This window comes from Bradyrhizobium iriomotense (assembly GCF_018130765.1).
Classification (GTDB): Bacteria; Pseudomonadota; Alphaproteobacteria; order Rhizobiales; family Xanthobacteraceae; genus Bradyrhizobium; species Bradyrhizobium iriomotense_A.
This window is the reverse complement of the sequence record NZ_JAFCJZ010000008.1, coordinates 230687-287817: the sequence shown is the minus strand read 5'-3', so window position 1 is coordinate 287817 and position 57131 is coordinate 230687. Positions and strand designations below refer to the sequence as shown.

52 protein-coding genes and 2 pseudogenes (2 of these 54 running past the window's edge) are annotated in these 57131 nt (G+C 64.9%); 39 read left to right on the top strand and 15 right to left on the bottom strand.

Annotated features, from left to right (window positions below; genetic code table 11):
• From JQ635_RS16885 to JQ635_RS16870, 4 genes are all read right to left on the bottom strand, one after another.
• Window positions 1-2192, bottom strand: the 5' portion of a protein-coding gene (locus JQ635_RS16885; RefSeq protein WP_211410961.1) for a branched-chain amino acid ABC transporter ATP-binding protein/permease. The gene continues 349 nt to the left of window position 1, outside the view; the window shows 2192 of its 2541 coding nt (coding positions 1-2192); its start codon is at window positions 2190-2192; the stop codon falls past the left edge of the window.
• Window positions 2189-3064: a branched-chain amino acid ABC transporter permease gene (locus JQ635_RS16880; protein WP_211410960.1), complete on the bottom strand. Its 876-nt coding sequence runs from the start codon at window positions 3062-3064 to the stop codon at window positions 2189-2191. Before JQ635_RS16880 ends, JQ635_RS16885 begins: the two co-directional genes overlap by 4 nt.
• A 77-nt stretch (window positions 3065-3141) precedes the next feature.
• Window positions 3142-4386 (bottom strand): ABC transporter substrate-binding protein, encoded by a 1245-nt coding sequence (locus tag JQ635_RS16875; protein WP_211410959.1) that lies wholly within the window; start codon window positions 4384-4386, stop codon window positions 3142-3144.
• Between the two features lie 141 nt (window positions 4387-4527).
• The gene (locus JQ635_RS16870; RefSeq protein WP_211410958.1) at window positions 4528-5442 is read right to left on the bottom strand and encodes an IclR family transcriptional regulator; all 915 of its coding nucleotides are present in this window, start codon (window positions 5440-5442) and stop codon (window positions 4528-4530) included.
• A 223-nt stretch (window positions 5443-5665) separates the two neighbouring features.
• On the opposite strand from JQ635_RS16870, the gene JQ635_RS16865 reads away from it, so the two are divergent.
• The 3 genes from JQ635_RS16865 to JQ635_RS16855 are packed head-to-tail and all read left to right on the top strand — an operon-like array spanning window position 5666 to window position 8611.
• Complete coding sequence (locus JQ635_RS16865) at window positions 5666-7465, top strand: thiamine pyrophosphate-binding protein (protein ID WP_211410957.1); 1800 nt, start codon at window positions 5666-5668, stop codon at window positions 7463-7465.
• Between the two features lie 46 nt (window positions 7466-7511).
• Entirely contained in the window at window positions 7512-8216 is a 705-nt protein-coding gene (locus JQ635_RS16860; protein WP_211410956.1) for an SDR family oxidoreductase, read from the top strand.
• Between the two features lie 11 nt (window positions 8217-8227).
• A complete protein-coding gene (locus tag JQ635_RS16855; protein ID WP_211410955.1) occupies window positions 8228-8611 on the top strand; it encodes a cupin domain-containing protein in 384 nt (127 codons plus the stop codon).
• Between the two features lies 1 nt (window position 8612).
• On the opposite strand, the pseudogene JQ635_RS39335 reads toward JQ635_RS16855, so the two are convergent.
• From JQ635_RS39335 to JQ635_RS16835, 4 genes and pseudogenes are all read right to left on the bottom strand, one after another.
• Window positions 8613-9576, bottom strand: a pseudogene (locus JQ635_RS39335) (lytic transglycosylase domain-containing protein).
• 204 nt (window positions 9577-9780) lie between these two features.
• A complete protein-coding gene (locus tag JQ635_RS16845; protein WP_211410954.1) occupies window positions 9781-10056 on the bottom strand; it encodes a hypothetical protein in 276 nt (91 codons plus the stop codon).
• Between the two features lie 77 nt (window positions 10057-10133).
• A complete protein-coding gene (locus tag JQ635_RS16840) occupies window positions 10134-10991 on the bottom strand; it encodes a VOC family protein (RefSeq protein ID WP_211410953.1) in 858 nt (285 codons plus the stop codon).
• A gap of 147 nt (window positions 10992-11138) precedes the next feature.
• Window positions 11139-12329: a urate hydroxylase PuuD gene (locus JQ635_RS16835; protein ID WP_211410952.1), complete on the bottom strand. Its 1191-nt coding sequence runs from the start codon at window positions 12327-12329 to the stop codon at window positions 11139-11141.
• Between the two features lie 236 nt (window positions 12330-12565).
• Here JQ635_RS16835 and JQ635_RS16830 point away from each other — a divergent pair, with 236 nt between their 5' ends.
• The gene (locus tag JQ635_RS16830) at window positions 12566-13906 is read left to right on the top strand and encodes a PQQ-dependent sugar dehydrogenase (RefSeq protein ID WP_211410951.1); all 1341 of its coding nucleotides are present in this window, start codon (window positions 12566-12568) and stop codon (window positions 13904-13906) included.
• Between the two features lie 70 nt (window positions 13907-13976).
• Here the strand turns inward: JQ635_RS16830 and JQ635_RS16825 are convergent.
• The 4 genes and pseudogenes from JQ635_RS16825 to JQ635_RS16810 all read right to left on the bottom strand — a co-directional run bounded on the left by JQ635_RS16825 (window position 13977) and on the right by JQ635_RS16810 (window position 19337).
• A pseudogene (locus JQ635_RS16825) lies at window positions 13977-15193 on the bottom strand (helix-turn-helix domain-containing protein).
• Window positions 15194-15295: 102 nt separating this feature from the next.
• A complete protein-coding gene (locus JQ635_RS16820) occupies window positions 15296-17209 on the bottom strand; it encodes a flavin-containing monooxygenase (RefSeq protein ID WP_211410950.1) in 1914 nt (637 codons plus the stop codon).
• Window positions 17206-17847, bottom strand: coding sequence for a TetR/AcrR family transcriptional regulator (locus JQ635_RS16815; RefSeq protein ID WP_211410949.1), 642 nt, complete (start codon window positions 17845-17847; stop codon window positions 17206-17208). Before JQ635_RS16815 ends, JQ635_RS16820 begins: the two co-directional genes overlap by 4 nt.
• Window positions 17844-19337, bottom strand: a complete 1494-nt coding sequence (locus tag JQ635_RS16810; RefSeq protein WP_211410948.1) for an AMP-binding protein — start codon at window positions 19335-19337, stop codon at window positions 17844-17846. The genes JQ635_RS16815 and JQ635_RS16810 overlap by 4 nt, the downstream gene beginning before the upstream one ends.
• A 173-nt stretch (window positions 19338-19510) precedes the next feature.
• Between JQ635_RS16810 and JQ635_RS16805 the strand changes: the two genes are divergently transcribed.
• From JQ635_RS16805 to mmsB, 19 genes are all read left to right on the top strand, one after another.
• Entirely contained in the window at window positions 19511-20770 is a 1260-nt protein-coding gene (locus JQ635_RS16805) for an ABC transporter substrate-binding protein (RefSeq protein ID WP_211410947.1), read from the top strand.
• 90 nt (window positions 20771-20860) lie between these two features.
• Complete coding sequence (locus JQ635_RS16800; protein WP_211410946.1) at window positions 20861-21763, top strand: branched-chain amino acid ABC transporter permease; 903 nt, start codon at window positions 20861-20863, stop codon at window positions 21761-21763.
• Window positions 21760-22779 carry a branched-chain amino acid ABC transporter permease gene (locus JQ635_RS16795; protein WP_211410945.1) on the top strand — a complete coding sequence of 340 codons (1020 nt, stop codon included), beginning with the start codon at window positions 21760-21762 and terminating at the stop codon, window positions 22777-22779. The genes JQ635_RS16800 and JQ635_RS16795 overlap by 4 nt, the downstream gene beginning before the upstream one ends.
• Window positions 22780-22781: 2 nt before the next feature.
• On the top strand, window positions 22782-23537 hold the full coding sequence (locus tag JQ635_RS16790; RefSeq protein WP_211410944.1) for an ABC transporter ATP-binding protein: 756 nt from the start codon (window positions 22782-22784) through the stop codon (window positions 23535-23537).
• Window positions 23534-24247: an ABC transporter ATP-binding protein gene (locus tag JQ635_RS16785; protein WP_211410943.1), complete on the top strand. Its 714-nt coding sequence runs from the start codon at window positions 23534-23536 to the stop codon at window positions 24245-24247. The genes JQ635_RS16790 and JQ635_RS16785 overlap by 4 nt, the downstream gene beginning before the upstream one ends.
• A 165-nt stretch (window positions 24248-24412) precedes the next feature.
• Window positions 24413-24631, top strand: coding sequence for a hypothetical protein (locus JQ635_RS16780; RefSeq protein ID WP_018647704.1), 219 nt, complete (start codon window positions 24413-24415; stop codon window positions 24629-24631).
• A gap of 123 nt (window positions 24632-24754) precedes the next feature.
• Complete coding sequence (locus tag JQ635_RS16775; RefSeq protein ID WP_211410942.1) at window positions 24755-25813, top strand: YeiH family protein; 1059 nt, start codon at window positions 24755-24757, stop codon at window positions 25811-25813.
• A 299-nt stretch (window positions 25814-26112) separates the two neighbouring features.
• On the top strand, window positions 26113-27285 hold the full coding sequence (locus JQ635_RS16770; protein ID WP_211410941.1) for a fumarylacetoacetate hydrolase family protein: 1173 nt from the start codon (window positions 26113-26115) through the stop codon (window positions 27283-27285).
• Between the two features lie 409 nt (window positions 27286-27694).
• Window positions 27695-28660: a galactofuranose ABC transporter, galactofuranose-binding protein YtfQ gene (ytfQ, locus tag JQ635_RS16765; protein WP_211410940.1), complete on the top strand. Its 966-nt coding sequence runs from the start codon at window positions 27695-27697 to the stop codon at window positions 28658-28660.
• 116 nt (window positions 28661-28776) lie between these two features.
• A complete protein-coding gene (locus JQ635_RS16760; RefSeq protein WP_211410939.1) occupies window positions 28777-30321 on the top strand; it encodes a sugar ABC transporter ATP-binding protein in 1545 nt (514 codons plus the stop codon).
• Entirely contained in the window at window positions 30318-31310 is a 993-nt protein-coding gene (locus JQ635_RS16755) for an ABC transporter permease (RefSeq protein WP_211410938.1), read from the top strand. Before JQ635_RS16760 ends, JQ635_RS16755 begins: the two co-directional genes overlap by 4 nt.
• On the top strand, window positions 31307-32287 hold the full coding sequence (yjfF, locus tag JQ635_RS16750) for a galactofuranose ABC transporter, permease protein YjfF (protein WP_211410937.1): 981 nt from the start codon (window positions 31307-31309) through the stop codon (window positions 32285-32287). The genes JQ635_RS16755 and yjfF overlap by 4 nt, the downstream gene beginning before the upstream one ends.
• Complete coding sequence (locus tag JQ635_RS16745; protein ID WP_211410936.1) at window positions 32284-33060, top strand: FadR/GntR family transcriptional regulator; 777 nt, start codon at window positions 32284-32286, stop codon at window positions 33058-33060. The genes yjfF and JQ635_RS16745 overlap by 4 nt, the downstream gene beginning before the upstream one ends.
• Entirely contained in the window at window positions 33057-33983 is a 927-nt protein-coding gene (locus tag JQ635_RS16740) for a Gfo/Idh/MocA family protein (protein ID WP_211410935.1), read from the top strand. Before JQ635_RS16745 ends, JQ635_RS16740 begins: the two co-directional genes overlap by 4 nt.
• A 2-nt stretch (window positions 33984-33985) precedes the next feature.
• Window positions 33986-35065, top strand: a complete 1080-nt coding sequence (locus tag JQ635_RS16735; RefSeq protein ID WP_211410934.1) for an aldose epimerase family protein — start codon at window positions 33986-33988, stop codon at window positions 35063-35065.
• Window positions 35065-35943 (top strand): SMP-30/gluconolactonase/LRE family protein, encoded by an 879-nt coding sequence (locus JQ635_RS16730; protein WP_211410978.1) that lies wholly within the window; start codon window positions 35065-35067, stop codon window positions 35941-35943. Before JQ635_RS16735 ends, JQ635_RS16730 begins: the two co-directional genes overlap by 1 nt.
• Before the next feature lie 73 nt (window positions 35944-36016).
• A complete protein-coding gene (gene chvE / locus JQ635_RS16725; protein ID WP_246583579.1) occupies window positions 36017-37090 on the top strand; it encodes a multiple monosaccharide ABC transporter substrate-binding protein in 1074 nt (357 codons plus the stop codon).
• A gap of 131 nt (window positions 37091-37221) precedes the next feature.
• The gene (gene mmsA, locus JQ635_RS16720) at window positions 37222-38793 is read left to right on the top strand and encodes a multiple monosaccharide ABC transporter ATP-binding protein (protein WP_211410933.1); all 1572 of its coding nucleotides are present in this window, start codon (window positions 37222-37224) and stop codon (window positions 38791-38793) included.
• Entirely contained in the window at window positions 38790-39980 is a 1191-nt protein-coding gene (gene mmsB, locus JQ635_RS16715; RefSeq protein WP_211410932.1) for a multiple monosaccharide ABC transporter permease, read from the top strand. The genes mmsA and mmsB overlap by 4 nt, the downstream gene beginning before the upstream one ends.
• Before the next feature lie 162 nt (window positions 39981-40142).
• On the opposite strand, the gene JQ635_RS16710 is transcribed toward mmsB, so the two are convergent.
• Window positions 40143-40568, bottom strand: a complete 426-nt coding sequence (locus tag JQ635_RS16710; RefSeq protein WP_211410931.1) for a cupin domain-containing protein — start codon at window positions 40566-40568, stop codon at window positions 40143-40145.
• Here JQ635_RS16710 and JQ635_RS16705 point away from each other — a divergent pair.
• The gene (locus JQ635_RS16705; protein ID WP_211410930.1) at window positions 40567-40713 is read left to right on the top strand and encodes a hypothetical protein; all 147 of its coding nucleotides are present in this window, start codon (window positions 40567-40569) and stop codon (window positions 40711-40713) included. The genes JQ635_RS16710 and JQ635_RS16705 overlap by 2 nt on opposite strands.
• A gap of 13 nt (window positions 40714-40726) precedes the next feature.
• On the opposite strand, the gene JQ635_RS16700 is transcribed toward JQ635_RS16705, so the two are convergent.
• A complete protein-coding gene (locus JQ635_RS16700; RefSeq protein WP_085965373.1) occupies window positions 40727-40882 on the bottom strand; it encodes a hypothetical protein in 156 nt (51 codons plus the stop codon).
• Between the two features lie 171 nt (window positions 40883-41053).
• Here JQ635_RS16700 and JQ635_RS16695 point away from each other — a divergent pair, with 171 nt between their 5' ends.
• The 6 genes from JQ635_RS16695 to JQ635_RS16670 all read left to right on the top strand — a co-directional run bounded on the left by JQ635_RS16695 (window position 41054) and on the right by JQ635_RS16670 (window position 46641).
• Complete coding sequence (locus JQ635_RS16695) at window positions 41054-41629, top strand: cytochrome c oxidase subunit 3 family protein (RefSeq protein WP_211410929.1); 576 nt, start codon at window positions 41054-41056, stop codon at window positions 41627-41629.
• A gap of 2 nt (window positions 41630-41631) precedes the next feature.
• Window positions 41632-41892 (top strand): cytochrome C oxidase subunit IV family protein, encoded by a 261-nt coding sequence (locus JQ635_RS16690; protein WP_211410928.1) that lies wholly within the window; start codon window positions 41632-41634, stop codon window positions 41890-41892.
• Between the two features lie 95 nt (window positions 41893-41987).
• The gene (locus JQ635_RS16685; protein ID WP_211410927.1) at window positions 41988-42440 is read left to right on the top strand and encodes a c-type cytochrome; all 453 of its coding nucleotides are present in this window, start codon (window positions 41988-41990) and stop codon (window positions 42438-42440) included.
• Window positions 42441-42489: 49 nt separating this feature from the next.
• Window positions 42490-43836 (top strand): cbb3-type cytochrome c oxidase subunit I, encoded by a 1347-nt coding sequence (locus JQ635_RS16680; protein WP_211410926.1) that lies wholly within the window; start codon window positions 42490-42492, stop codon window positions 43834-43836.
• 62 nt (window positions 43837-43898) lie between these two features.
• A complete protein-coding gene (locus tag JQ635_RS16675) occupies window positions 43899-44711 on the top strand; it encodes a CbbQ/NirQ/NorQ/GpvN family protein (RefSeq protein ID WP_211410925.1) in 813 nt (270 codons plus the stop codon).
• Between the two features lie 10 nt (window positions 44712-44721).
• On the top strand, window positions 44722-46641 hold the full coding sequence (locus tag JQ635_RS16670) for a nitric oxide reductase activation protein NorD (protein ID WP_211410924.1): 1920 nt from the start codon (window positions 44722-44724) through the stop codon (window positions 46639-46641).
• A 32-nt stretch (window positions 46642-46673) separates the two neighbouring features.
• On the opposite strand, the gene JQ635_RS16665 is transcribed toward JQ635_RS16670, so the two are convergent.
• Window positions 46674-47654, bottom strand: coding sequence for a helix-turn-helix transcriptional regulator (locus tag JQ635_RS16665; protein WP_211410923.1), 981 nt, complete (start codon window positions 47652-47654; stop codon window positions 46674-46676).
• A gap of 223 nt (window positions 47655-47877) precedes the next feature.
• On the opposite strand from JQ635_RS16665, the gene JQ635_RS16660 reads away from it, so the two are divergent.
• The 9 genes from JQ635_RS16660 to JQ635_RS16620 form a co-directional block, all read left to right on the top strand.
• Window positions 47878-49305, top strand: coding sequence for an outer membrane beta-barrel protein (locus JQ635_RS16660; protein WP_211410922.1), 1428 nt, complete (start codon window positions 47878-47880; stop codon window positions 49303-49305).
• Window positions 49306-49494: 189 nt separating this feature from the next.
• Window positions 49495-50157, top strand: a complete 663-nt coding sequence (locus tag JQ635_RS16655) for an HAD family hydrolase (RefSeq protein WP_211410921.1) — start codon at window positions 49495-49497, stop codon at window positions 50155-50157.
• 6 nt (window positions 50158-50163) lie between these two features.
• On the top strand, window positions 50164-51114 hold the full coding sequence (locus tag JQ635_RS16650; RefSeq protein ID WP_211410920.1) for a sugar-binding transcriptional regulator: 951 nt from the start codon (window positions 50164-50166) through the stop codon (window positions 51112-51114).
• 340 nt (window positions 51115-51454) lie between these two features.
• Window positions 51455-52768 carry an ABC transporter substrate-binding protein gene (locus tag JQ635_RS16645; RefSeq protein WP_211410919.1) on the top strand — a complete coding sequence of 438 codons (1314 nt, stop codon included), beginning with the start codon at window positions 51455-51457 and terminating at the stop codon, window positions 52766-52768.
• Between the two features lie 99 nt (window positions 52769-52867).
• Window positions 52868-53740 carry a carbohydrate ABC transporter permease gene (locus JQ635_RS16640; RefSeq protein ID WP_211410918.1) on the top strand — a complete coding sequence of 291 codons (873 nt, stop codon included), beginning with the start codon at window positions 52868-52870 and terminating at the stop codon, window positions 53738-53740.
• 3 nt (window positions 53741-53743) lie between these two features.
• Window positions 53744-54574: a carbohydrate ABC transporter permease gene (locus tag JQ635_RS16635; protein WP_211410917.1), complete on the top strand. Its 831-nt coding sequence runs from the start codon at window positions 53744-53746 to the stop codon at window positions 54572-54574.
• A gap of 10 nt (window positions 54575-54584) precedes the next feature.
• Window positions 54585-55592: an ABC transporter ATP-binding protein gene (locus tag JQ635_RS16630; protein ID WP_211410916.1), complete on the top strand. Its 1008-nt coding sequence runs from the start codon at window positions 54585-54587 to the stop codon at window positions 55590-55592.
• Between the two features lie 30 nt (window positions 55593-55622).
• On the top strand, window positions 55623-56396 hold the full coding sequence (locus JQ635_RS16625; RefSeq protein ID WP_211410915.1) for an SDR family NAD(P)-dependent oxidoreductase: 774 nt from the start codon (window positions 55623-55625) through the stop codon (window positions 56394-56396).
• A gap of 40 nt (window positions 56397-56436) precedes the next feature.
• Window positions 56437-57131: the beginning of an FGGY-family carbohydrate kinase gene (locus tag JQ635_RS16620; protein ID WP_211410914.1), read on the top strand. 952 nt of this gene lie beyond the right edge of the window; the window shows 695 of its 1647 coding nt (coding positions 1-695); the start codon lies at window positions 56437-56439; its stop codon lies beyond the right edge, outside the window.

Genomic DNA, 57131 nt, shown 5'->3' with positions numbered 1-57131 from the left:
AGGATCTGCTCTTCGTTCCAGACCACGCCGTCGCTGCCGTCGGTCTTGCGGGCGAGGCGTCCGAGCGCGAGGTTTTCGCGCACGGTCATGCCGGCGAACAGCCCGCGGCCCTGCGGCACATAACCGACGCCGCGGCGGGCGATGTCGGGTGCGGGAAGGCTCGCGATGTCGCTGCCGCGATAGTCGATGGTACCTGATGCGGCCGGCACCAGGCCGGCGACGGTTTTCAGCAGCGTCGACTTGCCGGCGCCGTTACGGCCGAGCAGCGCAACGATCTCGCCCTCGCGCACGTCGAGCGCGGCGTCGCTCAGGATATGGCTCTTGCCGTAGAAGGTGTTGACGCGATCGAGGCGGAGCACGGTGTCGCGCGCATCGGCCGCCTCCAGGCTGCGCCGATGCTCGACTGGCGGAATTCCCTTGCCGGTGTAGATCTCCTGCACCCGCAGGTCGGCCCGCACCGCTTTGGGGCAGTCGGACATCAGCACCTCGCCCTGGTTCATCACGGTGACCACAGCTGAGAAGCCGAGCACGCGGTCGATGTCGTGCTCGACGATCAGCACGGGAATGTTGGCCGCGATGTTCTTGACGAGGTTGGAGACGCGTTCGCGCTCGGCGGCGGCGAGCCCTGCGAGCGGCTCGTCCAGCAGCAGCACCTGTGGCTTACTGCCAAGCGCGATGCCGAGATCGACCAGCCGCTGCCCGCCATAGGAGAGCTCGCCGCCTTCGATCTCCTCGATGCCCTCGAGCCCGAGGAATTTGACCAGCGCCGCGGTCTCGGCATGGATGCCTTCGTAGGCGTCGATGTCGTTCCAGATGTTGAAGCGCATCGGCCGCCGCGCCTGCAGCGACAGGCGCAAATTCTCATAGATGGTCAGTCCGCGAAACAGGTTTGTGATCTGGAACGAGCGCGCCAGTCCCTGGTGGCAGATCGCATTCGCCGGCACGCCGGCGATGTCGCGGCCCTGCAGGCGGATCGTGCCTTGATCCGGTGCATAGAGGCCGGAGACCAGATTGAACAGCGTGGTCTTGCCGGCGCCGTTCGGCCCGATCAGCGCATGGATCTCGCCGGCGGCAACGGAGATGCTGGCATTCTCGACGGCGCGGATGCCGCCGAATTTTCGCGAGACGCCGCTGACCTCGAGCACGGTGCCCTTGAGTGCTTCCGGCCGCAGGAAGTCGGGCAGCGGCAGGCCGTCATAGATCTTGCGCCGGCTCATCGCGGCTGACTCTTCCGCGGGCGGACGCAGGCGCCGCATGATCAGCGCACCGATGCCGACGAGGCCGCCGGGCGAATACATCACGAAGGCCACGAAGGTGAGGCCGAACCAGAACAGCCAGTCCGACGTCCAGATCGAGAACAGCTCTCTGAACAGGATGAAGAACAGTGCGCCGAGCGCGGGCCCTAGCAGGCTGCGCATGCCGCCGATGACGACCATGGCGAGCAGCTCGCCGGCGAACGGCACCGAGACCGCTTCGGCCGAAACCAGATAGTTCAGGAAGCCGATCAGCGCGCCGGCAAGCCCGGTGACGACGGCCGAGATCACGAACACCGCGAGCTTGTAGCGCTCGACCGGGTAGCCCTGAAAGCTCGCGCGCAGCTGGTTCTCGCGGATCGCGACCAGCACATGCCCAAACGGCGAGCGCACCAGGCGCATCAGCATGTACAGCACGGCGAGCCCGATCACGGCGACGACGATGTAGTAGTTGAGCGCACTGTCGAAGCTGACGGTGCCGATGCCGCCGCGCTTCAATCCGCCGAGGCCATCTTCACCGCCGGTGAGGCTCGTCCAGCGGAATGCGGTGGTGTAGACGAGGGCCGCCAGCGCCAGCGTCAGCAGCGAGAAATAGACGCCGCGCCGGCGCAGGATCAGCATGCCGATCGCGGTGGATGCAATCGCGACCACGACCATCGATCCCAGCAGGGGCAGCCAGATCTCGCCGGGGAAGAAACGCAGCTGGATCAGGCCGGCGGCATAGGCGCCGATGCCGAACCAGGCGCTGTGACCGAACGAGACGAGGCCGGTATAGCCGATGCAGAGGTTCAGCCCCATGGTCGCGATCGCAAGGCCGACGATCCAGGTGCCGGTGTTCAGCGACAGGCCGAACGCCTTCAGCAGGAACGGCAGCGCGACGATCGCGACCGTCGCGATCAGCAGCGGCTGCAGCTTCGCGGTTGCGGAGGCGACCCTCATTCGAATTTCTCGATGCGCTCGCCGAGCAGGCCGCGCGGACGCACCAGCAGCACCAGGAACATCAGGATGTAGACCGAGGCTTCACCGGCCGCAGGCTCGAAGTGAATGGCGATGCCGCGCACCACGCCGACGAGCAGCGCCGAGATGACGACGCCCCAGAAGCTGCCGAGCCCTCCGATCACGACGACGACGAAGGCGATGGTCATGATGTCGGCACCCATCGCCGGGTGCACCGTGGTGATCGGCGCGAAGAAGGCGCCGCCGAGCGCGGCCATGCCGACGCCGAGCATCACGATCGCGGTCATGTAGGGCTGGAGCCGGATGCCGAGTGCCGCGACCATGTCCGGCCGCTGGATGCCGGCGCGGACCACGCGCCCGAACGAGGTCTTCTGCAGCAGCAGCCAGACGCCGAGCAGGATCGCCGCGACCACGGCGAGGATCAAGAGGCGATAGCGCGAGAACAGGAAGTCGCCGACGATCACCGAGCCGCGAAAGCTCTGCGGGATCTCGGTCGAGACGGGCGCAGCGCCCCAGATCATGCGGATCGCCTGCTCTGCGACCATTGCGAGGCCGAAGGTCACGAGCAGGCTTAGAATCGGATCGGCTGTGTAGAAGCGGCGCAGGATGAAGCGCTCGAACAAAATGCCGAGCAGGGCGACCGCGAATGGCGAGATCACCACGGAGGCGCCGAAGCCGAGGCGCTTCGTCAGCTCGACGCAGACATAGGCACCGAGCGCATAGAAGGCACCATGGGCGAGGTTGACGATGCCGCCGACCGAGAAGATCAGCGACAGCCCGAGCGCGATGAGGAGGTAATAGCCGCCGAGCACGAGGCCATTCACCACCTGTTCCAGCAAGAACTCGAACTGCATGTTGCGTCCATCGCTTTGATGAAGAACGGCGCCGGCAGGGCCGGCGCCGTGGACGTCTATCGGCCGGGCCCGTTGCGTCAGGCCTTCATCTCGCAGGGATTCTGCTCCCTGGTCGGATAGATCGTCTCGAGCGGATCGTTTGCCGCCGGCACCGCATCACCCAGCACCAGCATGTCCCACTGGTCCTTCATCTGGTCCTTCGGCTTGACGGTGAACGGATAGGCCTCCTGCACCAGCTGGTGATCCCAGCCGCGGAAATAGGCTTTGCGCGCCTTGCCGATGTCGAACTGCGACTGCTTCTCGAAATAGGCGATCAGCTCGCTGCTGTCGGTCGACTTCGTGGTGTTGATCGCCTCCGCCAGGAGCTTCAGCGTGACGTAGTCGATCCAGGCATGGTTCTCCGGCGGCTTGCCGTATTTCTTGCTGAACGCGGCGACGAAGGCCTTCGAGGCGGGATTGTCCAGCGTGTGATACCAGACCGTCGGCCAGGTGCCGCTGAGATTGCCCGCACCCGCAGCCCAGGCATCCCCGGTGTTGAGATTGAAGCCGACCAGAGGATAGGGCAGGCCGAACTCGGCATATTGCTTGACGAGATTGGTCACCTGGTTGCCGGCGAGGTTGCAGCAGACCACGTCGGGTTTCGCTTGTCGCACCTTCAGCAGATACGGGCTGAAATCAGTGGCGTCGGTCGCGATCAGTTCGTCGCCGATCAGGTTGGCATCGTGCGTGCCGAAGAAGGCTTTCGCGGCCTTCAAGAGGTCATGGCCAAAAATGTAGTCGGCGGTCAGCGTGAAGAACTTCTTGCCCTTCACCATGCCCTTTTGCGACAGCGCGGTGCCGACCGCGTTGACCATCACCGTGTTCGGGATGTCGCAGTGGAACGAGTACTTGTTGCAGTTCTTGCCGCGCAGCGCGTCCGAGCGCGCGCCGGTCGAGAAGAACACTTTCTTGTTGCGCTCGGCGACCTGCATGATGGTGAGCGAGGACGCGGATGAAATTTCGCCGAGCAGCACCACCGCGCCGTCCTGCTCCAGCATGCGCTGCGCCTTGGTCGCGGCGGTCGCCGGGTTGATCGAGTCCTCCGAGAGCAGATCGATTGGCTTGCCCAGGATGCCGCCAGAGGCGTTGATCTCTTCCGCCGCGAGCTTCACCCCGAGCTGTGCGTAGCTGCCGATCACGCCGAGGAAGCCGGTGAGCGGCGTCAGATGGCCGATCCGGATCTTCTCGGCCTGCGCCCTCACGATTGCTGGAAATCCCAGTGCCGACGCGCCAACGAAGGCGGCGCCCGCACGTAACAACGTCCGTCGCGGGTAGCGGATCATGTCTGTCTCCTCCCGGGTGCATCGTGCCTCTCTTCAAAACCGGGCATCCGATAATGTGAGAGATATTCTTTTAATGCTGGAGGATAATCCCGAACGCCATTGCCGGTGTCAACCGGCAAAATCGCCGCTTGCGCGCGGGTATCAGACTTTTTGAGCGAACGCCTTGTGCGCCCGATCCTTGGCGCCGAACTCGACCGACAGTCGGTCGGCGGCGGCCTGCACGACCTGCGCGCCGGCGTGCAGCGCCTGGTTGGAGAGGCGCCAGATCGGGCCGGAAATGCCGAGCGCGCCGATCACCTGTCCGGTGAAGTCGGTGACCGGAACGGCGACGCAGCGCACCTCCGGATTGAACTCGCCGTCGTCGAAGGCGACGCCGGTGCGCTGCACTTCCGCGATCTCGCGCATGAGGACGCCGGCATCGGTGATGGATTTTGGCGTCGACGGCTTCAGCTCCGCATGATCGAGGAATCGCTTCAGCTGTTCGGGGCGAAGCGAGGCCAGGATGATCTTGCCGAGCGCGGTACAGTGCGCGGGGCGCACCACGCCGACGCGGTCGGTCAGCTGGAACGCGCCGGGGCCGCTGGTGCGGGCGATGACGACGACGGCATCTCCCATCCGCACGGCAAAATGGCTGCTTTCACCGGTCTGGCGCGACAGCTCCTCCAGCACAGGTGTCGCGACATTGACCATCTCGATCTCGTCGAGCGCGGACGCCGCGAGCGCAAACAGCGGGCGGCCGATACGGTAGCGCTTGTTGTCCTTTTCCTGGCGCAGATAACCGAGCGAGACCAGCGTCTTTGCCAGATGAAAGGTCGTGGAGTTGTGCAAGGCCACCAGCTTGCTGAGTTCTGCTAGGCCAATGCCCTCGCGATGCCGCGCGACCTCTTCGAGGATCGAGAAGGCGCGGCCGAGCGATTGCACGCCGCCGCCGCGCTGCTTGTCGTCAGCCTCGACGTCGCCATCGGCGCTGGCAGCGGGGACCAGCTTGGCAATCGCAGCCTTGCGCGGGCTTGCAGGCTTCTCGGTCGTGGGCTTGGTGCGCGATTTCAAGGACAAGGCCCCCTTCTCGTGAATCGTCGTGACTCCGTTGTTGCGACACTAGCACGCAACCGGCGCGACCGTCGGTGCGGAGCTCGGCGTTTCCTCCGGGGTGTAGACTATCACAATATAAATTGACGTATAGCATTATGAGAAATAGGCTCCCGCGGCCCTGTGATGACCGGCCGCGTTCCCCGCATCGGTGCAGAAGACGTCGTCGGGCCGAGAGGGAGACGGGTTGATGTCGAAAAACATGCTCAACGGCGCCCAGGTCATTGTCGATTACTTGATCCAGGAGAAGGTGCCGCAGGTGTTCGGGCTGTGCGGCCACGGCAACATCCAGTTCATCGACGCACTGTACGAGCGCTCGTCCGAGATCAAGACCATCTCCGTGCACCACGAGAGCGTCGCCGGCTTCATGGCCGACGTCTATTACCGCGTCTCCGGCAGGCCGACGGCGACCTTCACCTCGTGCGGGCCGGGCTCCGCCAACCTGCCGATCTCGCTCGCCAACGCCTTCCTCGATTCCGTGCCGTTCATGGCGATCACCGGCAACGTGCCGACCAGCCAGTTCAACCGTGGCGCCTTCCAGGAGATGTACCGGCACCACCAGGCCGACTTTCCTTCCACCGTGAAGACGATCTGCAAGAAGGTGTTTCAGCCGACGCGCGGCGAGATGGTGCCGCTTGCCGTGCGGCAGGCCTGGAAGACGATGGTTACGGGACGGCCCGGGCCTGTCGTGGTCGACGTGCCCTTCGACGTGTTCATGGAGTCAGCGGCCGAGGAAGCACCGAAGGCGGTCGAGTGGAACGCCAACATCTCCAGCCGCTGCGGCGCCGATCCGGAAGGAGTCGAGAAGGCGGTCGACATGCTGCTCGCGGCCGAGCGGCCGGTGATGCTGGTCGGACAGGGCGTGCGCTATGGTGGCGCGGCGGACGAGCTGCGCAAGCTCGCCGAACGGCTTCAGATCCCGGTGGCGGCGTCCGCGAGCGGTCTCGGCGCGCTCGACGTCAATCATCCGCTCGCGCTCGGTCTCGTTGCGCGCGCCGGGCACTATCAGGCCAATCACGCGACCCGTCAGGCCGATGTGCTGCTGGCGCTGGGGGTTCGCTTCGACGACCGCACCTCGAGCTCGTGGATCCCGGGCTATTCCTTCACGATCCCGCCGACCAGGCTGATCCATGTCGACATCGACCCCGAAGAGATCGGGCGTAACTATCCCGTCGCGCTTGGTTTGATGGCCGACGTCCGGACCTTCCTGCGCCAGGTGCATGCCGAGCTTGATCGCCGCGACAACCTCTTCAAGAAAGCCGACGCGCGCAAGAAATGGCTGGCGCAGATCGACGGCTATCGCAAGGAGTGGGACAAGTTCGTCGCGCCCGGCTTCTCCGACGACACCACGCCGGTCAATCCGCAGCGTGCCGCCGCCGAGATCGACAAGGCGCTGCCGGAGGATGCGATCCTCGTCTCCGACATCGGCGTGCACCACAATTGGCTGCTCGGCTTCTGCAAGCCGAAGCGGCCGGATTCGCTGATCGGCTCGATGGGCTTCGGCCCGATGGGCTTTGGCGTCGCCGGCGTGATGGGCGCGAAGTTCGCGGCGCCCGATCGGCCGTGCGTCTCGGTGTGCGGAGACGGCGCCTTCTTCATGCACGCGAACGTGCTGGGCACGGCAGTCGAATACAATCTGCCCGTGGTCTGGGTGGTCTGGAACAATTACGCCTACGCTTCGATCCGCGGGCTTCAGCGCGGCTATCTCGGCGGCCGCGAGCTTGCGACCGACTTCAAGCATCCGGAGACCGGCGAGCGCTACAATCCGGATTTCGCGGCGATGGCGCGCTCCTGCGGCGTCGAGGGCGTGCGGGTCGACCGAGCCGGCGACATCGGCGAAGCCATTCGCAAAGGCATCGCCGCGAACAAGCCTTATCTGATCGACGTCGACATCGCCGCCGACGTCAATCCGGCCGGTGCCGGCGTCTGGGAATTGCCGGGCCTCGGCCAGAGCAAGGCCGGCATCGGCACGCGCTTCCAGCCGGGCTGATCGGACGCCTTTAGATCATCAATCAAGAAAATGACGGGAGATGGGAATGACGCTCGCAGGCAAGAAGGTCGTCGTGATCGGCGGCTCCTCAGGCATCGGCCTTGCCACGGCGGAGCTGGCGAAGGGAGAGGGCGCGGATGTCGTCATCGCCTCGCGCAGTGCCGCCAAGCTCGATCCCGTCGCTGAGCGGTTGAAGGTGACGGCCATTCCCGCTGACGTCACCAGCGACCAGAGCGTAACTGACCTGTTCCGCCGCACCGGTCCCGTCGATCACGTCGTGCTGACGGCCGCGCAGCTTCGCACCGGACCGTTCAAGACCGTTGCGATGGAGGATGTGCGCGCGACGATGGAAGGAAAATTCTGGGGTGCCTGGCGGGTGGCGCGCGAGGCCGAGATCCGTCCGGGCGGCTCGCTGACGCTCGTCACCGGTTTCCTCAGCGTCCGGCCGCGGCCGAACTCGGCGATCATCAGTGCGGCCAATGGCGCGCTGGAATCGCTGGCGCGCGCGCTTGCACTCGAGCTTGCGCCGGTGCGCGTGAATGCGGTGTCGCCCGGCGTGATCGATACGCCGATCCGGGCGGCGATGCCGGAGGCGGCGCGCAAGGAGATGCTGGCGAAGACGGCGGCAGCCTTGCCGGTCGGCCGCGTCGGCGTCGCCGAAGATATCGCGCGCCAGATCGGAAGTTTCATGACCAACGGTTTCGCCACGGGATCGATCGTCTATATCGACGGCGGCGCGCTAGTGAACTAGGGAGCAGGATGATGATCGAGGACAGCAACGGCGCCTTCATCCGCAACATCGCAGAGGTACCCTGGCGCGAATTCCCCAACCATTTTGGCGGCGCGCTGTCAAAACCGCTGGTGATGCCGGAGACTGCAGGCTCGCGCCGCATCGACTACCGCATCTCGATGTACCAGCCGATGGCCTATGTCGCGCGGCATCATCACAAGGTGCAGGAGCAGGTCTATCACGTGCTCGACGGCGAGGGGCTGATGGAGATATCAGGCAAGAACCATGTCGTGCGCAAGCACGACGTGATCTTCCTGCCGCCGGGCGTCGAGCACGCGATCTCGAATTCGGGCCTGACCGATCTGGTGTTCCTGGTGGTGACATCGCCGGTGACCGACGACGAGAAGCCGGTGTGAGCTAGCCGGAAGAGCGCTCGCGCGCTGCGATGCGGATGGCGTGAGCCTTCGTGCCCTTCGCAGCGCGGGCTGCGATCATGCCGCGCCCCTTGCCATGGGCCGAGCCGTTCTTGCGGAGCAGGGACGCGAACCGCTTGCGGGCGCGGTTTGCCGAGATCCGCGCCGCCAGCTGCTCGGCCTTGCGCATCATGGTGATGACCGACGGCGTCAGGTTCACCGGAAACCCAGGCGACGTCCTTGGTCTTGGACAGGCTGCCGATGCCTTCGCATGGCGCCTCGCGCGGCAGGTCGATCCTGATCGCGAGGGCCTCCGAGCGCTCGGTCCAGTCCTCGGCCCTGGTGCCGGTGATGATGCGGACATAGTCGCGTGTCTCGCGCGGCAGCTCGCTTTCCCTGGCGAGCCATTTCTGGATGCGGCCGGGCCCTGCGTTGTAGGCGGCTGCGGCGAGACCGAGATTGCCGAAATCGTCGCGCAACTTGCGCAAAAGCCTTGCCGACGCGGGCAAGGCCTTCATGGTGTCGAAGGGATCGTCGAGTCCAACTTCGGCGGCCGTCTCCGGCATGAATTGCGCGACGCCCTGCGCGCCGGCCGCGCTGACCTCGTTGGAACGAAAGCGGCTCTCCTGCCAGAGCAGGCGCGCGAAGAACGGCACGGGAATGCCGCTGGCCTCGGCCGCCTCCCTCAACGCGTGGCAGAATTGGTCGGTTGGCGAAACCGGGATTGGTGCGGCTGCCTCGACCGCGCGCATCGGTTCGATGGTCTCCTCATATGATGCACGCGCATTGGCGAGCTCAATGGCCTGCACACTTGCGAGGAAGAGTTCGACGAGGGGAACCAGCGATGGCGCGCGATCCGCCTTGCGAGCAGCGTGGTCGAAGCTTGACGTCTGCCAGGACGGCGACGACGAGCCGATGTCGCACATCAGAATCAGGAACGCAGCGCAAGCCGCGACGAGAAATCGCATCTCGGTAAGAGTCCTCGAACTGTGGGGGAACGACCAGCGCGGTGTGCCGGTGACGAGGACTTCATTAACCGTAATTGCGGCGAAGCTGCGATTCCGCAGGACGGCAGGTGTTAGTACGGGAGTCCAATAGGGGAACATGCGCCGTCGGCCCCGCGGATCTACGGGCGCGCGGGCTGGCGTGACGCGCGAACGGTCGCGCGGCGGTTACGCCTTGGGGAAATCCTTGCGCATCGCGATCTCGGCGGCATCGCCGGGCGACAGCACGGTCTGATCGAACGCCGGCTGCGGCTTCGTCATGATGTCATAGAGCGAGATGCCCTTGATCGGCTTATCCATCAGCTCGCGGACGCAGTCGGCGAGCGTGCCGTTGTAGACGAGATAGGGCGGACCTCTGTCCTTCTGTCTCTCGCCCTTTAGCGACGGCCACTTCTTCAGTTCGGCCGGCGCATCATAGGCGATCGGCGATCCCTCTTTGAACATGCATCTGGTCCCGACGGCTTGGATTGCCGGGAATCCTAGAGCCGCCGGGTAAACGCACGTTAAAGAATTAGTTAAAATCAGCCGGCAACGAATGCGAGCAGGGTGCCGTTGGCCTTGGCCGGCGGCACGCAGATCGCCGCCCCGCTTCGTACCGCGGCCGAACCAAGCGCCTTCTCGGTCGCCGCGAGATCGCCGCTGATGAGCACCAGTGCCGCACCGCCGCGCTCGGAGAGACCTGCGAGCGGCACGCCGGGATAGCGCTTGGCCAACTGGTCCAGCGTCAGATAGACGAAGTCGGCGCGATCGCCGCCGGAGGGCACCGTCACCGCGCCGTCGGCCTCGGCCTTCGGCTCGCGGTCGATCAGCCGGCCGAGATGTGCGGCCTCTTTCGCGGGCTCGGGTGTTGCGATCAGCGTCTGCCTGATCCGCTTGGCCGCATTGGCGTGCTTCATCAATTCAGGGATCCACACGGTCTCGCGGGTCTTGTGCTGGCAGGCAAAGATGCGCACGCCGCCCGGTCCCTCGGCCGTCGGCCACATGAAGGTGCGGAATTTCGCGGCGGAGATCGTGCCATTCGGCAGGGTCACCGGCCGCTCGAAATCCGTGGGGCCGATCGGCGTCAGGCCGCGCGCACGGATCTCCTCCGCGCCGGCGGCGCTGTCGACCGCGGTGAAGGCGATGCGCTCGATGCCCTCGCCATGCCGTTCGACGAAGGCGCGGGCCGGCGCGTTCTGCTCGGTCGCCACGAGCACGCCGAGCAGCTCCATATAATCCGGGTCGAACATGATGGTGTAGTTGCCGGTGCCCATATGTGCGCTGTGCGTGCCGCGCGGGGAGATGGTGAAGCCGAGCTGGCGATAGGTCTCGGCGGCCTTGTCGAGGTCCTTCACCATGACCACGGCGTGGTCGATACCGATGACGTTTTTGAGGGCCACTGTTCTTATCCCCGGATGCAAACTGAATTGGACAGCGACCTAGGGCCGCCGCCCCTCTCTACGCCGGATAGGCGGTCAAGTCATTTTCAATTCGGTGGGAGATGCGGAATTTCATTCCGCGAAATGCGCGATCGGCGCGTGCCGGCCTCAGCGGGACTGCTCGATATAGGCTGCGAGGATGGCGCGCTCCTCGTTGGTCATCTCGGTGATGTTGCCCGGCGGCATCGCATTGGACCAGGCGGCGACACGGCCGATCAGGCGAATGTTGCGCTGGATGTGCTCGGGGGCGTCGAGCAGGATGCCCTTCGGCGCGGTGACGATGCCGGCCCAGACCGGCTCGGCCGCGTGGCACATGCTGCAGCGGGACATCACGATCTCCTCGACATTGGCGACCGTGACCGGCGTCGACAATGCGCCCGTCTTCACCTCGCGCGGGCCGGCGGCGGACAGGAAAAGGATCGCGATCACGCCGATCGCGGCCACACCCCACACCCACCACGGCGATTTGCGCCCGGCATGACCCTCGTTGAAGAAATGACGGATCACCGGCCCCAGCGCCAGGATGATCGCGACGATGATCCAGTTGAAGCGCGTGGCGTAGAGCAGGGGATAATGGTTGCTGATCATCAGCACGACCACCGGCAGGGTCAGATAGTTGTTGTGGACCGAGCGCTCCTTGCTGGTCTTGCCGAGTTTTGGATCAGGCGCCTGTCCCGCGATCAGCGCCGCCACGATCTTCTTCTGGTTCGGGATGATCAGCGTGAAGACATTGGCGACCATGATGGTGCCGATGATCGCCCCGATCTGGTTGAAGGCGCCGCGGCCGCTCAGCACATGGGTGAAGGCATAAGTGAGCGCGACCAGGAACAGGTAGCCGCCGATGGCGAAGGGCAGCTCGCGCTGGGCGAGCCCGGTGCGGCACGCGGCCTCATAGAGCAGCCACGCCAGAGCCAGGCTGAAGAAGCTGAACAGGCCGGCCTGAAATGGCGTGAGATCGAGGATCGACTTGTCGACCAGGAACAGGTCGGCCTCGAGATAATAGACGACGACCATCAGCGCGAAGCCGGACAGCCAGGTGGTGTAGGCCTCCCATTTGAACCAGGTCAGCTCGTTCGGCATCTGGCTGGGGGCGACCAGATATTTCATGATCCGGTAGAAGCCGCCGCCATGGACCTGCCAGGCCTCGCCCTGCACGCCGTCAGGCAGGTCACCTCTGGGCTTGAGACTGAGGTCGAGAGCGATGAAATAGAAGGAACTGCCGATCCAGGCGATCGCCGCCACCACATGCAGCCAGCGGAGCAGCAGGCTCGCCCATTCCGATATGATGGATCCCCACATGATCACCCCATCAGGTGCGGCATGGATGCCGCAGCTTTGATGACCGCAACCGGCGGCCGCTCCCTTGCAATGTGTTGCACCTATCCGCGGTGTTTTCCAGTACGATGGATCGTGGCTGATGCACATCGTGCGGGCATGAGCTGATGTGGGATGCGGCAGGCGATTTGCCTGTCGCGGACCATTTGCAGGTCGATCGACGTTGACGTGCGAGACATGCAGGCCGGGAGGAAGGCGAGATGAAAAGCAGGACATGGACCGCAGCACTGGCGGCGGGATTGCTGGCTGCGGCCACAAACGGCGCGCAAGCCGAGCCGGTGCTGCAGGGCAAGGACGCCTATGGCGATTGGCGGGCCGACAAGCCCGGCGCGGTCAGGGTGATCCGGCCGCAGGACCTCGCCAGGCCCAATGCGACGCCATCGGTTGCCAGCTTCTCGCGCGTGGTGCCGCGGCCGTCGCAGGCATCGCTCCAGGTGCCGGCCGGCTTCAAGATCGAGCTGTTCGCCGAAGGCTTGCGCGCGCCGCGCATCATCAGGGTCGCGCCGAACGGCGATGTCTTCGTCGCGGAAACGCGGGCCGGCACCATTCGCGTGCTGCGCACTGGGGAGGGCGGCAAGGTCGCGACCAACGAGGTGTTTGCCAGCGGCTTGAAGCAGCCATTCGGCATCGCCTTCTTTCCAAATGGCGACAATCCGCAATGGGTTTACATCGCCAACACCGACAGCGTCGTCCGTTTTCCCTATCAGGCCGGCGATCTCAAGGCGCGCGGCAAGGCGCAGACGATCGTGGCAAGCCTGCCGCATGACGGCGGCCATTCCACCCGCGACATCGTCTTCACCCCGGATGGCAAGCGCATGCTGGTCTCGGTGGGTTCGCTCAGCAATGTCGCCGAAGGCATGGGCACGCCGCCGGGCGGGATGGACGTGTGGTCGAAGACGCAGCCGCTTGGCGCAACGTGGGCGAGCGAGCTCGAGCGCGCCACGGTGCTGGCCTTCAATCCCGATGGCAAGGAGCGGAAGGTCTACGCCACCGGCATCCGCAACTGCGTCGGCCTTGCAATGCAGCCGCAGACAGGCTTGCCCTGGTGCTCGACCAACGAACGCGACGGCCTCGGCGACGACCTCGTGCCGGATTACGTGACCAGCGTGAAGGAGGGCGCGTTCTACGGCTGGCCTTGGTTCTATATCGGCAACAATGAAGACCCGCGCCATGCCGGCGCGCGGCCCGACCTCAAGGACAAGGTGACGGTGCCCGACGTGCTGATCCAGCCGCACTCGGCCTCGCTCGGCATGACGTTCTATGAGGGCACACAGTTTCCATCGGAGTACCAGGGCGACGCCTTCGCCGCCGAGCACGGCTCCTGGAACCGCTCCAAGCGCACCGGTTACAAGGTGATCCGCATCCGCATGAAGGACGGCAAGCCGACGGGCGAGTACGAGGATTTCGTCACGGGGTTTGTCGTGAGCGACACGGAGGTGTGGGGAAGGCCTGTGGGCGTGGCGGTGGCGAAGGATGGCTCGCTACTGGTGTCGGAGGATGGCAATGGCACGATCTGGCGGGTGAGCCGGCAGCCGCAGTGACGGTGTGAGCAACCGGCAACATAGGTAACAGTTCAGACCGACGACATGGGTAACACAATTCTCGTTTCGTTCAGGTCTGTTGTTGTTGTTGGGGCTGTGGACCCTGGGGGCAACGCGCAGCGTTGTCCCCAAGTCCACAGCCCTTCCGTTTTGGCTTGCGCAGTTGGTCGCTGCGATAGGCGATGGAGCCGAGCAGGACAGGACCGTAGCTGACGCTCCAGCAGCCTTCGGCCTCGGTCAGCCCAATCGGCTCGCCCGCCAAGGCAGCGTTGATGTAGACGAGCCGGCCGTTGAGCTTGATCTCTCCATTGTGACGAACCCAGCGGACCTCCTGGTCGCCGTATTCCGGGGAGCGCAGGATTCCGTCGTAGCGGCGCGGTGAAGCCTGGTAGCGATCGGCAGGCGTGGCGTTGTCCAGCGAGGACGTTCGTGATTGTAGAGCTGCTGGAACTCGCGAAGCCGCTTTAGCTGCTCGCGCATGCTGCGTGCCGGCGGGCTGGCTACATCCTGCAACAGGGTGAGATGCATGCGCTCATGGCGGCCGTTCTGCTGCGGCTTGCCCGGAGCAATGCGCTCCGGCGTCACTCCGGCTTTGATCAGGTTCACCGACAAGCTCGACAGGCCGCCCGCACCTCGCGAAGCAAAGGGAGAGCCATTGTCCGACCGCAGGAAGTTAGGCAATCCGAACTCGCGGAAGGCGGCATCGAGCACCGGCCAGACATGGTCAGTGTCGGTGCGGGGCAATGCCTGACAGCGCAGAAGATAGCGGCTGTGGGCATCGGTGATCGTCAGGGGCTCACATCGATTGCCGTCACCCGTCAGGAACCAGCCTTTGAAGTCGATGCACCAGACGTCGTTGGCGGCTTCACATGCGGCAAAGGGCGCGCTCGAAGGCGGGCTGCGCCGACGCAGCTTGCGCCTTACCGTCAGCCCTTCGCGATCAAACAGCTCTCCGATCGTGCTCGCCACTGGCCACTCGGTTTTAGGCGCAACCCGCTCCAGATAAGCTCTCACCTTCACTGGCCCCCAGGTCGGATGCGCCCGCCGGACTTCAAGACAGCGCTCCGCAATCTCCGGCGCAATCGCCTGCGGATGATGCCGTGGAGCCCGCGAGCGATCGAGCAGACCGGCCAACCCTTCTTCCTCATACCGCCCCAGCCATTTGTACCCGACCCGGCGGCTCACATTGAACCGCCGGCAGAGGGCCGCAAATGACTCCTCGCCCTTCTCAGCCGCCAACACAAAGCGCATCCGCTCGTCCATGGCACAGGTCTCCTTCCAACCCATCGGCAAGGCCCTCCTTGCCGACCAATTGACCTGTTACCCATGTCGTCGGTCTGAACTGTTACCTATGTTGCCGGTTGCTCACACCAGCGATGCCGCTCCGATTCAATCGGCCTTCGTCAGCCTGTACTGCCGCAGATCCGGGTCGCGCGTCATGCGCCAGTAGTCCACGAACCGCCACGGCATCGCCGAAAACACGCGGCCGCTGGAATTGCGGTAGTAGGTCGTCATGCCCGGATGGGTCCAGATCATCGCCTCGTGCTCGGCATCGACCCTCTGGACATAATCGTCGAGCACCTCCGGGCGGACATCGATGGCGGCAACGTCGTTCTCGATCATGCCGGCGAGACACGCCGAGATGTAGCGGCTCTGGCATTCCGACTGGAAAATGACGCTGCCGCCATGCGCGGGCCCTGAGTTCGGCCCGAGCATGCAGAAGAAGTTGGGGAAATCAGGCACGGTGAGGCCGAGGAACGCGGTCGGATTGTCGTTGCCCCAGGTCTCGCGCAAATCCTTGCCGCCGCGGCCGCTGATGTTGAGGCGTGCGGCCATCTCCGTCACCTTGAAGCCGGTGGCGACGACAATGATGTCGGCTGGGCGTTGCTTGCCATCGGCTGTGACGATGCCGCTCTCGTCGAAACGGTCGATCGCGTCGGTGACGAGTTCGACGTTCGGTCGCGTCAATGTCTTGAACCAGTTGTTGTCGAGCAGGATGCGCTTGCCGTAGGGCGGGTAGGTCGGCACGCATTTTTCGATCAGGTCGGGCCGCCCCTGCAATTCGGACAGGATGAAGTCGGTCAGCTCCTGCCGATGCCGGTCGTTGCCCTTGTTGACGGCGCGCTCGGGGTGCGGCCAGGCTGGGTCCTTGCGCAGGAACGGCAGCAGGCCGTCGCCGTAGCGCCAGAACATGTTGAAGCGGTACCATTGCACATAGAACGGCAGATGCGCGAGCAGCCAGCGCGCGCCCTCGCTGATCGGATCGGAATAGCCTTTCACCGGCCGCGCCCATTGCGCGCTGCGCTGATAGACCGTGACCGAGGCGACGCGGCCGGCGATCGACGGCACCAGCTGCATCGAGGTCGCGCCGGTGCCGATCACGGCGACATGCTTGCCGTCGAGGTCGATATTGCCGGACCACAGCGCCGAATGCAGGATCGTTCCCTTGAACTTGTCCTCTCCCTTGAAACGGGCGCGGGAGGGATCGTTGAGCTGGCCGATGGCGCTGACCAGCGCGGTGGATTCAAAGGTCTCTTCGCCGTCCCTGGTCTTCAGCGTCGAGATCCAGCGCCGCTTAGCCTCATCCCAGCGCGATGAGGTCAGCTCGGTGTTGACGCGCAGATGCTTGCGGATACCGTATTCCTCGGCGACCTTCAGCAGATAACCGAGCAGCTCCTCGCGCTGGCAGAAATAGCGGGTCCATGCGTTGCGCGAGCCGAACGAATACGAGTAGGAGTGGTTCGGCGTATCGACGCCACAGCCGGGATAGCGGTTGATCCACCAGGTGCCGCCGAGCTCGTCGTTCTTCTCGACGATGGTATAGGGGATGCCGAGATGCCCGAGCGCCACGCCGAGCGCAATGGCGCAGACGCCGGCGCCGACGATGAGGACATGCTGGTCGGCGAGCTTGTCGTCGGAAGGACGCCTCGTCCAGCGCGCCTCGCGCGGCACAAAACCCATCTCCTCGCGCATCAGGGGCGCGTATTCCGGCGCGACGTTCTCACCGAGGCAGGCACGCATCATCCTCAGCAGCAGGCCGTCGCCGGGATCGGTGATGACAGGCTTTGGCGTGCCGTCGGCAAACAGCCTGACCACGGCGGCGCGGATCTCGTCCTGTATCTCCCGGGGCACGCCGGCATCGGGATCGGGAATGAGGCGGATGTCGCGCTTGGGCAGGTACGGAGGTTCGAGCCATTTCTCGTCGCCGGTCATGTGAACCAGCACCATCAGCAGGCAGCGGATGTCGCCTTCGGCGATAGCAGAGGCGAGGTCGAGCGGCTTGTGCGGAGATTCGATGTTCATGGCGTGTCCAGATCTCCGGAGGCAGTGAAGAGGCCGCGCGTCATCAGCTTGCGATAGGCGGAGATGACGTGGTCGGGCACGGCGGTGACGCCACTTTCCGAATAGGAATAGCGGCGGCTGAGATAGCCGCGTGCGCCCATCAGCATGTGAACGATCGCCTCGAACTCCTCGTCGCTGTAATCCTCGATCGCGCCGGCAAGGCGGGCCCGGCGCAGGATGCGGACATAGGCGACCGAGATGTTGTCGAGATGTTTTTGGTAGCCGATCGGGGCAAAAAATTCGGCCTCGTTGAGGATGCGCAGGAATTCCGGGACTTCGCGGATGAAGTCGAAGAAGGCAGAGAAGCGCTCGATCTCCTGCCGCGCTGCGTGCGCGTTGCCGGTGCGAGCGCGGATGAACTCGACCATGTCGAGGCCGATCTTGGGCAGCAGCTGGTCGAGCAGCTCCTGGCGGTTCTCGAAATGATTGTAGAAGGTGCCTTGCGCGACGCCGGCTTGTTCGGTGATGCGGGCGACGGAGGCTTCGGCATAGCCGTGCTTGCCGACGACCTTCGTGGCGGCCTCGAAGATCTTCTGCTTGGTCCAGGCGTTGCGCTCGACGCGGTTGAGCTTTGTCACCTTGGCGTTCACTTGCGTCATTCAGACGTCTCCAGCTCGGCGCGCAGTACGCGCTTGAGGATCTTTCCGCTTGGGTTGCGCGGCAGGCTGTCACGGATGATCAGCTGTTTCGGTACCTTGAAGCTCGCCAGCCGCGCGCGGCAGTGCTCGGTGAGGGCAGGGAGCTCTAGGCGCGCGCCTTCAGCGAGCACGACGATCGCGACGGGACGCTCGCCCCAGCGCGCATCGCGGAGGCCAATCACCGCGACCTCGCGCACCTCGGGCAAATCGTAGATGACGCGCTCGACCTCTGAGGAAGCGATGTTCTCGCCGCCGGAGATGATCATGTCCTTCTTGCGGTCGGTCAGGTACAGAAAGCCCTCGTCGTCGAGATAGCCGACGTCGCCGCTGCGGAACCAGTCGCCGAAGAAGGCGGAGGCCGTCTTCTCCGGATCCTTCCAATAGCCGCGCGTGATCTTGGGACCGCGCAGGCAGATCTCGCCGTTGACGTTCGGCGGCAGCGTCTTGCCGTCCTCGTCGCGGATCTCGATCTCGACATGGGCGATGGCGCGGCCCGTGGAGCCGATCTTCTCGATCTCGCGGCCGGCCTCCATGAAGGTGTCGCCGCCGACAGTCTCGGTGAGGCCATAGGCATCGATGTAGCGCGCGTTGCGAAAAAGCTCCGAGAAAGCACGGATGCGCAGCTCCGGCGTCTTCTCGCCGCCGCCGATCGCCCATTTCAGGCTGGAGACGTCGTAGCGATCGCGGGTAGGGCAGGTGAGCATCGCCGTGGTCATCACGGGCGCGAACCAGGCGGCGTTGAGCTTGTCCTCCGCGATCGCCTCGAGCGCGGTCTCAGGCTCGAAATTGCGTTCGATGCGGATGAAGCCGCCATGCCAGAGCACGGCGATGCCGGGCAGGTCGAGCGCGCCGACGTGATAGAGCGGGCCGACGACGAGAAGCCGCGTCTCGGCACTGAGGCCGAGCGCGATGGTCTGGTCGGCCGACTTCCAGTAGAAATTATCGTAAGTGAGCATCACGCCCTTGGGGCGGTCGGTCGTGCCCGATGTGTACATCAGCCGCATCAGGTCGGATGGCTGACGGACATGCATGGAGGCGGGCGGCGCGTCGCCTGCCAGATGCTTGACGCTCTGCTGCGCGGCCTCGTCGAGCACGACAACCCTCGCGCCCGCTGCGTTTGCCGCCAGCTCTTCATCGACGATCAGCAGGCGCGCGCCGGCATTGCCGGCGATGTAACCGACCTCGTCGCGCGAAAGACGAAAATTGATCGGCAGAAACACCGCGCCGAGATGGCTGGTAGCGAAAACGAGCTCAAGAAAGGCCGCGCTGTTCTTCATCAGCACGGCCACGACATCGCCGGCGCCGATGCCTTCCGCGGCAAGCCAGCCGGCCGCTTTCCGGATGCGCGCGTCGAAAGCCGCGTAGGAAATCTCCTCGCCGCGATATTTCAGCGCGGGCCGCTCCGGCGTGCGCCGGGCATGAAAGCCGATGAAGCTCGACAGATTGATCATTTTCGTTGGTTTCGGGCCAATTGCCGGCCTCGTTTCCTCTCCTATGAATTCTGACTCATAATTCATCTTTGGCTTGACGTCACCCCCTACCTCTGAAATCCTTGGGAACACGGAGACGAGACGATCTCCGGTAAGGGACCAGGAAAACGCCGACCCGAAAGAGGGAGGGGAAAATGACGAGAACCCGCACGCCGGGCATCAGCCGCCGTTCAACTCTGGCGCTGATGGGCGCCGGTGCGATGACATTTGCCGCGCCATGGGTAGCGCGCGCCCAGGCCAAGACCGTCAAGATCGGCATGCCGACAATTCTGTCGGGGCGCGTCGCGCAGCTCGGCACGTCCTCGCGCAATGCCGTGATGCTCGAGGTCGAGAAGGTCAACGCCGCCGGCGGTCTTGCCGGCCGGCAGATCGAGATGGTGATCCGCGACTCCAAGGGCCAGCCGCAGGAAGCCGCCCGCGTCGCGCGCGAGCTCGTCAACACCGACGGCTGCGAGCTGATGATCGACGCCGAAGCCTCCTCCGGCGCCTTCGCAGTGCACGAAGTCGCGCGCGATCTCGGCGTGTTCTGCATCCACACCAATTCGGAGACCTCGGCGCTCACCGCGGACCCCAAGCAGCACATTCCCAATGCCTTCCGCACCGCGCGGCAGGGCGTGCACGATTCCATCGTCGGCGGCAGCTATGCCGCGGCGATCGCCAAGGCGAAGGGCTTGAAGAAATGGGCGACCTGTTCGCCCGACTATGCCTATGGCCGCGACACCACGGCGGAGTTCACGCTGTACCTGAAGCGCTTTGCGCCTGAGGTCGAGATCATCAGCGAGTCCTGGCCGAAGCTGTTTCAGCCTGACTATACCGAGGTGGTCACCAAGATCCTGCAGGCCAAACCGCAGGCGCTGTATTCCTGCCTGTGGGGCGGCGATCTCACCTCCTACATCGACCAGGCCAACATCTACGCGATGTTCGGCCAGATGGAGGTGTTCGCGGTCAACATGGCCGACTACACCGCGCTCACCGTGGTGAAGAACCTGCCCAAGGGCATCCACTCCGGCAACCGCTACATCAAGACCTTCCCGACCACGCCGGAAAACGCCGCCTGGGGCGATGCCTACAAGGCGAAGTACAACGAATATCCGACCAACTGGTCGTGGGAGAACGCCACCGCCATCATGCTGATGGCGGAAGCTGCGAAGAAGGCGAACTCCGCCGACGGCAAGAAGATCGCGGAGGCGCTGAAGGGCCTCACCATCAAATGTCCGTTCGGCGCCGACGGCACCGTGACGATGCGCGGCGACGACCACACGCTGGTCGGCTACGCCATCGGCTGGGGCACCACGATCCCGCAGGAGCCCTATGTGCCCGAGGTCAAGGCCGGCGACTGGAAGACCATCTTCGAGCTCGAAGCCGAGTGGAAGAAGAGCAAGGGCTACGCCTGATCTGATGCGCGGCGGAGGCGGGCGACCGTCTCCGCCGTTTTCGTTTCGTCTTCCGCGCCACACCTCGTGCGCTGCAATGAAAGTGCTCCCGTGGATCTCGATGCGCTTGCCGGCTGCCTCTCCAGCTCCGCCTGCCTGGTGACGCAAACCACCAGCGGCCTCATCATCGGCATGCTGCTGTTCCTGGTCGCAGTCGGGCTGACGCTGATCTTCGGCGTGCTGAAGGTCGTCAATTTCAGCCACGGCGCCTTCTATATGTTCGGCGCCTATTTTGCGATGAGCGCCTATCAGCTCACGGGCAGCTTCGCGCTGGCGATGCTGGCGGGTGCGGCGGGCACCGCGATCCTCGGCCTGATCTTCGAGCGCGTCTTCATGAGCCGCGTCTACGGCGCGGACGTGCTGATGCAGCTCCTCGTCTGCTACGCCTTCGTGCTGATCTTCGACGATGTCGTGCGCATCATCTGGGGGCCGGAGTTCAAGGCGATGGGCATGCCGTCCGCATTCCAGGTGATGCCGCTGTTCATCGCCGGCGGCGTGGTGCCGCCTTATTACCTGCTGCTGATCAGTGTCGCGCTCGTCGCGGCCATCGTGCTCGGCATCGGCCTGTCGCGCAGCCGCATCGGCAAGGTGATCCGCGCGGCCGCGCATAATCCCGGCATGGTGTCTGCACTCGGCATCAACACCGGCCTGATCTTTGGCGGCGTGTTCGCGCTCGGCGGCATGCTGGCGGGGCTTGCCGGTGCGCTCGCTGCGCCCGTGCGCTCGCTGACTCCCGGCATGGGATTCTCGGTGCTGATCGAATCCTTCATCGTCACCGTGATCGGCGGCATGGGCTCGATCCTGGGCGCGCTGATCGGCGCGCTGCTGCTCGGCCTCATCCGCTCGTTCGGCTCGCTCGGCTTTCCGCTCTTCACCGAAGGCCTGATGTACCTGTTCATGGTGATCGTGCTGGTCTCGAAACCCACCGGCCTGTTCGGCAAGGAGGCGGCATGACCGAGCTCGAGGCCGGACGCGCGCAAACGCTGGCGCCGGCGCGCAGCGGCGCCGCGCTGAGGCGCTATCGCGACGTGCTGATCGCGCTGATCGCCTTCGCCGTGCTGGCGAGCCTGCCGCTGTTGTCAGGCAGCAAGGCGCTGCTCGATTTCGTCATCCGCTGCTCGGCCTATGGCCTGTTCGCGACCTCGCTCAATCTCTTGGTCGGCTATACCGGCCTGACCTCGTTCGGGCACGGCATGTTCTTTGGCCTTGGGGCCTACAGCTTCGGCCTGATCATGCAGAAGCTCGGCGTGCCCATTCCGGTTGCCTTCGTCGCGACGCTGGCGATCACCGCCGTGGTCGCGGCGATCATCGGCGCGATCTGCGTGCGGCTGAAGGAGATCTATTTCGCCTTCGTTACGCTCGCCTTCCAGATGCTGATCCACTCGACCATTTTGTCCTGGGCCTCCTTCACCGGCGGCGATCAGGGCCTGCGCGGCGGCATTCCGCGGCCCGCCTTCCTCGGCATCAACCTGGCCAACCACATCCATCTCTATATCGCCAGTTGTGCGCTTTTGATTCTCGGCCTGCTGGCGATGCGCCAGATCGCGCAATCGCCGTTCGGCTATACCTTGCGCATGATCCGCGACAATGCCGCGCGCGCGAGCTTTCTCGGCATCGACGTCTGGCGCGCCAAGCTCACCGTGTTCGTGCTGGCGGCGCTGTTCGCCTCCATGGGCGGCATGGTGATGGCGCTGTTCGTCTCCGGCGCCTATCCGGAGTTCGCTTATTGGACCATCTCGGGCGAAGCCATCTTCATCAACATGCTCGGCGGCGTCTCGACCTTCCTCGGCCCGATGGTCGGCACCGTGCTCTTGCTGCTGCTCAACGACACCGTCACGCGCTTCACCGAGTACCATGGCATCGTGCTCGGAATCGTCATCCTGTTCTTCGCGCTGGGCTTGCGCAAGGGCCTCTTGGATTTCGTCGCCGAATGGTACGCGCACCGGCGCGAGACAGGCGAAGGGCGCTAGCGATGCTTGAGATCCGCAACCTCGCAAAATCCTTTGGCGGCGTGAAGGCGACCAATGATGTCTCGCTGGATTTCCCCGACGGCTCGCTCACCGCGGTGATCGGTCCGAACGGCGCAGGCAAGAGCACCTTCTTCAATCTCATCACTGGCGCCTTGAAGCCGGACTCTGGTCAGGTGCTGCTGGATGGCGTCGATCTTGCCGGCCGCTCGCCGCCGGAGATCGTGCGCCACGGCATCGGCCGGGCCTTCCAGGTCGCCAGCATCTTCAAGTCGCTGACGGTGCAGGAGACCATGCTCGCCGCGGTGAGCGCCGACCAGCGCACCTCCGCGGTGCTGCACAAGCGCTTTCCATTGCCCGAGACGCGCGACCGCGCCGAGCATGTGATGGAGCTGCTAGGCCTCGCCGGCAAACGCCATCGCACGGCGGCCACGCTCTCGCACGGCGACCAGAAGCTCCTCGACATTGCGCTAGCACTGGTGCTCGAACCAAAAGTGCTGCTGCTGGACGAGCCGACCGCTGGCATGGGCCCGGAGGAGCGCTGGCGCATGATCGACAAGGTGCGTGAGCTCTGGGAGAGCCAGAAGATCACCGTCGTCTTCATCGAGCACGACATGGATATCGTGTTCAAGATCGCCCCGAAGATCGTCGTGCTCTGCTACGGCCGTATCCTCGCCACCGGCACGCCGGACGAGATCCGCAACAACAGCGCGGTGATCGACGCTTATCTTGGCACCGAGCATGCGGGAGCCGCCGCATGAGCGCCGCCGTCATCGAAGTCGCCGATCTCGACGTCTACTACGGCACCAGCCAGATCCTGTTCGGCGTCGGCCTCTCGGTGCGGCAGGGCGAGACCATGGCGCTGCTCGGCCGCAACGGCGCCGGCAAGTCCACGACCATGAAGGCGATCATGGGCCTCGCGCCGCCGCGACGCGGCAAGGTGAGCCTGCGCGGCGCGGTGATCTCCGGCCAGAAGCCGCATACGATAGCGCGCGCCGGCCTCGGCTTCGTGCCGGAGGATCGCCAGATCTTTCCGGAGCACACGGTCGAGGACAATCTCGTCATCGGACGCAAGAAGGGGCCGGAAGGCCAGGACGAGTGGCCGATCAAGCGCATCTACGAGGTCTTCCCGCTCTTGGAGCCGCTGCGCCATCGCATCGCGGGGCGCCTGTCCGGCGGCGAGCAGCAGATGCTGGCGATCGCGCGCACGCTGATGGGTAATCCGGCGCTGCTGCTGCTGGATGAGCCGAGCGAAGGCCTCGCGCCGATCATCGTGCAGCGGATCGGCGAGCTCTTGCGGCAGCTCCGCCAGCTCGGGTCGACCGTGCTGATCGCCGAGCAGAACATGCATTTCTGCCTGGGGCTGGCGAGCCACGCCACGGTGATCGACAAGGGCCAGATCGTCTATGCGGCCGGAATCGACGAGCTGAAAGCCAATGACGCGATCCGGCGGCGTTATCTGGCCCTGTAGCCCCGGGCGCCGGTGTCCAAATAGGCCGGAAGAACAAAACTATTGCCGTGGCTCTTTCGAAGGGAAGGAGTTTCCCCTCCGGAGGGCAAAAACGCCAATCGCTTCCATTGCCGTTTGGGCCCGAAACGACGACATTCCCATCAGATTTGATGGATTGGCGTAGCCATGGAACGCACCGCATTTGAGCCCTTCGGCGAGCAGCTGGTGTCCGCAACGGACGCCCAGCCGAAATCGCGCGCCTCAAAGCTCCTGCTGCGGGCCGGCACCACGCTGTTCTGGTCGCTGGTCGCCGGCATCGTGCTGGCGCGTGCGGCCTTCTTCGAGCCCGGCATCTATGACGGCTTCAGCCGCGTCGCCTCGCTGGCCAAGAGCCTGATCTTCTAAGGCTGTCGTCTGAGCCGTTTATTCCGGGCTGAGGATAGAACTTCCCTCGGCCCTGATATGCCGAAAACTTATTCCCCAATTGAAGTGCGCTGCGTATAAATCTTTCTCCTCTGGGAGAGATTTGTGTCGCAGAATCAAGCATCCAGCCCGGCCGATTCCAAGCCGGCCACCGCCGCGAGCCGTATCGCGGCCCTGATTCCGGGCATCCTCCTCTGCATTCTCGTTGCCGGTGTGTCGGCCCTGCTGGAGCGGGCGGAACTGGGCGTGTTCGAGCATCCCTATGTCGAGGCGCTCGTGATGGCGATCCTGCTCGGCATGGCCGTGCGCAGCTTCTGGAAGCCAGCCCCGCGCTGGCAGGCCGGCATCGCGTTCAGCGCCAAGCAGCTGCTCGAAGTCGCGGTCATGCTGCTGGGCGCCTCGATCAGCTTCGCGGCGATCGCGGCTTCGGGCATTGCGCTGCTCGCCTCCATCGCCGCGGTCGTCGTGGTCGCGCTCTGCGTCTCCTTCGGCCTCAGCCGGCTGCTCGGCCTGTCGACGCGCCTCTCGATCCTCATCGCCTGCGGCAACTCGATCTGCGGCAATTCGGCAATTGCGGCGGTGGCGCCCATCATCGGCGCCAACAATGACGAGATCGCATCCTCAATCTCCTTCACCGCGATCCTTGGCGTGATGATGGTGCTGGGCCTGCCGCTGCTGATCCCGCTGCTGCAGCTGTCCGCCACGCAATACGGCATCCTCGCAGGGTTGACCGTCTATGCGGTGCCGCAGGTGCTTGCGGCGACGGTGCCGGCCGGCCTCGTTTCGACGCAGATCGGTACGCTGGTGAAGCTGATGCGCGTCTTGATGCTGGGACCAGTCGTCGTCGGCCTCTCGCTGGTCGCCTCGCGCTGGCAGGCCGATGCCAAGAAGACCAGTGTCGGCTTCTTCCGCCTGGTCCCCTGGTTCATCCTCGGCTTCCTTGCGCTTGCGACCCTGCGCTCGCTCGAGATCGTGCCGGCCACGGTGGTTGGCCCCGTGACGAAGATCACGAGCTTTCTCACCGTGGTCTCGATGGCCGCGCTCGGTCTCGGCGTCGATGTGCGTGTGCTGGCGAATGTCGGCGGCCGCGTGACGGCAGCGGTGACGCTGTCGCTGATGCTGCTGCTGGGGATCAGCATCGCGCTGGTGCACTGGTTCAAGTGAGGGATCGCGCGCGGCAACGGCGGTGTACCCTCTCCCCTTGCGGGAGAGGGTGGCTTCGCGATAGCGAAGCCGGGTGAGGGGTTCTCTCCGCGAATTCAAATGCCAGTTGGGTTCGCAGAGACAACCCCTCATCCGGCGCTTCGCGCCACCTTCTCCCACAAGGGGAGAAGGAAGAGAGTGAGCAAGTTGCGCAAGACAGAGCGGTGGCGTGAGCGCTGGACTTCCCCCGCCAGACGTTTATTGGTCGTCGCCAATGTGATCGGCCGCGGCCGATCGGAAAAACAGTGAGGACGCCGGCTATGACGACATTGACTGTAAAAGACCTTCTCCCCGAGGACGGCACGCGGGGAACATTGGTCGGCCGCGTCTGGCTGCCGCAGGTGAATGGTCCGGCCGTGGTCGCCGTGCGCGGCGACGGCGTGTTCGACGTGACCGCAAAATTTCCGACCATCAGCGCGCTCTGCGAGGAGGACAATCCGGCCAAGGCGCTTAGCTCGACCAAGGGCGAGCGCATCGGTGATCTCGAAGCCATCGTCGCCAACACGGCACCCGATGGGCGCGATCCCAAGAAGCCTTGGCTGCTCGCGCCCGTCGATCTCCAGACGTTGAAAGCGGCCGGCGTCACCTTCGCGATCTCGATGCTGGAACGCGTGATCGAGGAGCGCGCCAAGGGCAATCCGGCCTCGGCCGAAGCGATCCGCAAAGAGGTGACGCGGCTGATCGGCGACGACCTGTCGAAGCTCAAGCCGGGCTCCGACCAGGCGATGCACCTGAAGCAGGTGCTGATCGATCAGAACGCCTGGAGCCAGTATCTCGAGGTTGGCATCGGCCCGGATGCCGAGGTCTTCACCAAGGCGCCGACCATGTCCTCGGTCGGCACCGGCATGGATGCCGGCCTGCATCCGAAATCGACCTGGAACAATCCCGAGCCTGAACTCGTGCTGTTCGTCTCCAGCCGCGGCAAGATCGTCGGCGGCGCGCTCGGTAACGACGTGAACCTGCGTGACTTCGAGGGCCGCTCGGCGCTGCTGCTGTCGAAGGCCAAGGACAACAATGCGTCCTGCTCGATCGGCCCGCTGCTGCGGCTGTTCGACGACAGCTTCACGCTCGACGACGCGCGCAAGCTCGACATCAGCCTGAATGTGACGGGCACGGACGGCTTCGTTCTCGACGGCCATTCCTCGATCAGCAAGATCAGCCGCGATCCGACCGATCTCGTGGCGCAGACCATCGGCAAGGTCCATCAATACCCTGATGGCTTCGTGCTCTTCCTCGGCACCATGTTCGCACCCGTCAAGGATCGCGACGCGCCGGGGCAGGGGTTCACCCACAAGCGCGACGACATCGTTACCATCGCCGCGCCCGAGCTTGGCAAGCTCGTCAACCGCATGCGCACTAGCGACGAGTGCGAGCCCTGGACGTTTGGCATCGGTGCGCTGATGAAGAACCTCGCGCAGCGGAAGCTGATCTAGCGTTACTGCCCTTCGCCTCTCCCCGCTTGCGGGGAGAGGCCGGAGTGCATCGAAGATGCAGTCCGGGTGAGGGGGACTCTCCGCGAGTCCCACTCTCACCGCTTTCGCGGAGAGGGCCCCTCACCCCAACCCTCTCCCCGTAAGAACGGGGCGAGGGAGCGCTCTGCCGATGCCGCAGCAGCTCCCACAATTTTCCTTCATCTCCCCGTTGCATCGCTGGAACAAAATCGCGCTTGGCGTGTCATAGGACCGCCGCGCAGCTCCCGCGCGTTTTCCGCCAAATAGTCAAATAATATGACTAGTCGGAACCCATCTTCCGTGAAATAGTCCCTCCGCCGCCTCGAAGGCCGGCCTGCGGGTGCCATGCTACCAATCGGCGCCCCGGATAACATCTTGGGAGACACGCCTGATGACCCCTAAAGCCCTCTTTGCGGCCAGCGCCATGGCCGCCTTGCTGCTCGCGCTGCCGGCCAGTGCCGGCCAGCTCACCATCGGCTTCTCGCAGATCGGATCGGAATCCGGCTGGCGCGCGGCCGAGACGTCGGTCTCCAAGCAGGAAGCCGCCAAGCGCCAGGTCAATCTCAAGATCGCCGACGCCCAGCAGAAGCAGGAGAACCAGATCAAGGCGATCCGCTCCTTCATCGCGCAGAACGTCGATGCGATCTTCCTCGCACCCGTCGTCTCGACCGGGTGGGATTCGGTGCTGAAGGAAGCCAAGGAGGCCAAGATCCCGGTCGTGCTGCTCGACCGCGACATCGATCCCTCCGGCAAGGAGCTCTATCTCACCGCCGTCACCTCGGACAGCGTGCATGAAGGCGCGGTCGCGGGCGACTGGCTGGCGAAGACGGTCGGCGAGAAGGCCTGCAACATCGTCGAATTGCAGGGCACGGTCGGCGCCAGCGTCGCCGCCAACCGCAAGAAGGGTTTTGACACTGCGGTTGCCAAACATCCGAACCTGAAGGTGGTGCGCAGCCAGACCGGCGACTTCACCCGCGCCAAGGGCAAAGAGGTGATGGAGAGCTTCATCAAGGCCGAAGGCGGCGGCAAGAACATCTGTGCGGTCTATGCCCACAACGACGACATGATGGTCGGCGCTATCCAGGCGATGAAGGAAGCCGGCCTCAAGCCCGGCAAGGAGATCCTCACCGTCTCGATCGACGCGGTCCCCGACATCTTCAAGGCGATGGCCGCCGGCGAAGCCAATGCCACCGTCGAGCTGACGCCGAACATGGCGGGCCCCGCGCTCGACGCCATCGCGGCCTTCAAGGACAAGGGCACGGTTCCGCCGAAATGGATCCAGACCGAGTCCAAGCTCTATACGGCTGCCGACGATCCGCAGAAGATCTACGACAGCAAGAAGGGCCTCGGTTACTGAGGCGGGCTTCGCCGGACCGCGCGCTTTGCGGTCCGGCACCCCCTTCGAAACCGCTGCGCGAGCGAATAGGCTGGGCGTCCGCATCATCTGCGGGCGCCGGTGGGAGTGACGTTGCGATGGAAAACAGCCTTGATCCTGCTCTGCCGCTGCTGGAGGTGCGCGGGATCAGCAAGAGCTTCGGCGCCGTGCGCGCGTTGCAGGAGGTCGACTTCACGCTGCGCGCCGGCGAGATCCATGCGCTGCTCGGCGAGAACGGCGCCGGCAAGTCTACGCTGATCAAGGTCGTCACCGGCGTCTTCCCGCGCGATGCCGGCATTGTCAGGCTCGGTGGCGAAGAGGTCGCGCCGCGCTCGGCCAAGGCCACGCTCCAGGCCGGCATTGCCACCGTATACCAGGAGGTCAATCTGCTGCCGAACCTCTCGGTGGCGCAGAACCTGTTCCTCGACCGCCAGCCGATGCGCTTCGGCATCGTGCGCGAAGGCGAGATGCGCCGCCGCGCCAAGGCCCTGCTCGCCGATTTCGGTCTCGACATCGATGTCGCCGCACCGCTCGGCAACTATTCCGTCGCGATTCAGCACGTCACCGCGATCGCCCGCGCGGTGGATCTCTCCGCGCGCGTGCTGATCCTGGACGAGCCGACCGCGAGCCTCGACCGCCACGAGGTCGAGATTCTCTTTCGCATCATGCGCCAGCTTGCGAAGCGCGGCATCGGCATCGTCTTCGTCAGCCATTTCCTCGACCAGGTCTACGAGATCTCCGACCGCATCACCGTGCTGCGCAACGGCCGCCTCGTCGGCGAGCGCGAGACCGCCTCGCTGCCGCGCCTTGAGCTGATCCGCATGATGCTCGGCCGCGAGCTCGCCGAAACCACCAGCGCGCGGGCGGCAACGCGTGAGCATCAGGCGCGCGAGGTCTGCGCCAGTTTCGAGAATTACGGCAAGGCTGGCTATGTTGCCCCCTTCCATCTCGAGCTGCGCCACGGCGAGGTCGTCGGTCTTGCCGGCCTGCTCGGCTCCGGCCGCACCGAGACGGCGCGGCTGGTGTTCGGCGCCGAGCGCGCCGATCGCGGGCAGGCGAAGGTGGAGGGCGCACCGGTTCGGCTCCATTCGCCGCGCGATGGCGTGCGCCACGGCTTTGGCTATTGCCCGGAGGAGCGCAAGACCGACGGCATCGTCGCCGAGCTCAGCGTGCGCGAGAACATTGTGCTCGCGCTCCAGGCTAAGCGCGGCCTGCATCGGCCATTGTCGCGCCGCGAGCAGGACGAGATCGCGCGCCGCTACGTCAAGATGCTCGACATCCGCCCGCCCGATCCGGAGCGTCCGGTCGGCCTGCTCTCCGGCGGCAACCAGCAGAAAGTGCTGCTGGCGCGCTGGCTCGCGACCTCGCCGCGGCTTCTGGTGCTGGACGAGCCGACCCGCGGCATCGATGTCGGCGCGCATGCCGAAATCATCCGCCTGATCCGAGACCTCTGCGACGACGGGCTTTCGCTGCTCGTGATCTCCTCCGAGCTCGACGAGATCGTGACCTATTCGGACCGCGTCGTGGTGCTGCGCGACCGCGCCCATATCGAGGAGCTCGCGGGCGAGGCGATCGACGTCGGCAACATCCTCGCCGCCATTGCCGCCGACGGCGCCGCCGTTGCGCTTGAGGCCCACACATGACAGCGCTGCTGCCCCGCCGCGGCCTTGCCCAGATCCTGGCGCTGATCGTCATCCTCGCGGTCGACCGCGTGGTGTCGCCGCAATTCTTCGACCTGCGCCTTCAGGACGGCCGGCTGTTCGGCAGCCTGATCGACGTGCTCAACCGCGGCACGCCGGTGGCGCTGCTCTCGCTCGGCATGGTGCTGGTGATCGCGACGCGCGGCATCGATCTGTCCGTCGGCGCGGTCATGGCGATCTGCGGCGCGATCGCCGCGAGTCTTGCTGACAGCCACGGCCTCCCCGTGGTGCTGGCGGCCGCGCTCGGCGCCGGCCTCCTCTGCGGCCTCTGGAACGGCTTTCTCGTCGCCGTGCTCGGCATGCAGCCGATCGTGGCGACGCTGATCCTGATGGTGGCGGGGCGCGGCATCGCCCAGCTCATCACCGAGGGACGCATCGTGACATTCTCCTCGCCGGACCTGGTCTGGCTCGGCAATGGCTCGGTGCTCGGCCTGCCGGTGCCGGTCGTGATTGCCCTGGGCATGCTGATCCTCACCGGTGCAGTCGTGCGCGGCTCCGCGCTCGGTCTCCTGATCGAGGCGACCGGCGGCAACGCACGCGCGAGCGAGCTTGCCGGCGTCGGCACCCGCGCCATGATCCTTTCGGTCTATGTCTGGTGCGGCGTCTGCGCCGCGCTCGCCGGCGTTATCGCTGCGGCCGACATCATGGGTGCCGATGCCAACAATGCCGGCCTCTGGCTCGAGCTCGACGCGATCCTCGCCGTGGTGATCGGCGGCACCTCGCTGTTCGGCGGCCGCTTCAGTCTTGTGCTCGCGGTGCTGGGTGCGCTGATCATCCAGACGATGAACACCGGCATTTTGCTGTCGGGCTATCCGCCGGAGTTCAACCTGCTGGTCAAGGCGGTGGTGGTGCTCGCGGTGCTGCTGCTGCAATCGCCGAAATTCTCTGGTCTCGCCGGGATCGCCGCGCGGCTGCGGAGGACCAAAGCATGAAAGGCCTGCCGCCCGTCCTCATCACCGCCATCGTGCTCGTCGCGGGCTTTGTGCTCTGCGCCCTGCAATTCCCCAACATCGCCTCCACCCGCGTGGTCGGCAATCTTCTCACCGACAACGCCTTCCTCGGTATCGTCGCGACCGGCATGACCTTCGTCATCATCTCCGGCGGCATTGATCTCTCGGTCGGTTCGGTGATCGGCTTCACCACCGTGTTCGTCGCGCTCGCCATCGAGCGCTGGGGCGTGCCGCCGCTGGTCGCCTTCGTTGCCATCCTCGCGCTCTCGGCGGCCTTCGGCGCGGCGATGGGTGCCGTGATCCACGTCTTGGATCTGCCACCTTTCATCGTGACGCTGGCCGGAATGTTCCTCGCCCGTGGCGCCAGCTTCCTGCTCTCGACGGAATCGGTGCCGATCACCGCGCCGGTCTATTCCACCGTGTCGGACTTCGCGCTGCGCATGCCCGGCGGCGGGCGGTTGACGGCGATCGCGATCATCATGCTCGTGATCGTGATCGGCGGCGCTTTGTTGCTGCATCTCACGAGGTTCGGTGCCAACGTCTATGCGCTCGGCGGCAGCCGGGCGACGGCGAGCCTGATGGGCGTTGCCGTCGGCAAGATGACGATCAAGATCTACATGCTGTCGAGCCTGCTTGCGGGGATCGCCGGCATCGTGTTCTCCTTCTACACCAGCGCCGGTTACTCGCTCTCCGCGGTCGGCGTCGAGCTCGACAGCATCGCCGCCGTCGTGATCGGCGGCACGCTGCTCACTGGCGGGCAGGGCTCGGTGATCGGCACCTTCCTCGGCGTGCTGATCCAGGGCATGATCCAGACCTACATCAATTTCGATGGCACGCTGTCGAGCTGGTGGACCAAGATCGCGACCGGCGTCCTGCTGTTCGCCTTCATCGCCTTGCAGCAGGGGCTGGTCGCACTGGCGCGCCGGCCGGTGGCCAAGAGCGCAGGAGCGGCGTCATGACCTCGCGCATCGTCGTCATCCCGACGCGGCGGGCTCACTCCAACCACGCGGAGGTGGCCCGTTCGATCGGCGTTGACATCATCGCCGGCCGCTACGCGGAAGGCACGCGCCTACCGGGCGATGCCGAGATGATCGCGATGTTCGGCGTGTCGCGGCCGGTGCTGCGCGAGAGCGTGAAGACGCTGGTCGCCAAGGGACTGCTCACCACCAAGGCCCGCGTCGGCACCGTCGTTCGCGAGCGCGGCGCCTGGAACATGTTCGACGCCGACGTGCTGGCCTGGCACCTCGACGCCGGCATCGACAAGCGCTTCCTCAACGACCTCGCCGAGATTCGTCTCGCGGTCGAGCCGCGTGCGGCGATGCTCGCAGCAGTGCAGCGGTCCGAGGAGGACGTCGCCGAGCTCCGCCGCTGCATGGATCGCATGCGGCGTGAAGCCTCCGACTCGGTCGGCTTTGCCGATGCCGATCTCGCGCTTCACGTGGGCGTGGCGCGTGCCTCCGGCAATCTGTTCATGCGCTCGATTGGGCATGTCATCGAGGCCGCGTTGCGCGCCTCGTTCCTGCTCAGCGCCCCGGTCGAGCCGGAGGACCGCGACGCCGTGCTGCTCTGGCACCAGAAGATCGTCGATGCCATCGCCGCGGGCGATGCGGACGCCGCGTCCGAGGCCATGGTTTATGTCATTCACAACGGCATGCGCCGCCACGAGGGTACGGTGATCGAGACCGCCCCGGCCGAGCCGCTACCGTCGGCAGATACGGGAGAACAAGCGTGACAGACCTTCGCATCGCCATCGTCGGCTTCGGCAAGATCGCGCGGGACCAGCATGTCGGCGCGATCGCGGCGACACCGGGCGCGATACTTGCAGCCGTTGCCAGTCGCAACGCTTCACTGCCGGACCTGCCGCATTTCGCCACCATCGAGGAACTACTGGAAAAAGGTCCGCCGATCGACGCCGTCTCGCTGTGCACGCCACCGCAGGTGCGCCGCGCCCAGGCCGCCACAGCGCTCGCCGCTGGCAAGCATGTCATGCTGGAGAAGCCGCCGGGCACTGGCGTTGCCGAGCTCGATCCACTGATCGCGATGGCGACCGATGCCAGGCGAACGCTGTTCGCGACCTGGCATTCGCGTTACGCGCCGGCGGTCGAGCCGGCCCGCGAATGGCTGGCGACGCGCCGGATCAAATCCGTGCACATCAACTGGAAGGAGGACGTCCGCGTCTGGCATCCCGGCCAGGCCTGGATCTGGGAACCCGGTGGCCTCGGCGTATTCGATCCCGGCATCAATGCGCTGTCGATCCTGACCCGCATCCTGCCGCAGCCGGTATTTGTCACCGCGGCCGAGCTTGCCTTCCCGGCTAATTGCCAGGCCCCGATCGCCGCGAACCTGAACCTGACTGACATCAACGGCCTGCCCATCACCGCTGAGTTCGACTTCCGGCAGACCGGCCCGCAGAGCTGGGATATCCTCGTGGAAACAGATCAGGGCCGGATGACATTGTCTGGCGGCGGCCGGCGGATGGCCGTCGACGGCAAGGCCATTGCGGATGCACCCGATCAGGAATATCGCGAGCTGTACCAGCGCTTCGTCAAGCTGGCGGCGTCAGGCACGAGCGATGTCGATCTGGCGCCGCTGCGTCTCGTCGCCGATTCTTTCCTGCTCGGCAAGCGCACGATCGTCGAACCGTTTGTGGACTGAACATGGCCGGCCCAAGGACAATAGAAAAAGACGTCTTCGGAACGCTGCCCGACGGCCGCAAGGTCGAACGCATCGTGCTGCGCGGGAAGGGCAGCTTCGAGGCCCGCATCATCACCCATGGCGCGGTGATCCAGGCGCTGCTCGCGCCTGATATCAAAGGTGGTTACGACGACGTCGTGCTGGGGCATGACGCCTTCGCTGGCTATCTCGCCGAACGCAAGTTCTTGGGCGCCACTGTCGGCCGCTACGCCAACCGCATCGCAAAGGGACAGTTCTCGCTCGACGGCGAGACGGTGCAGCTCCCCGTCAACAACGGCCCGAACGCGCTGCACGGCGGCCTCGACGGTTTTGATCGCAAGCTCTGGGAGATTGCCGCAACTGAGGAGGGCGCCGAGCCCGCGGTGACGCTCACCTATTCCAGTCCGCATGGCGAAGAGAATTATCCCGGCAAGCTCGACGTCCGCCTGACCTATCGCATCACCGGCCCGGCCGAGCTCTCGCTGATGATGGAAGCGCGAACCGACCGGCCGACCATCGTCAACCTGACCAATCACAGCTTCTTCAATCTGGAAGGCGCTACGTCCGGCACGCCGATCCTTGACCACAAACTCACGGTCGCCGCCGAGCATTTCCTCGCCATCGATCCCACCGCCATTCCGCTGCCGGAGCCGCCGCGCAGCGTTGCCGGCACGCCGTTCGACTTCCGCGAACCGCGCACTGTCGGCGAGCGCATCCGCGAAAGCGACCCGCAATTGCGCAACGGCAGAGGCTACGACCACACCTATTGCCTCGGGCGCGACGGCATGCTTGCGCTCGCGGCGCGGCTGGAGGCGCCGCGCTCAGGACGCGTCATGGAGCTGCTCACCAATCAGCCCGGGCTCCAGGTCTATTCCGGCAACTATCTCGACGGCACGATCTCGGGGAAGGGCGGCAAGCTGATCCGGCAATCGGACGCCATGTGCCTGGAGCCGCACATCTGGCCCGACGCACCGAACCGGCCGGACTTTCCGAGCCCGCGCCTCGATCCCGGCCAAGTCTACCGGCATCACACCGTCTATCGCTTTGGGGTGAGGGCGTCATGATGGAACAGGTGCCGACCTCGGTTCTATCCGCTGAGCAGTGTCATCTCGGCGAGGGGCCGACCTATGATGTGACCACCGACACGGCCTGGTGGTTCGACATTCGCGAGGGCAAGCTGTTCGAGGCGCAACTCGGCAGCGGCGCAATCCGCATCCACGCGCTCGGCCGGATGGCGAGCGCATTCGGGCGCATCGACGCCGAGCGGCAGCTGATCGTTGCGGAAGACGGCCTTTACATCCGCAAGCTCGCCGACGGCGCGATGACGCTGTTTCTTCCGCTTGAGGCGGACAATCCTGCCACCCGCTCAAACGATTGCCGCGTGCATCAATCCGGCACGTTCTGGATCGGGACCATGGGCAAGAAGGCCGAGCCGAAGGCGGGTGCGATCTACGCGCTCCATCGCGGCAAGATCTCGACGCTGTTTCCCGGCATCAGCATTCCCAATTCGATCTGCTTCTCGCCCGATGGTGCCACCGGCTATTTCACCGACACGCCGCGCGCGGTGCTCTATGCGGTGCCGCTCAATCCCGCGACCGGCCTGCCGCGCGGCGAGCCGGAGGTGCTGCTGCGTCACAGCGGCATCGGCGGTCTCGACGGTTCGGTGTGCGACGCCGACGGGCAGATCTGGAACGCATGCTGGGGCGCGAGCCGTGTCGACGTCTACTCGCCGCAAGGCGAGCGCCTGCGCTCACTCAGCGTGCCGGCGAAGCAGGCGAGCTGCCCCGCCTTCGTCGGCCCGGACCTGTCGCGCCTGCTCGTCACCTCGGCATGGCAGGACATGGACGCTGCGGCACGCGCCGCCGATCCGCAAGCCGGCTGCACTTTTCTGCTCGAAGCATCCGCGCGCGGCCGCGCGGAGCCCGACGTCAAGCTCACATAGGAGACCAAAGGCAACCCACGACTACGTTCTCGACGAAACGAAGAAACAGTCCTACACCCAAAGGGAGTGAAACATGCTGAAACTGAAGACGACCTTTCTCGCGCTTGCTCTGGCAAGTGCCGCCGCGCTGATCGCGGGCGCGCCTGCCACCGCCCAGGACAAGGCGACCGTCGGCATCGCCATGCCGACGAAATCCTCGGCGCGCTGGATCGACGACGGCAACAACATGGTCAAGGTGCTCAAGGAGCGCGGCTACAACACCGACCTGCAATATGCCGAGGACGACATTCCGAACCAGCTCTCGCAGGTCGAGAACATGGTGACCAAGGGCGCCAAGGCGCTGGTGATCGCCGCGATCGACGGCACCACGCTCTCCGACGTGCTCAAGCAGGCGAAAGCAAAGGGCATCACCGTGATCGCCTATGACCGGCTGATCCGCGGCACGCCGAACGTCGACTATTACGCGACCTTCGACAATTTCCAGGTCGGCGTGCTCCAGGCGGAGTCGCTCGTGCAGGGCCTCGGCCTCAAGGACGGCAAGGGTCCCTTCAACATCGAGCTGTTCGGCGGCTCGCCCGACGACAACAACGCCTATTTCTTCTACAACGGCGCGATGAGCGTGCTGAAGCCGTACATCGATAGCGGCAAGCTCGTCGTCGTGTCCGGCCAGATGGGCATGGACAAGGTCGCGACCCTGCGCTGGGACGGCGCCACCGCCCAGGCCCGCATGGACAATCTGCTCAGCGCCTACTACGGCAACAAGAAGGTCAACGCCGTGCTGTCGCCCTATGACGGCCTCTCGATCGGCATCATCTCCTCGCTGAAGGGCGTCGGCTACGGCAGCGCCGACCAGCCGATGCCTGTCATCTCCGGCCAGGATGCCGAGGTGCCCTCGATCAAGGCGATGCTGCGCGGTGACCAGTACTCGACCATCTTCAAGGACACCCGCGATCTCGCCAAGGTGACCGCCGACATGGTCGACGCCGCGCTCGCCGGCAAGCAGGTCACGGTGAACGACACCAACACCTACGAAAACGGCGTCAAGAAGGTTCCGTCCTATCTGCTCAAGCCGGTCGTGGTCTACAAGGACAATTGGGAGAAGACCCTGGTCGACAGCGGCTACTACAAGAAGTCGCAGTTCCAGTAGATTTCTCGTGCCGTCGTTCCGGGGCGCCCGAAGGGCGAACCCTGAACCTCGAGATTCCGGGTTCGATGCTTCGCATCGCCCCGGAATGACGGCGGAGGGATTGACGAACATTTTCAAGGATACCAACGCCAATGACCGCCATGCTGGAAATGCGCAACGTCAGCAAGAGCTTTGCCGGTGTGCAGGCGCTGCGCGACGTCAATTTCTCGGTTCATGCCGGGCAGATCCACGCCCTCGTCGGCGAGAATGGCGCCGGCAAGTCGACGCTGATGAAGGTGCTGAGCGGGGTCTATCCGCACGGCAGCTACGAGGGCACCATCGTCTTCGAGGGTGAGGAGCGCCGCTTCCGCGACATCAACGATTCCGAGGCACTCGGCATCATCATCATCCACCAGGAGCTGGCGCTGATTCCGCTGATGTCGATCGCGGAAAACATCTTCCTGTCGCATCCGCCTTCAAAGTTGGGTGTGATTGACCGCGATGAGGTGTACCGGTGCACGCGCGAGCTGCTCGCACAGGTCGGCCTGAAGGAATCGCCGGACACGCTGATCACCGATCTTGGCGTCGGCAAGCAGCAGCTGGTTGAGATCGCCAAGGCACTCTCCAAGCGCGTGCGGATGCTGATCCTGGACGAGCCGACCGCGAGCCTCAACGAGGCCGACAGCGCCGCGCTGCTCGAACGCCTGATGGCATTCCGGGAGCAGGGCATCGGCTCGATCCTGATCTCGCACAAGCTCAACGAGGTCGCCAAGGTCGCCGACCACATTACCGTGCTGCGCGACGGCCGCACCGTCGACAGCATCGATTGCCATGCCGAGCCGATCCAGGAGGACCGCATCATACGCAGCATGGTCAACCGCGACATGGCGCACCGTTTCCCGGAGCGTAGCGCGAAGATCGGCGAGCCTGTGCTCGATGTCACGAACTGGTCGGTCTATCACCCCATCCACCCCGAGCGGCAGGTGATCAAGAACGTCAATTTCGGCGTCAGGCGCGGCGAGGTCGTCGGCATTGCCGGGCTGATGGGGGCGGGGCGCACCGAATTCGCCATGAGCCTGTTCGGCCGCTCTTGGGGCACCAGCATCAGCGGCAGTATCCGGCTCGAAGGCCGTGAGATCGTGCTGCCGAGCGTCGCGGCGGCGATCGACGCTGGCCTTGCCTATGTCACCGAGGACCGCAAGCAGCTCGGGCTGATCCTCGCCGACGACGTCCGCAAGAACATCACGCTGGCGAGCCTCGACCAGGTCGCGCCCGGGAAGGTGATCGACGACATCGCCGAGCTGAAGGTCGCCAGCGACTATCGCAACCGGATGCGCATCCGCTGCTCCGACGTCTACCAGGAGACTGGCCAGCTCTCTGGCGGCAACCAGCAGAAGGTGGTGCTGTCGAAATGGCTGATGACCGACCCCAAGGTCCTCATCCTGGACGAGCCGACAAGGGGCATCGACGTCGGTGCCAAATATGAGATTTACTGTATCATCAACGAGCTGGCGGAGGCCGGCCGCGGCGTCGTGGTCATCTCCTCGGAGATGCCCGAGCTGCTCGGGATCTGCGACCGCATCTGCGTCATGAACGACGGCGCCTTCGTCGGCGAGTTCAAGGGCGCTGAGGCGACACAGGAAAAGATCATGCGCGCCATCATGCGCAACGAACGAAACAACGGCGTGCCTGAGGCCGCGGAGATGGGAGGTGTGCGGTCATGACCGACAAGACGGTATCGCTGCCCGAGGAGCGCCGGCACGGCAGCTTCATCAAGAACAACTTACGCAATTACGGCATGCTGCTGTCGTTGATTGCGATCATGCTGTTCTTCCAGGTCATGACCGGCGGCACGCTGCTGCAGCCGCTCAACCTGACCAACCTGGTCCTCCAGAACAGCTACATCGTCATCATGGCGCTGGGCATGCTGCTGGTGATCGTCACCGGCCATATCGACCTTTCGGTCGGTTCGGTCGCGGGCTTCATCGGCGCCGTGGCCGCGCTTCTCATGGTGACCTACAAGGTAGACTACACGCTCGCCTTCATCGCCTGTCTCGCACTCGGCGCCGCCATCGGTGCGGCGCAGGGCTATTGGGTGGCCTATTTCAAGATCCCGTCCTTCATCGTGACGCTGGCGGGCATGCTGGTGTTCAAGGGGCTGGCGCTTGCGGTGTTGCAAGGCCAGTCGCTCGGGCCGTTCCCGCCGACCTTCCAAAAACTGTCGTCGGGCTTCATTCCGGAGCTGCTGCCCGAGGCCGGCACGCTGCATCCGACCTCGATGCTGATCGGCGCCGTGCTCGCGCTCGGCCTCGTCTATGCCAGCGCCAAGGGGAGGTCGCGGGAGCAGGCGCACGGCATCGAGGTCGAGCCTTATGCGTTCTTCCTCGGCAAGAGCATTTTGCTCGCCTGCGCCGTGCTCTATTTCACCTATCTGATCGCCTCGCATCGCGGCCTGCCCAACGTGCTGGTGATCATGACCGCGCTGATCGCGCTCTATGGCTTCGTCACCCGCCGCACCGTGATCGGCCGGCAGATCTACGCGGTCGGCGGCAACGCCAAGGCGGCGAGCCTGTCCGGCATCAAGACCGAGCGGCTGACCTTCCTCACCTTCGTCAACATGGGCGTGCTGGCCGCACTCGCCGGCCTCGTCTTCGCCGCGCGCCTCAACACCGCGACGCCCAAGGCCGGCCTCGGCTTCGAGCTCGACGTCATCGCCGCCTGCTTCATCGGCGGCGCCTCGGCCTATGGCGGCGTCGGCCGTGTCGGCGGCGCCGTGGTCGGTGCCATGATCATGGGCGTGATGAACAACGGCATGTCCATCCTCGGCATCGGCATCGACTATCAGCAGGTCATCAAGGGCCTGGTGCTGCTGGGGGCCGTGTGCATCGACGTGTATAACCAGCGGCGGTAGCCACACCGGCAGTGCCGTAGGGTGGGCAAAGGCGCATCGCGCCGTGCCCACCAATTTCAATGCATACGACGAAAGCGCTGAGCGCGCCTTTCGCCAGCGCCCCTTGAGCTATGGCGAACGCTTCGGCCATCTGACTCCACCACGCTCGCGCCGCACTCATCCTCAGGATTGCATCACAGGAACCAGTCCATAGCGCAGCATTGTTTCCTTCATTTTGGCCGGATCAGGTGTGCCGGCCGATAGCAGGGCCGCCATGTCCTTGAAGTATTGCGGGCCGAGTACGCCTGGGCTGAGGATGCACAGGCAAGTCGCCGGTCGGGGCGAACGGTTGATGAAACCGTGCACCACTCCGCGCTTGATGAAGAGGCTTTCGCCCGGCGCCACGTCGATATCCTTAGCGTTGACCCGCCAAGTCGAGATGCCGCTTAGTCCATAGATCGTTTCGTCCCAGCGATCGTGATAGTGGGGAATCGGCATGTGCGCGTTCGGCTGTAGCGTCATCTCGAACAGATCGAGGCCGCCGGCGGTGTCATCCTTGCTCTGTAGGAACGTCAGCTGCAGCGCGCCAAGGTTGATGATCTCAGGCATGGCGAATTCGTCCAGTCGTGTGGACCGCAATATTAGCGCACGACGCAAAGAAGCCAAGACGGAGGAAGCAAAGCTGCCCGAAACCGACATGCAGCAGAGGCCCCTTGCCGTGCAGAGCCGCAACGTCGCGCTGCACTGCGACTGAGTCGCGGGCCGCGCTACTGCGTCGTGAACAGCACCGTCGCGATCGCGACGGAGAGGCTCACCGCCGAAACGGTCGCGACCGTCGACAACACCCCCATGCGCCTGAGCGCGATGGCGAAGGCGATGATGATGGGGGTCGCGGTCATCAGCCCGATCTGTGCATCACTCATATCGTCGCTCGCCGTTCCCTGGGAACCCTGAGCCTGTGCGTAGCGCGTCCTGGCCGGCCGGACGTTGCGTCGGCGCAAACAAGCGCCCGGCAATTCCCCAGTTTGTCCTGCGACAAATTCCGAACTGGACGGGCGAGCTAAGTCTTTCCGGTGTCCTGATCCGGAAAGCAGATGTCGACGGCCGATTGCGAACAACAGGGAACCGGCTGGGGCATCCTCGAGGATCTCCCCGGCGATCCCATGATCTGGGTGCTGATCTTCAGCGAACTCGTCGCCTTTGGCCTGTTCCTCGGCGCCTTCACGGTCGCCCGCGCGATCCACCCCGCGGTGTTCGCGGCCGGGCAGGCAACGCTCGATTCGAACCTCGCCGGCCTCAACACAATCGTGCTGGTGACCAGCGGCTGGGCGGCGGCAAGAGCGACGAAGGCCGCGCGCGCCGGCGAACGGCAGGTGGCGCGATACTGGATCTTCGGCGCGATGGCGCTCGGCGGTCTCTTCATCGCAATCAAGCTCGCCGAATACGCCGAAGAGATCGGGCGTGGCGTCGGGCTCGAAACCAGCCCGTTCTTCACGCTCTACTTCCTGCTGACCGGTTTTCATCTTCTGCATGTCGGCCTCGGCATCGTCATTCTCGCCGTGGTCTGTCGCCGGGCCGAGGTCTCCGGCGTCGAGACGGGAACGGCCTTCTGGCACATGGTCGATCTGGTCTGGATCGTCATGTTCCCGATTCTCTATCTGGCGAAATGACGATGCCGGATCGTATCGACATCACCTGGATCGTGCTGATCGGCCTCGCGCTCGCGACCATCCTGCTGCCTCCGTTGATGCCGAGGCCGCTGCTCGGCAATGCCCTGCTGCTCGCCTTCGCCGCCCTCAAGGGCCACCGGATTGCGCTCGATTTCATGGATCTTCGCGCCGTGCCCGCGCTCTGGCGCGGGCTCGTCGCGACCTGGATCCTGACCGTGCTGCTGCTTGCCTGGCTCGCCTCGGCCATCGTCGTCCTGATCTGATGCGCTCATTGCGCCCTGACAAAGAACGAGCCGGGCCAATCGGCAATAAATCGCAGCATCGCATTCTCTAGGCAAACAACCGGAAAGGATTGGCAATGGCTGAACGCCTGACCAAGTCGGCCGCTCGAAACGTGTTCTACGGCGGCTCGGCCTTTTTCTTCGCCATCTTCATAGGGCTGACGGCGCACAGCCATTACTACATGGCCACGAACTCGACCGACGCAACGACGCTGACGTCGTCGGTCGCCCGCGGCAAGCATGTCTGGGAGAAGAACTCCTGCATCAACTGCCACACGCTGCTGGGCGAGGGCGCCTACTTCGCGCCCGAGGTCGGCAACGTCTGGGATCGCTGGGGCGGCAAGGAGGACCCGGCCGGCGCGCGCGAGACGCTGAAGGCCTGGATGCAGGCGCAGCCCTCGGGCGCACCGGGCCGGCGGCAGATGCCGCAGTTCAACCTCACCGACCAGGAGCTCAACGATCTCGCCGACTTCCTGCAATGGACCTCGACGATCAAGCGCCAGGAGTGGCCGCCGAACAAGGCCGGCTGAGCACGCAGCTTTCAAGCCCTTGCCTCTTTCAAGACAGAGAGAACCCGAGATGAAATACCAAACTCAGAAAGTCGCGATGCTGTATTTCTACGGCGCGCTGACGCTGTTCCTGGCCCAGGTCCTGTTCGGCCTGCTCGCCGGAACCATCTACGTCCTGCCCAACACGCTCTCGACCCTCCTGCCGTTCAACATCGTCAGGATGATCCACACTAACGCGCTGATCGTGTGGTCGCTGATCGGCTTCATGGGCGCGACCTACTACCTGCTGCCCGAGGAAACCGAGACCGAGCTGTACAGCCCGCTGCTCGCGAAGATCCAGTTCTGGATGTTCTTCGGCGCCGCGGGCGTCGCCGTCGTCGGCTACCTCTTCCACTATCACGAGGGCCGCGAATTCCTCGAGCAGCCCTTCATCATCAAGGTCGGCATCGTCGTCGTCTGCCTGATGTTCCTGTTCAACGTCACCATGACGGCGCTGAAGGGCCGCAAGACCACCGTCACCAACATCCTCTTGTTCGGCCTGTGGGGCGTTGCGATCTTCTTCCTGTTCGCCTTCTACAATCCGGCGAACCTCGCGGTCGACAAGATGTACTGGTGGTACGTCGTCCATCTCTGGGTCGAGGGCGTCTGGGAGCTGATCATGGCCTCCGTGCTCGCCTATCTCATGATCAAGCTCAACGGCATCGACCGCGAGGTGGTGGAGAAGTGGCTCTATGTCATTATCGGGCTCGCGCTGTTCTCCGGCATCCTCGGCACCGGCCATCACTTCTACTGGATCGGCGCGCCCGGCTACTGGCAGTGGATCGGCTCGCTGTTCTCGACGCTGGAGGTGGCGCCGTTCTTCACCATGGTGATTTTCACGGTGCAGATGACCTGGAAGGCCGGCCGCAAGCATCCGAACCGCGCTGCGCTGTTGTGGTCGGTCGGCTGCTCGGTGATGGCGTTCCTTGGCGCCGGCGTCTGGGGCTTCCTGCACACGCTGTCCTCGGTGAACTACTACACCCACGGCACGCAGGTCACCGCGGCGCACGGCCATCTCGCCTTCTTCGGCGCCTATGTGATGCTCAATCTGTCCGTCATGGCCTATGCGATCCCGCAGCTCAAGGGACGCGCGCCCTATAACCAGTGGCTCTCCATGACCAGCTTCTGGATCATGTGCACCGCCATGATGGTGATGACCTTCGCGCTGACCTTCGCCGGCGTGGTCCAGGTCCATCTCCAGCGCGTGCTCGGCCAGGGCTACATGGACGTGCAGGACCAGCTCGCGATGTTCTACTGGGTCCGGCTCGGCTCCGGCGCGTTCGTCGCGATCTCTGCGCTGATGTTCGTCTGGGCCGTGCTGGTGCCCGGCCGCGAGAAGACGGCGGCCATTCCGGCCGCGCTGCAACCGGCTGAGTAGACGCACATGGCGGCTGCGGTTTGCCGCGGCCGCCGTCTCAATGTGAATTGCGGAGAATGACCATGAAAGCTGCCCTTCACGCCGTCACGGCACCGGCACCAGCGCTGCCGCCTTATGTCGCCAGCGGAAACGAATGCGCGTTGTTCGAGCACGCCTGGCGGCATCAGCTTCCGGTGCTGCTGAAGGGTCCCACCGGCTGCGGCAAGACCCGCTTCGTCGCGCATATGGCGGCGCGGCTCGGCCTGCCGCTCCACACCGTCGCCTGCCACGACGACCTCACCGCGGCCGATCTCACCGGCCGCTATCTCTTGCGGGGCGGCGATACCGTGTGGGCCGACGGTCCATTGACGCGCGCGGTGCGCGAGGGCGGCATCTGCTATCTCGACGAGGTCGTGGAGGCGCGCAAGGACGTCACCGTCGTGCTGCATCCGCTCACCGACGACCGCCGCATCCTGCCGTTGGAGCGCACCGGCGAGGAACTCGCCGCGCCCAACAGCTTCATGCTCGTGGTCTCCTACAATCCCGGCTACCAGACGCTGCTGAAGGCGCTGAAGCCGTCGACTCGGCAGCGCTTCGTCGCCATCGAATTCGGCTTCCTCCCGTCCGAGCAGGAGATCGCAGTGGTCGCGGCCGAGAGCGGATTGTCGCCGGATCGGGTGCGGCCGCTGGTGGCGCTGGCCGGCCGGCTGCGCGCACTCAAGGGCCACGATCTCGAGGAGGGCGTCTCGACCCGCCTCGTGGTCTATTGTGCGACCTTGATCGCCGCCGGCATGCCGATTGCCGATGCCGTGCTCGCCGGCATGATCGAGCCGCTGACCGACGATGCCGACGTCAAGGCGGCGCTGCTCGACGTCGCACGTGCCGTGATCGGGTGAGGCGGGTCCCATGCTCGACTTCCTCGAACTGGAGGAGACGGTCGGCCGTGCCTGGCACAAAATGGTTGGCGGCACCGCCAGCTATCCGGTTCACGCCGATCACGCGGTGACGCTTGCCGAGATGAGAAACAGGCTCGCGGTGATGTTCCGCGCGCTCGGCGGCGAGACGGGTGTGCAGATCGCGAGCGCCGGCGCGCGCAAGTCCACCCATCGGCTCGGCTGGCGGCAACGCATCGGCCTCGGCGACGAGCGCCTCGAACAGCCCGGCCGCGACGCCGCGACCATCTTCCTTCCCGACAGCATTGCGATCTTCGGCGACAGCGAGCTCAATGCGTCGCTCTATCGCTGGCTCGCGGCATGGTTCGCGGTCGCGCCGATCGAGGCGATCACCGAGGCCGATCCGCTCCGGCGCGATCTCCTCGTGCTGCGCCGCGCCGCCGAAACAGCGGTCTTCGTGCTCACGCAATTCCCCGGGCTCGTCGCCGACTACGCGCAGCTGGCCGCGGCGACCGCCGAGGCCCGGCCGCGGCGTCCCCTGCCGCGCATCGAGCAGGAGATCGAGCAGATCGTTCTCGCCCTGCTCGGCGCTGGACCTGCGCCCGCGGGACAATTGTGGCCGGCCATGATGGGAACGGGGCCGCTGCCGGACAAGGCGCCGCCGGGCTATCATCCGATCCTGCCGTGCCCGCTGTGGGGCGATTGCTGGACGCGCGAGCTGTCGCCCGCACATGCGGGCGAGGACGAGTGCGCTGCTGGCGCGGAGCCTACGACCCAGGACAATCGCAAGCGCTTCGCCGTCCGTGAGCGCGAGGACGGCGCCAATCGCCGCGATCCCTTCGTGCTCAACCGCTTCGAAAAAATCCTGGCGATGGCCGAGATGGTCAATGTCGATCGCCCCGCGGACGACAGCGAGGACGAGGACGCGCAGAAGGCCGCCGATGACCTGGAAGAAATCACGCTCAGCCGCCGCAGCGGCAAGCCGGCGAGCCGGTTCAAGTTCGATCTCGACCTGCCGCCGGAGGCCCTCGATGCTTCGCGCCTCAACGCGGACCTGACCTATCCCGAATGGGATTATCGCAGCAGCTCCTATCTGCCCGATCATTGCCGCGTGCTCGCATCTGCCGCTTCGGAGACCGGCGAAAGCTGGACGCCTGACGAGACCATGCGCCGCCACATCCGCCAGGTGCGTCGACGCTTCGAGGTCCTGCGTCCGCGTCATGAATTGATGCGGGCCCAGGCCGACGGGCACGACCTCGACCTCGATGCGCTGGTGCGTGCGAGGTGCGATCTTCGGGCCGGCGGCAATGGCGCCGGTCTCGACCGCGTCCACATGGCGATGCGCCCGCAAGGGCACGATCTCGCCGTCACGCTGCTGGTCGACGTCTCGCTCTCGACGGATGCATGGGCCGATGGCTACCGCGTGCTCGACGTCGAGAAGGAGGCGCTGCTCGTGCTTGCGCACGGGCTGTCGGCCTGCGGCGATCACCACAGCATCCTGACCTTCACCTCGCGCCGGCGCTCCTGGGTGCGGCTCGAAACCGTCAAGGCGTTCGGCGAGCCGATGAGCGGCGTGGTCGAGCGCCGCATCGGCGCACTCAGGCCCGGCTATTACACGCGCATCGGCGCGGCGGTGCGCCACGCCTCGGCCGAGCTTGCGCGCCAGCCGCAGCGCAAGAAGCTGCTGCTCGTCCTCACCGACGGCAAGCCGAACGACGTCGACCACTATGAGGGACGCTTTGCGCTCGAAGACACAAGGAAGTCCGTGCAGGAAGCGCGCCGGCTCGGCATCGCGGTCTTCGGCGTGACGATCGATGCGGCGGCGCAATCCTATTTTCCGACGCTGTTCGGCCGCAGCGGCTATGCGATCGTCGGCAACATCAAGCGATTGCCCGCGGCGCTGCCGGCGATCTACCGGCAGGTGGCGCATTGAGCCGAAGGTGAGCCATCGCGCATCATTTGCGATCAGTGCTTGCGCGCACGGACATCCGAGGGCGTCGCACCGAACCGGCGGCGGAAGCAGCGGTTGAAATAGGAGACGTCGGCAAAGCCGGCGTCGAGGGCGATCGCGCTGATCGGCTTTGCCGACAGGCCGGGATCGTTCAAGGCCTGATAGATGCGAGACAGGCGCTGCGCGACGACGTGATCGGCAAAGCTCGTGCCCTGCTGCCGAAACAGCTTTCGCACATAGTCGGGCGTGATGCGCTGACGCCGGGCGACGTCCTCGGCACAGAGCCCCGGCTGATGCAGGTTCGCGGCGATGTCGGCCTCGACCGTCGCAAGGCGCGCAGCCCGGACGCCGCGGCGGCGTGCGAGTTCGGCGACGTCTCCCGTTGCGCGCATCAGGGCCGTGAGCAAGTCGCCGATATGTGCGGCAGCGCTGCGCTGCACGTCGGGATTGGCCAGCGCGCGCCCGCTCTGGAGCAGCCGCACATAGTCGGTCAGCAGCCAGAGAGCCTCTGTCTCGGCGCCGATGGGCCGTGCCAGCCAGCGTCCGAGATCGCGTACCCCCGGCGTCAGCGCTTGGCGGGGAACGTAGACGCCGACATAGCGGCCGCCATCGGTGAGGATCTGGTCGGCGGCTTCGCTCGACAGCATCAGGACCCCCTGGCCGGGCATGACCACGGCTTCGCGACCTCGCTGCACGGAAACGCTGCGCCCGGAGAGCACGGCCATGAACACGAGCATGTCGGTGGCGTTCTGAAGGTGATGATTCCTGATCCTGTAATGGGCATCGCTCCGCGAGCCGCTGGTCAAGGTCACGCCCGGCAGCGCACGCAGCGTGACGTCAGCGTGGAATGGAGCGTCGCCGAGCGGCTCGATGTCGAGATTGAAGAGCTTGCGACCGTAAAATTCGAGCCAGATCGGAAGCCGATCGCGATCCGGCAGGGTCTCGGTCGAAAGGTGCAGCGGCTCACCCCAGGCGGGCATCTGGATTGTCGTCAACGCTGTCGCTCCATCCAGTCCTGACGCCTGTCCTGGCGATCCGCGTCCGCTTGCAATGCCCACTCTCCTCCGTGCTGCAACGACCACCCTATGTAACTGATCTGCAACACGAAATCAAAAGCGCCAGAACGGTCGCGCCGGGTCCGACCCAGTCGCGCCCGGTCCAAGATATCGGCAGTCCATCCCGCTAGTCAGGAGCCACTCAAGCTCGAGGATTCCTGAAATGAAGACACGTCTGTTCGTCGCCGCTCTCGCCGTTACAGTCGCCGGCTCCGCCGACGCCGCTGATCTCGGCGCACGGACTTACGCCAAGGCGCCGGTTGCGCTGGTCTACGACTGGACCGGGCTCTACATCGGCGCCAACGCTGGCGTAGGCGTCAGCCAGAACCTGACCACCACAAATATTTCCAGCTCCTTTGGCGGATCGCCGACGTCCACTCTCGGCGGGGCAGGCGCGATCGGCGGCATGCAGATCGGCGCCAACTGGCAGGCGGGCAATCTGGTGATCGGCCTCGAGACCGATATCCAAGGTGCCAACCTGCGGGACGACCGCACCTGCGCATTCACTTGCGGGTTTGGTTTCGCCTTGCAATACGACCAGAAGGTCGACTGGTTCGGCACCGCGCGCGGCCGCATCGGCCTCGCCACTGGCTCCGTGCTCAGCTATTTCACTGGCGGCTTCGCCTACGGCAACGTCCGCACCACGATCGCAGAACGATTTTTCGCAGTTCCGTTCGGCGCAGCGTTCAGCGACACGCGCACCGGCTGGACCGTCGGCAGCGGCGTGGAGGCGTCACTGGGCGGCAATTGGAGCGGCAAGATCGAATATCTCTATCTCGATCTGGGCTCGCAGGATGGCGGTTATAGAATGCCGTCCGGCTTTGGCCCCCACACCTACTCCTCCGACATTCGCGAGCATATTTTTCGCGTCGGGGCGAACTATCGTTTCGACCGCAAGGGCCCCGCTGCGCCAGAGCCGCTTGCCAATTGGGCAGGCCCCTATGTGGGCGGCAACGCCGGCTCCGCTATCGCCCTCAATCCCAGTTCGTTGCCGATGGCGTCTTCTGGCGGCGTCTTTGAATCGGAGCTGTTCAATCTCAGCCCCCGTGGCTTCATTGGCGGTGCGCAGATCGGCAACAATTGGCAGGCCGGCTCGTTGGTGCTCGGCCTCGAGGCCGATATGCAGGGCTCCACCCAGAAGGACGACACGTCCTGCCTGCAGGCGTGCGTCGCGCCCGGGAGCCTTTTCACTGCGGATCAGCGCCTGCAGTGGTTCGGCACCGCGCGCGGCCGCGTTGGATATGCGCTTGGCTCATCACTCTTCTATGCCACCGGCGGCCTGGCGTATGGCGGCGTCAAAACTCATGTGGTTGAAACATTCGGATCCGGGGCTTTCTTCGACGCCACCTTCGCCCACACCCAAACCGGCTGGACCGTCGGCGGCGGCATCGAGACCGCGTTCAATCCGTTCGGCCTGCTCGGCCGCAATTGGACTGCGAAGACCGAATATCTCTACATCGATCTCGGCAACGTGTCCGACACCTACGACTACCACGGCATTGCGCACACGTTCTCGACCCATGTGCAGGAGCACGTCTTTCGCACCGGTTTGAACTATCACTTCAATTCGCCGGTGGTGGCGAAGTATTGAGCAGGAACAACGCCCGCTACGACACCCGTGTCCCGGACGCGGTGCGGGCATATCATGCCACGACGCAGAGCCGAGACCCATGTGAGCTGACCTCCGGCTCTGCAGGGCATCATGCCGCAAGTGCGGCCCGCTGCGCCCGGGGGCGTCTGAGCTATTGCTCATAGCGTGGGCATATGATCGAATGGCTGGATGGAGAACAGCCGCGGCAAACTCGATCTCGTCATCTTCGATTGCGACGGCGTGCTCGTCGACAGCGAGCTGTTGAGCTGCCGGTGCCTGTCCGAGGTGCTGGCCGAGTTCGGCATCGTGCTCAGCGCGGAGCGGGCGCTCGAGCTCTTCCTCGGACGCAGCGCTAAGGCGATCGAGCAGCATTATCGTGAACTCGGGCAAGTCGTGCCGGACGGCTTTCTGCCTCGCTTGAAGTCGCATGTGCTGACAACGTTCGCGGGTTCACTCCGGCCGATCCCAGGTATTGCTGCCGTGATGTCGGAGCTGTCCATGCCGTTCTGTGTGGCGTCATCGAGCGATATTGACCGGGTGTCGTTGTCGCTCGATGTGACCGGCCTCGCGCCGCATTTCGGCGAGCGAATCTACACCGCGCAGATGGTCAGGCATGGCAAGCCGGCTCCCGACCTCTTTCTGTACGCGGCGGAGAAGATGCGCACCGCTCCCGCCCGCACTCTGGTCATCGAGGACAGCGTCAGCGGCGTGCAGGCGGGCAAGGCGGCCGGCATGACCGTCTGGGGATTTGTCGGCGGCGGCCATTATCGCAGCCGCGATGGCCGCGCTATATTGTCCGCCGCCGGAGCCGATCGGGTCTTCGCGCGCATGAGTGATTTCTGGGAGATCTAAGCCCGCATGGCCGCCGAGAACGACAAGTCGAGACTCGACGACGCCGCGCGTGCCGGCTGGCTCTATTTCATTGCCGGCCACACCCAGGACGAGATCGCAAAAATGCTCCAGGTCTCGCGCGCCTCGGCGCAGCGGCTGGTCTCGCTGTGCCTCGCCGAGCGGCTCATCACCTTCCGGCTCGAACATCCCATCGCCGCCTGCATGGAGCTGGCCGCGCGCCTGAAGGAGCGGTTCAATCTCGTTCATTGCGAGGTGGTGCCGGCCGATCCTGCCGCGCCGCAGGCGACCGCAGGCATTGCCGAACGCTGCGCCAACCTGCTCGATTCCACGCTGCGCTCGGAGACGCCCGTCATCGTTGCGCTCGGCACGGGCAGGGCAGTGCGTGCCGCGGTCGAGCGCGTCACGCCGATCGACCGGCCCAATCACCAGATCGTCTCGCTGGTCGGCAACATCTCCGCCGACGGTTCGGCGAGCTTCTACGACACCGTCGGACGGCTCGCCGACCGCACCGGCGCGCGGCACTATCCGATGCCGCTGCCGTTCCTGATGTCGTCGGAGGACGAGCGCAACAAGATGGTGCGCATCGAGCCGATCGCGAAAGTGAAGGCGGTCGCGGCCAGGGCTGACCTGCGCCTCGTCGGCATCGGCCAGATGGACCAGAAGGCGCAGGTGCATGTCGACGGCTTCGTCACCCGCGACGAATTGTTCGAGATGATGCGCCTGGGCGCCATCGGCGAGATCACCGGCTGGGCCTATGATGCCAAGGGCCGCCTGCTCAAGGCCGGCACCAACAAGCGCCTCACCAGCATTCCGCCGGAAGTGCCCGCGAAGACAACGACCATCGGCGCCGCGGTCGGCGCAGCCAAGGTGGCGGCCATCGCGGCCGCGCTGAGCGGGGGCCTGATCAATGGCCTGATCACCGACGAAGCGACGGCAAGGGCGATTCTGGAGCGGTAGGGCGTGGTTCGCGCGGCAGCGGGGCTCCGCTCCCTCTCCCGCTTGCGGGAGAGGGCTGGGGAGAGGGCTGGGGAGAGGGTCTCTCCGCTGGCAAGACTCCCCAAGAGGCGAAAGCCCTCACCCGCATCGCATCTCTCGATGCGCTGCGACCTCTCCCGCAAGCGGGAGAGGTGGAGCAAGCCGCGCCATCTGCTTCCACTTGCTCCCATCCCTCCCGCACCGCAGCACTCATAAGTTGTTGGAACGCCCGCGCGCCTTCTTGACAAGCACCGCGCCTCAGTTGAACATACGCTCAACGCGTGGGCATATGCTCAAAAGCGCGAGTCCAAGGGAGGTCACCGTGAAACATGTCCTGGGCGCCGTCTGCGGCGCGTCCGTTCTGCTGCTGGCCGTTCCTGCGATGGCGGAGACGACCCTGACCATCGCCACCGTCAACAATGGCGACATGATCCGCATGCAGGGGCTGACGGGTGAATTCACCAAGAAGTATCCCGACATCACCGTGAAATGGGTGACGCTGGAGGAGAACGTGCTGCGCCAGCGCGTCACCACCGACATCGCCACCAAGGGCGGCCAGTTTGACGTGCTCACCATCGGCACCTATGAGGTGCCGATTTGGGCCAAGAAGGGCTGGCTGGTGCCGCTCGCCAATCTCGGCGCCGACTACGACGTCGCCGACCTGCTGCCGAAGATCAAGGACGCGGTCTCCGCCGACGGCAAGCTCTACGCCGCGCCGTTCTATGGCGAGAGCTCGATGGTCATGTACCGCACCGACCTGTTCGAGAAGGCCGGCCTGAAGATGCCGGAAAAGCCGACCTGGGACTTCGTCATCGACGCGGCCAAGAAGCTCACCGACAAGAGCGGCGGCACCTACGGCATCTGCCTGCGCGGCAAGGCCGGGTGGGGCGAGAACATGGCCTTCCTCTCGGCCATGGCCAATTCCTACGGCGCGCGCTGGTTCGACGAGAAGTGGGAGCCGCAGTTCAACACGCCGGAATGGAAGACGACGCTCACCACCTACGTCAACCTGATGAAGGAAGCCGGCCCGCCCGGCGCGAGCTCCAACGGCTTCAACGAGAACCTCGCGCTGTTCAACGCCGGCAAATGCGCGATGTGGATCGATGCGACGGTCGCGGCGTCCTTCGTCACCAACCCGAAGGATTCCAAGGTCGCCGACAAGGTCGGCTTTGCGCTCGCGCCCAACACCGGGCTCGGCAAGAACGCCAACTGGCTGTGGGCGTGGAACCTCGCGATTCCCGCCGGCTCGAAGAAGACCGAAGCTGCAGAGAAGTTTATCGCCTGGGCGACCAGCAAGGATTACACCAAGCTGGTCGCGTCGAAGGATGGCTGGGCCAACGTGCCGCCGGGCACGCGCACCTCGCTCTACGAGAACCCTGATTATCTGAAGGTCGCGCCGTTCGCCAAGCTGACGCTGGCCTCGATCGACGCCGCGGATCCCAACAAGCCGACGGTGAAGCCGGTGCCCTATGTCGGCGTGCAATACGCCGCGATCCCCGAATTCCAGGGTATCGGCACGCAGGTGGGCCAGCAATTCTCCGCGGCACTCGCCGGCTCGATGACGGTCGATGCCGCGCTCACCGCGGCGCAATCCCAGACCGAGCGCGAGATGAAGCGCGCCGGCTACATCAAGTAAGACCCAACCGAGCTCTCCCTCCTGAGCTCAAACTGGCGGCCATCCACCAGCCCAGCCCCGGATGGATGGCCGCCTTCTTCCCGCCAACGGAGCGCGCGGATGGCAACCCGGCAGACGCAATTCCTCGCGAGGTCGCTCCTGACCCCGGCCGTCGGATTGCTCTTCATCTGGATGATCGTCCCGCTCGCGCTGACGCTCTATTTCTCGACGCTGCATTACAGCCTGCTCGATCCCGGCTCCGAGGCCTTTATTGGCCTGGAGAACTTCCGCTACTTCCTCACCGATCCCGCGTTCCTTGCTTCCCTCCAGAACACGCTGGTGCTGGTCGGCTCGGTGCTGGCGCTGACCATCCTGCTCGGCATTCCCCTGGCGCTGTTGCTCGACCAGCCCGTGGTGGGGCGCAATTTCGTGCGGCTGATGGTGATCGCGCCGTTCTTCGTGATGCCGACGGTGAGCGCGCTGGTCTGGAAGAACCTCTTGATGCATCCGGTCTCCGGCCTGTTTGCCTGGCTCGCAAAGCTGGTCGGGCTGACGCCGGTCGACTGGTTCAACGACGTCCCGCTGTTCTCGGTGATCCTGATCGTGGCCTGGCAATGGCTGCCGTTCGCAACGCTGATCCTGCTCACCGCGCTGCAGTCGCTCGACGAGGAGCAGAAGGAGGCCGCCGAGATGGACGGCGCCAGCGCGGTCTCGACCTTCATCTACATCACGCTGCCGCACCTGGCGCGTCCCATCACGGTGGTGATCCTGATCGAGACCATCTTCCTGCTCACCGTCTTTGCAGAGATCTACGTCACCACGGGCGGTGGCCCGGGGCTGTCGACCACCAACATCGCCTTCCTGATCTATTCGCAGGCGCTGATCCAGTTCGATGTCGGCAGCGCGTCCGCCGGCGGGCTCGTGGCGGTCGTGCTCGCCAACATCGTCGCCTTCTTCCTCGTCCGCATCGTCGGCCGCAACCTGGAGGCCTGAATCATGGCGCGGATGGCGACGACGAAGCAGGTGGCGGTATCGACGGCGGCAGCCTGGCTGTTCGGCTTCCTGATCTTCTTCCCGATCCTGTGGATGGTGCTGGCGAGCTTCAAGACCGAGCTCGAAGCCTTCGCCATTCCGCCGTCCTTCCTGTTCTTCCACTGGACCACCGAGAATTACGCGACGGTGCAAGAGCGCAGCGATTATCTGCACCATGCGCTGAACTCGATCATCATCGCCGGCGGCTCGACGCTGATCGCGCTGCTGATTGCGGTCCCCGCGGCGTGGTCGATGGCGTTCTCGCCGACCAAGCGCACCAAGGACATCCTGCTCTGGATGCTCTCGACCAAGATGATGCCGCCGGTCGGCGTGCTGGTGCCGATCTACCTGATCTTCAAGACCTTCGGTCTGCTCGATTCCCGCATCGGTCTCGTCTTCATCCTCTGCCTCGGCAATTTGCCGATCGTGATCTGGATGCTGTTCACCTATTTCAAGGAGATCCCGCGCGACATCCTGGAGGCCGCGCGCATGGACGGCGCCACCATCGGCCGCGAGCTGGTCTACGTGCTGACGCCGATGGCGATCCCGGGCCTCGCCTCGACCTTGCTGCTCAACCTGATCCTGGCCTGGAACGAGGCGTTCTGGACGCTGAACCTGTCCACCTCGAATGCCGCGCCGCTCACCACGTTCATCGCCTCCTATTCGAGCCCGGAAGGGCTGTTCTGGGCAAAGCTGTCGGCGGCGTCCACGCTGGCGATCGCGCCCATTCTCGTCCTCGGTTGGTTCAGCCAGAAGCAGCTCGTACGCGGGCTCACCTTTGGCGCGGTGAAGTAAGGGGGCTGCCATGGGTCAGATCACACTTCAGGGCGTACAAAAGTCCTTCGGCCCCGTGCACATCATCAAGGGCGCCGACCTCGACATCGCCGACGGCTCCTTCGTGGTGTTCGTCGGTCCGTCCGGCTGCGGCAAGACCACGCTGTTGCGGCTGATCGCCGGGCTCGAGGACGTCAGCGGCGGCAAGATCCTGATCGACGGCAAGAACGTCGTCGATACGCCTCCGGCCAAGCGCGGGCTGTCGATGGTGTTCCAGTCCTACGCGCTCTATCCGCATATGAGCGTGCGCGGCAATATCGGCTTCGGCCTCAAGATGGCCGGCCTTGCCAAGGACGAGATCAACCGCAAGGTCGAGGCCGCCGCCGCGACGCTGAACCTCACGCCCTATCTCGACCGCAAGCCGCGCGAGCTCTCCGGCGGCCAGCGCCAGCGCGTCGCGATCGGCCGCGCCATCGTCCGCGAGCCCAAGGCGTTCCTGTTCGACGAGCCGCTCTCCAACCTCGACGCGGCCCTGCGCGTGCAGATGCGCATCGAGGTGACGCGGCTGCAGAAGCAACTCGGCACCACCGCGATCTACGTCACCCACGACCAGGTCGAGGCCATGACCATGGCCGACAAGATCGTGGTGCTCAACGGCGGCAAGATCGAGCAATATGGCTCGCCGCTGGAGCTTTACGAGCGGCCCGCCAATCTGTTCGTCGCCGGCTTCATCGGCTCGCCCAAGATGAACTTCGTCACCGGCGAGCATGCCTTGCAGCGTGGTGCGGCCACGATCGGCGTGCGGCCGGAGCATCTGAAGATCGAGCGCGACGGCGCCGGCGGCTGGCAGGGAACGATCTCGGTGGCCGAGCATCTCGGCAGCGACACCTTCCTTTATGTCGATGCCGGGCCGCTGGGCATGTTGACCGCGCGCTACATCGGCGAATTGAGCCTGCACGCCGGCGACCGCGTGTCGCTGGTGCCGGACCCCGCGCGTATCCACCGCTTCGACGAGCGCGGCAACGCGCTTCAAGGCTGACAAGAAACGGCAAGAGACGGAAAGACGACCATGTACCTGGAAAAATTCAAGCTGAAAGGCAAGACCGCGTTCATCACCGGCGGCGGGCAGGGCATCGGCCTTGGCTGCGCGGAGGCGCTGACTGAAGCCGGCGCCCGGGTCATCATCGGCGACCGTGACAGTAAGGTCGCCGACAGCGCCAAAGCCAGCCTGAAGGCGAAGGGCTTTGAGGTCGAAACCGCGATCATGGACGTCACCGACACCAAGCGCGTGGCGGAGGTGGCGAACGATCTCGTCGCCCGCCACGGCAAGGTCGACATCCTCGTCAACAATGCCGGTATCGCCCGCAGCGAGACCCCGGCGGAGACCGTCACCGACGAGCACTGGCTCAACGTCATCGACGTCAATCTCAACGGCACCTTCTGGTGCTGCCGCGAATTCGGCAAGCACATGCTGAAGGCCGGGAGCGGCGCCATCGTCAATGTCGGCTCGATGTCCGGCTTCATCGTCAACAAGCCGCAGGAGCAGTGCTTCTACAACGCCTCCAAGGCCGCCGTGCACCATCTGACCAAATCGCTGGCCGCCGAATGGGGTGCGCGGGGCATCCGCGTCAATGCGGTGGCGCCGACCTATATCGAGACGCCGCTCAATCTGTTCGTCAAGAGCAATCCCAAGATGTACGACGCCTGGATCGGTGGAACCCCGATGGCGCGGATGGGGCAGGTCGAGGAGATCGCCTCCGTCGTGCTGTTCCTCTCATCCGAGGCCGCGAGCCTGATGACCGGCAGCATCGTGCTGGTGGATGGCGGCTACACTTGCTGGTAGGCTTATCGTCAAAACTGACGGAAAGCGACCGGGAGCGATAATGCCGCGAGCGTATATCGGTGTCGACGTGGGGACCACGAGCACGCGGGCAGGGGTGTTTGACGAGGCCGGCACCTTGCTTGCAACCGCCCGGCATCCGATCAGGATCTGGCACGAGGCCGGTGACATCGTCGAGCAGTCCTCGCAGAATATCTGGGAGGCCTGCGTCAAATCCGTGCGCGCGGCGATGGCGGAAGCAGCCATCGCGCCCGACAGTATCGGCGGCATCGGTTTTGACGCCACCTGTTCGCTGGTTGTCCTCGACAGGCAGGGCGCGCCGCTCACCGTCAGCGCGTCCGGCGAGGCGCAGCGCAATGTCATCGTCTGGATGGACCATCGCGCCACGGCCGAAGCACGGCTGATCAACGAGACCGAGGATGCCGTGCTGCGCTATGTCGGCGGCTCGATCTCGCCCGAGATGGAGATGCCGAAGCTGCTATGGCTGAAGCGGCATTTGCGCGCGAGTTTTGACGCCGCCGGTCACTTCTTCGACCTGGCCGACTATTTGACCTGGCGCGCGACCGGCTCGCTGCAGCGCTCGACCTGCACCGTCACCTGCAAATGGAACTATCTGGCGCATGACGGCGGTGGCTGGAGCGCGCCGTTCTTCAAGCGCATCGGTCTGTCGGACTTCGTCGCCGAAAAATACGCCCGCATCGGCACCGAGATCGTAGCGCCGGGTACGCGCCTCGGCGC

Coding starts and splice junctions, on each gene's coding strand:
- JQ635_RS16880 (WP_211410960.1), bottom strand. CDS start 3,064: ATGCAGTTCGAGTTCTTGCTGGAACAGGTGGTGAATGGCCTCGTGCTC.
- JQ635_RS16875 (WP_211410959.1), bottom strand. CDS start 4,386: ATGATCCGCTACCCGCGACGGACGTTGTTACGTGCGGGCGCCGCCTTC.
- JQ635_RS16865 (WP_211410957.1), top strand. CDS start 5,666: ATGTCGAAAAACATGCTCAACGGCGCCCAGGTCATTGTCGATTACTTG.
- JQ635_RS16860 (WP_211410956.1), top strand. CDS start 7,512: ATGACGCTCGCAGGCAAGAAGGTCGTCGTGATCGGCGGCTCCTCAGGC.
- JQ635_RS16855 (WP_211410955.1), top strand. CDS start 8,228: ATGATCGAGGACAGCAACGGCGCCTTCATCCGCAACATCGCAGAGGTA.
- JQ635_RS16845 (WP_211410954.1), bottom strand. CDS start 10,056: ATGTTCAAAGAGGGATCGCCGATCGCCTATGATGCGCCGGCCGAACTG.
- JQ635_RS16835 (WP_211410952.1), bottom strand. CDS start 12,329: ATGTGGGGATCCATCATATCGGAATGGGCGAGCCTGCTGCTCCGCTGG.
- JQ635_RS16830 (WP_211410951.1), top strand. CDS start 12,566: ATGAAAAGCAGGACATGGACCGCAGCACTGGCGGCGGGATTGCTGGCT.
- JQ635_RS16820 (WP_211410950.1), bottom strand. CDS start 17,209: ATGAACATCGAATCTCCGCACAAGCCGCTCGACCTCGCCTCTGCTATC.
- JQ635_RS16815 (WP_211410949.1), bottom strand. CDS start 17,847: ATGACGCAAGTGAACGCCAAGGTGACAAAGCTCAACCGCGTCGAGCGC.
- JQ635_RS16810 (WP_211410948.1), bottom strand. CDS start 19,337: ATGATCAATCTGTCGAGCTTCATCGGCTTTCATGCCCGGCGCACGCCG.
- JQ635_RS16805 (WP_211410947.1), top strand. CDS start 19,511: ATGACGAGAACCCGCACGCCGGGCATCAGCCGCCGTTCAACTCTGGCG.
- JQ635_RS16795 (WP_211410945.1), top strand. CDS start 21,760: ATGACCGAGCTCGAGGCCGGACGCGCGCAAACGCTGGCGCCGGCGCGC.
- JQ635_RS16790 (WP_211410944.1), top strand. CDS start 22,782: ATGCTTGAGATCCGCAACCTCGCAAAATCCTTTGGCGGCGTGAAGGCG.
- JQ635_RS16785 (WP_211410943.1), top strand. CDS start 23,534: ATGAGCGCCGCCGTCATCGAAGTCGCCGATCTCGACGTCTACTACGGC.
- JQ635_RS16780 (WP_018647704.1), top strand. CDS start 24,413: ATGGAACGCACCGCATTTGAGCCCTTCGGCGAGCAGCTGGTGTCCGCA.
- JQ635_RS16770 (WP_211410941.1), top strand. CDS start 26,113: ATGACGACATTGACTGTAAAAGACCTTCTCCCCGAGGACGGCACGCGG.
- ytfQ (WP_211410940.1), top strand. CDS start 27,695: ATGACCCCTAAAGCCCTCTTTGCGGCCAGCGCCATGGCCGCCTTGCTG.
- JQ635_RS16760 (WP_211410939.1), top strand. CDS start 28,777: ATGGAAAACAGCCTTGATCCTGCTCTGCCGCTGCTGGAGGTGCGCGGG.
- JQ635_RS16755 (WP_211410938.1), top strand. CDS start 30,318: ATGACAGCGCTGCTGCCCCGCCGCGGCCTTGCCCAGATCCTGGCGCTG.
- yjfF (WP_211410937.1), top strand. CDS start 31,307: ATGAAAGGCCTGCCGCCCGTCCTCATCACCGCCATCGTGCTCGTCGCG.
- JQ635_RS16745 (WP_211410936.1), top strand. CDS start 32,284: ATGACCTCGCGCATCGTCGTCATCCCGACGCGGCGGGCTCACTCCAAC.
- JQ635_RS16735 (WP_211410934.1), top strand. CDS start 33,986: ATGGCCGGCCCAAGGACAATAGAAAAAGACGTCTTCGGAACGCTGCCC.
- JQ635_RS16730 (WP_211410978.1), top strand. CDS start 35,065: ATGGAACAGGTGCCGACCTCGGTTCTATCCGCTGAGCAGTGTCATCTC.
- chvE (WP_246583579.1), top strand. CDS start 36,017: ATGCTGAAACTGAAGACGACCTTTCTCGCGCTTGCTCTGGCAAGTGCC.
- mmsA (WP_211410933.1), top strand. CDS start 37,222: ATGACCGCCATGCTGGAAATGCGCAACGTCAGCAAGAGCTTTGCCGGT.
- mmsB (WP_211410932.1), top strand. CDS start 38,790: ATGACCGACAAGACGGTATCGCTGCCCGAGGAGCGCCGGCACGGCAGC.
- JQ635_RS16705 (WP_211410930.1), top strand. CDS start 40,567: ATGGCGAATTCGTCCAGTCGTGTGGACCGCAATATTAGCGCACGACGC.
- JQ635_RS16710 (WP_211410931.1), bottom strand. CDS start 40,568: ATGCCTGAGATCATCAACCTTGGCGCGCTGCAGCTGACGTTCCTACAG.
- JQ635_RS16700 (WP_085965373.1), bottom strand. CDS start 40,882: ATGAGTGATGCACAGATCGGGCTGATGACCGCGACCCCCATCATCATC.
- JQ635_RS16695 (WP_211410929.1), top strand. CDS start 41,054: ATGTCGACGGCCGATTGCGAACAACAGGGAACCGGCTGGGGCATCCTC.
- JQ635_RS16690 (WP_211410928.1), top strand. CDS start 41,632: ATGCCGGATCGTATCGACATCACCTGGATCGTGCTGATCGGCCTCGCG.
- JQ635_RS16685 (WP_211410927.1), top strand. CDS start 41,988: ATGGCTGAACGCCTGACCAAGTCGGCCGCTCGAAACGTGTTCTACGGC.
- JQ635_RS16680 (WP_211410926.1), top strand. CDS start 42,490: ATGAAATACCAAACTCAGAAAGTCGCGATGCTGTATTTCTACGGCGCG.
- JQ635_RS16675 (WP_211410925.1), top strand. CDS start 43,899: ATGAAAGCTGCCCTTCACGCCGTCACGGCACCGGCACCAGCGCTGCCG.
- JQ635_RS16670 (WP_211410924.1), top strand. CDS start 44,722: ATGCTCGACTTCCTCGAACTGGAGGAGACGGTCGGCCGTGCCTGGCAC.
- JQ635_RS16660 (WP_211410922.1), top strand. CDS start 47,878: ATGAAGACACGTCTGTTCGTCGCCGCTCTCGCCGTTACAGTCGCCGGC.
- JQ635_RS16655 (WP_211410921.1), top strand. CDS start 49,495: ATGGAGAACAGCCGCGGCAAACTCGATCTCGTCATCTTCGATTGCGAC.
- JQ635_RS16650 (WP_211410920.1), top strand. CDS start 50,164: ATGGCCGCCGAGAACGACAAGTCGAGACTCGACGACGCCGCGCGTGCC.
- JQ635_RS16640 (WP_211410918.1), top strand. CDS start 52,868: ATGGCAACCCGGCAGACGCAATTCCTCGCGAGGTCGCTCCTGACCCCG.
- JQ635_RS16635 (WP_211410917.1), top strand. CDS start 53,744: ATGGCGCGGATGGCGACGACGAAGCAGGTGGCGGTATCGACGGCGGCA.
- JQ635_RS16630 (WP_211410916.1), top strand. CDS start 54,585: ATGGGTCAGATCACACTTCAGGGCGTACAAAAGTCCTTCGGCCCCGTG.
- JQ635_RS16625 (WP_211410915.1), top strand. CDS start 55,623: ATGTACCTGGAAAAATTCAAGCTGAAAGGCAAGACCGCGTTCATCACC.